Below are 55,964 nucleotides of genomic sequence, written 5' to 3' on the forward strand. Positions count from 1 at the left end.
TACTTGGTGATCGCTGCCGTCAGCGTCGTCTTGCCGTGGTCAACATGGCCAATCGTGCCGATGTTCACATGCGGTTTCGTACGCTCAAACTTTTCCTTTGCCATTGCAAAGCTCCTTTTGTCTTGCGGATGGCGGAGGGATCCCCGCCCTACGGGTGATGGGTAGGGCGGGGTTCACCCCGCCACCCGGTCTCTTATGCGTATTTCGACTGGATCTCGTCCGAGATGTTCTGCGGAACCGGATCGTAATGGTCGAACTGCATCGTGAACTGCGCGCGGCCCGAGGACATCGAACGCAGGTTGTTGATGTAGCCGAACATGTTGGCAAGCGGCACGAAGGCATTGATGGCGATCGCGTTGCCGCGGTTCTCCTGCCCCGACACCTGGCCCCGACGCGAGGTCAGGTCGCCGATGATCGAACCGGTATACTCTTCCGGCGTGATCACTTCGACCTTCATGATCGGCTCCAGCAGCTTGGCGCCGGCCTTGCGCATACCTTCGCGCATGCCCATCCGTGCAGCGATTTCGAAGGCGAGCACCGAGGAGTCCACGTCGTGGAACTTACCGTCGATCAGCGCGACCTTGAAGTCGATCACGGGGAAGCCCGCCAGCGGACCGGAGTCCATGACCGACTTGATGCCTTTTTCCACGCCCGGGATGTATTCCTTGGGCACGGCGCCGCCGACGATGCGCGACTCGAAGGAGTACCCTTCGCCCGGCTCCGTCGGAGAGATGATCATCTTGACCTCGGCGAACTGACCCGAACCACCCGACTGTTTCTTGTGGGTGTAGGTATGCTCGACCTCTTTCGAGATGGTCTCGCGATACGCCACCTGCGGTGCACCGATGTTGGCTTCGACCTTGAACTCGCGCTTGAGGCGATCGACGAGAATGTCGAGGTGAAGTTCGCCCATGCCCTTCATGATGGTCTGACCGGACTCGAGGTCGGTTTCGACACGGAAGGACGGGTCTTCGGCGGCCAGACGGGCCAGACCCTGGGACATCTTCTCCTGGTCGCCCTTGGTCTTGGGCTCGACCGCGATCTCGATCACCGGCTCGGGGAAGGTCATGGTTTCGAGAACGACCGGCTCCTTGGCGTCGCAGAGCGTGTCGCCGGTGGTGGTGTCCTTGAGACCTGCCAGAGCGATGATGTCGCCTGCAAAGGCTTCCTCGATCTCCTCGCGGTTGTTCGAGTGCATCATCATCATGCGGCCGATGCGCTCTTTCTTGCCCTTGGTCGAGTTCAGGATCGAATCGCCCTTTTTCATCACGCCGGAATAGATCCGGGTGAAGGTCAGCGAACCGACGAACGGGTCGTTCATGATCTTGAACGCCAGGCCGGCGAACGGCATGTCGTCATCCGCGCGGCGCGCGATGTCACGGGTTTCCGTCTCGTCGCCCGGCTTGAAGCCCATGTAATCGACAACGTCCAGCGGGCTGGGCAGGTAGTCGATCACGGCGTTGAGAAGGGGCTGAACGCCCTTGTTCTTGAACGCCGAACCACCGAGGACCGGCACGAAGTGCAGGGCCAGCGTGCCCTTGCGCAGCAGTTTGCGCAGGGTCGGAACGTCGGGCTCTTCGCCTTCGAGATAAGCCATCATCGCGTCGTCGTCTTCTTCGACGGCCGCTTCGATCATCTTGCCGCGCCATTCGAGAGCCTGATCCTTGAGGCTGTCGCGGATGTCGGTCTGGATCCAGGATGCACCAAGGTCTTCACCCTGCCACAGCCACTCTTTCATGGTGACCAGGTCGATGAGGCCTTCAAGCTCGTTCTCGGCGCCGATCGGCAGGCCGACGGGAACGGCGCGGGCGCCGGTGCGGTCCTCGATCATGCGAACGCAGTTGAAGAAGTCCGCGCCGATCTTGTCCATCTTGTTGACGAAGACGATGCGCGGAACCTTGTAGCGGTCGGCCTGACGCCAGACGGTTTCGGTCTGGGGCTCAACGCCTGCGTTGGCGTCGAGAACACAGACGGCACCGTCGAGAACCGCCAGCGAACGTTCGACTTCGATGGTGAAGTCGACGTGGCCGGGGGTGTCGATGATGTTCAGGCGGTGCTTCTCGGTGTCGGCGGTCTGGCCATCTTCGGTGCGTTCCCAGAACGTGGTCGTCGCAGCCGAGGTGATGGTGATACCGCGTTCCTGTTCCTGCTCCATCCAGTCCATGGTGGCGGCGCCGTCATGCACCTCACCAATGTTGTGGGATTTGCCGGTGTAGAACAGGATGCGCTCCGAGCAGGTCGTCTTGCCTGCGTCGATATGCGCCATGATACCGAAGTTCCGGTAGCGGTCGAGCGGGTAGTCGCGTGCCATTTGGATGAGCCTCTAGGATTTACCAGCGATAATGCGAGAAGGCCTTGTTGGCCTCTGCCATCTTGTGGGTGTCTTCGCGCTTCTTAACGGCGGTACCGCGGGACTGTACAGCGTCCAGCAGCTCGCCGGCGAGGCGTTCTTCCATCGTGTTTTCGTTGCGGCCGCGCGCGGCGGTGATCAGCCAGCGGATGGCCAGCGCCTCGCGGCGCTCGGGGCGAACCTCGACGGGGACCTGGTAGGTGGCACCGCCAACGCGGCGCGAGCGGACCTCGACCGAGGGTTTGATGTTGTCGAGCGCTTCGTGGAACACTTCGACGGGGGCGCGCTTGATCTTGGTCTCGACGCGGTTGAGGGCGTTGTAGACGATGCGCTCTGCGACCGACTTCTTGCCGTCGATCATCAGGTTGTTCATGAACTTGGTCAGAACCTTGTCACCGAACTTGGCGTCGGGAAGGACTTCGCGTTTTTCTGCGGCGTGACGGCGGGACATTCCAGTGTCTCCTTCTTCTTACTTAGGACGCTTCGCGCCGTACTTCGAACGACGCTGCTTACGGTCTTTGACGCCCTGGGTATCCAGAACACCGCGCAGGATGTGGTAACGCACACCGGGAAGGTCCTTCACACGGCCGCCACGGATCAGGACAACCGAGTGCTCCTGAAGGTTGTGGCTTTCACCGGGGATGTAGGAGATGACCTCGTAGCCGTTGGTCAGGCGCACCTTGGCGACCTTCCGCATGGCCGAGTTCGGTTTCTTCGGCGTGGTGGTGTAGACCCGGGTGCAAACGCCGCGCTTCTGCGGGCACTGCTCCAGGTGCATGGATTTCGAACGTTTAACTTTGGGCTGCCGCGGCTTGCGGATCAGCTGCTGGATCGTTGGCATTCCGGTTATTTCCCCGTTTCGCAACTGCTTCGTGTCATGCACGCGCGTTGCGTGCGGTTTCAGGTTCTGGCGCGCCTGCGTTCCCACATGCGCAAAATCCGCGATCGTTCCCGTTCCGAGGTGAACGACGCGGTTGGGTATCAGAGGGTGCGGGTGACAAAATTGCCCGGACCTTGACCACTTGGTATGTGAAGTCGGCCGCGAAAAGTTCCGGAGCCGAGATAACGCGGGCGTATAGGGGGAGTCGCTCGTGCTGTCAACAGGCCCGCCCGGCTTGTCCGCCGCATCGGCGCTTATGTAGGCGTGCCACAGCCGCAGGGCAACCCGACGCGGCCCGCTTGTCCGCCGGGAAGGCGCCCGCCATAGTCGCCCGCGACAACCACAGGGCAGGAACACCCCATGCAGGTCATCGGCCTTTGCCGCTTTTCCTATCCCGCGATCGGCGGCTTTCAGGTCGAGCATGACAGCATCGAGGAGCGGATCGCCTTTCTCTACCAGCCGGACCGGCTCGAAGAGCGGTTCCAACTGCTCGAGACGGTCGCGCTGCCCTGCCTGCGGGCGCAGACCGATCCCGATTTCGAGCTGATCATCGTCATCGGCGACAGTCTTCCGAAACAGCACCGCGACCGACTGCACGATATCACCGCAGGGATGCCGCAGATCCGCATCGTGTCCGAGCCGCCGCGCCGGCAGCGCGAGGTTATGAAGGAGCTGTTGCAGAAGGCCCGCCGCGATCCTTCGAAACCATGTCTCCAGTTCCGGCACGATGATGACGACGCCATCTCGGTCGATTTCGTCGAAAGGCTGCGCGCCTCGGTCGACGACTGCGCCGGGCTGGTGAAGCGTCACAAGACCGTCGCCTTTGACTGGACCCGCGGTTACGTCGCCGAGATGGGCGCAGACGGGATCGCCGCGACCGAGATCCTGCGCACGCTCTATGTTGCCTCGCTGGGCATGTATATTCGTGGCGGCTGTCCGCTGACGATCATGAATTTCGCGCATGAAAAGATCCATCGCTTCATGCCGGTGGTCAGCGACAGCGGCCCGCCCATGTGGGTGCGCACGCATAACGGCTACAACGACTCGCGCCAGAAAAAGGTCAAGCCGGTCCCGGTTGAACCGTTGACCCGCGAACAAGAAGGCGAATTCCGCGCGCGATTTGCGATCGATGCCGACCAGATCCGGCGTAGGTTCGGGCGCTGAGATGCAGGTTCTGGGCCTGTGTCGCTTCTCCTATCTCGGCCGCGGCGGTTTCAAGGTCGATCATGACAGCCTCGAAGAGCGGCGCGCCTTTCTGTACGATCCGCGCCGGATGGACGAGCGCTTCCGATATTTCGAGGCGATCACCCTACCCTCGGTCCAGGCGCAGACCGATCCCGATTTCACCTTCCTGATCGCGACAGGGGACTGCTTCCCCGATATCTACATGGAGCGCCTCGCAGCGCTGACCGCTGACATCCCGCAAACGGTGATCCGACGCTATCCCCCGATGAAGCATCGGCAGGCCATGGCACGCGCGTTAAAGGACGCCCGCGTCGAGGATGGCGCGCCGCATCTGCAGTTCCGCCTTGATGATGACGACGCCATGGGGGTCGATTTCGTCGCGCGGTTTCGACAAACGGCCCGTGACCTGCGCCCGCTCTGGGACCGGCATCCCGCCATCGCCGTCGATTTCAACACCGGCTACGTGTTCCGCGCGGGTCCCCGCGGGCTGGAGGTCGTCGCTTACAAGTATCCCTACAGCGCCATCGCGCTCGGCGTCATCCTGCAACCGGGCGTACAGGAAGGCATCATGCACCATGGTCATCACAAGTTGTGGACCGCCATGCCGACCATTACCTTTCCCGGCGATGACATGATGCTGCGCGGTCATAACGAATTCAACGACAGCCGGATGAAAGGCGGCGCACGGCAATTCGACTACCAGCCGCTCACGCCCGAGCAAGAGGTGCATTTCCGCGCCCGGTTCGGCATCGACAACGCCCGGGTACGGGCGCTGTTTTCAGGCGGCTGACCGTTCCCGGAACAGGGTGAAAAGACCCGCCGCCACGACCAGCCCGCCGCCCAGCATGGTCACCGGGTCCGGCCAATGGCCGAAAACCAGCCACCCCAACACCAGCGCCCAGAGCAGCCCCGAATAGCGGAACGGCGCGACGAACCCCACCTCGCCCACGCGCATCACCATCACGCTCAAGGTGTAGCCCAACAGGATGAAGAGAGAGGCGCCCAGCACCATCGCGCCCGTTTCGACCGTGAGCGGCTGCCAGTCCACGGTAAGCGAGGCGAGCGCCCCCGCAGTCGTGACTGAAAGCGCGGTCGCAAGGCTGACGGTCAGCGATGGCACGGCGGGCGACATGCGCCGGGTCAGCAGGTCGCGGCCAGTGACACAGGCCACTGCCGCCAGCGCGAACCCGGCATAAAGGCTGAACCCCTCGGGACCGGGACGCACGATCAGCAGCATCCCGCAAAAGCCGATGCCGATCGCCGCCATGCGCCGCCAGCCGATGCTTTCACCGAAAAACAGCACCGCCCCCAGCGTCACGGTTAGCGGCAGGACCTGCAATACCGCCGTCACGTTGGCCAGCGGCATGTTCAAAAGCGCGGTCAGGAAAAAGAAGGTGGCGCCCACCTCGGTGCCGCAACGCGCGGCGACCAGCCACCGGTCGCGGGCGGGAAACCGCAGGTGCAGCGCACCCATGTAGCGGGCCAGCAGGAACAGCCACAGGCAGGTCAGCGCCCCGCGCAGCGTGATGATCTGGAACAGGGGCAGCGTATCGCCCAGCAGCTTCACGATCGTGTCGTTGATCGTAAAGGCCGCCATGCTGCCCATCATCAGCAGCGACCCGGTCACATTTGGGGACATGCGCGAAACCTTTTGACGCCGGACCGGGAATTGCTAACGCCCGGTCCGGCGAAGCGCAAAGGAAATCGCCCGCAGGGGTCAGCCCAAGCGATCCGCCAGCAGGCTTGCGACCTCCTTGGACGAGGACGGGTTTTGTCCGGTGATCAGCCGCCCATCTGCAACGGCCTTGGGCTGGAAGTTGTCGCCGGGCTGGAACTCCGCCCCCAATTCGCGCAGCCGGGTTTCCAGCAGGAAGGGCACGACCTCTTCAAGGCCCATCGCCTTTTCCTCGGCGTCGGTAAAGGCCGAGACTTTCATGCCCTGCACCAGCGGGCGGCCCTGTACCTCGACCCCAACCAACGCGGCAGGACCGTGACAGACCGATGCGATAATCTTTTCCGCTTCCCACGCCTTGGCGAGCGTTACCGCGACCTCTTCGCTTGATGCAAGGTCCCAGACCGCGCCGTGACCACCGGGAATGAAAACGGCGTCATACTCGGCCGCTTTCTGATCCGACAAGTTCGCTGGCGCTTGCAGAAGAGCCATCGCCGCATTGTCGCCCTTGAACCGGCGCGCCGCTTCGGAGCTGTCGTCCTGCTCGGGTTCGGAGTTCGGGTCGATCGGAATCGGCGCGCCACCGATGCTCGCGATGGCCACTTCGTGCCCTGCATCGGTCAGGGTGTAATAAGGCTCTGCCAGTTCTTCGAGCCAGACACCGGTCTTGTTGCCGGTATTGCCCAGGGCGTCATGGGCGGTGGAAATAATCAGGATCTTGGACATCAAGGCCTCCTTGGCGTTCCGGCCCTGCCACGCGGGCGGGACCTGTCCGGGGTTCGGCCGGGAAACGCGGCCCGCCCCGTCCGGTTCCACCTAGACGAAGGCCGTGAGCACCAGTGACAGCCACGGAATGCCGATGATCGCGGCCAGAACGAAGATTTCCGCGAACAGGAACCACGCGACACCGCCGAAGATCGATTCCAGCGGAATCCGATCACCGACGATGGACTTGATGACAAAGACGTTCAGCCCGATGGGTGGCGTCACCAGCCCGATCTCGAGCAGCTTGATGACGACGACCCCGAACCAGATCAGCGAAAAGCCAAAGGTCTCGACGATGGGAATGGTCAGCGGCAGTGTCAGCAGGATAATCCCGATCGGGTCAAGAAACATGCCGAGAAAGATGTACATCACCACGATCAGCGCCATCACCACGAACACGGACACGCCCGAGGTTTCGATCCATGTCGTGATCTCGCCTGCAAGGCCGGTCAGCGCGATGAAGTTGACGAACAGCTTGCCGCCAATCGCGATGACGAAGATCATCGAGGACTGATAGACGCTCTCCTTCAGCGCGGCAAAGATCTTGGTCAGGTTCAGCCGGCCCAGCACCAGTCCCAGCAAAAGGGTCGTCGCCGCACCCACGCCGGCCGCCTCGGTCGGGGTGAAAAGCCCGACATAGATGCCGCCGACCACGGCGATGAACAGAAGGACGATGGCCCAGCAGTCGCGCAATGCCCGCATCCGGTCGGCGCGCGAGATCTCTTCGTCGGGAACGGGCGCATCCTGGGGCCGCTTGGAAACCCAGATATAGATCACCAGAACGTAGGCCAGCAGCGACAGGATGCCGGGGATGATGGCCGCGATGAACAGCTTGGCAATCGATTGCTCGGCGAAGATCCCGTAAAGAATGAACAGGACCGATGGCGGGATCAACGATCCCAGCGTGCCGCCGATCGCGACCGAGCCCGAGGCCAGCCCCCGCGAATAGCCGAATTGCAGCATCTCGGGAATGGCGATGCGCCCCATTGCCGCCGCACAGGCCACCGAGGAACCGGTGATAGCGGAAAACCCGCCGCAACCCACGACCGACGCGATGGCCACCCCGCCCTTGAGCTTGGCCAGCCACAGCCGTGCGGCGCGGTAGATATCGGTGGTGAAGCCCGCCTCGTAGGCCAGATGCCCCATGAAGATGAACAGCGGGATGGTCGACAGCGTGTAGCTGGTGATAAAGGCATAGGGGTTGTTCGCCATCAGCGAGAATGTCGGCTGCCACGCCCATTGCGGCGCGAACTCGGCCCCCGGCCGCCAGGCGAAGATGACGAATATCCCCACCGATGCGACAGCGCCAAGGGCGGCGGCAATCGGCACGCGCAGCGCCAGCAGGACAAGCGTGGCGATCAGGCCGATGATACCCACGGAAAGCGGATCCATGCGTCAGACCTCCGCGCTTGACGCGGGCGTGCCGCGCAGGTCTGCCACGGTGTTCGCCACGAGGCGGATCAGGAACACTACGACACCGACGGCAAAGACAACCTTCATCGGCCATGTCGGCACTTCGAGCCTGCCGTCATAATAAAGCCCTTGCGCGAATTCCTGCGGCACCTTCTTGGCGATGACAAAGCCCATTGTGCCGAGGAACGCGCCAAAGATGATCCGCCCGACGATCTTTTGCGCGGTCTGTACGCCCTGCGGCAAGCGGTCCGAGATGATCGTCACCGCGATATGGCCGTCATGACGTTCGACATATCCCAGCGGCAGGATGATGACGCAGACCATCAACAGCCCGATCATCAGCAGGTCGTCGGGGATCGGCGCATTGAACGCCCCGCGCCCGATGGCGGACCCCGTCACGAGCGCCCCCATGACCAGAAGGGCAAGACAGGCGAGGTAAAGCGTGAGGTCTTCGACAAGCCGAAGCAGGCGCGAGAACATGGGCAGATCCCCTTGGCAAGGAAAGGCCCGCCATGATTTGGCGGGCCGTCAGGCGCGAATGATGCGCGATCAGCTCTTGCTGTCCCAGGGATAGCCGTTGGCGTCCCGCTCGGCCGTGTATTTGTCTACCATCGCCTTGAAGGCACCATAGACCGCCTCGCCGTCGAGGCCCTTGGCGCTGGCCTTCTCCTTCCAGTTGGCGACATCGTCATTGGCGATCTGAACCAGCGTTTCACGCAAGGCCGGATCGGGCTGCACCACCTCGATCTTGTGACCGTCTATGCCCGCCTCCAGCTCGGCCTTCACATCGGTGCGAGAGTTGTACATCTTTTCGGCCACGTATTCGGTGAACTCGCGCCCCAACTCGTTGACCAGCGCTTGCTGCTCGGGGGTCAGGCTCTTGTAGGTGTTCATGTTCATCCCGATGCCAAAGGCCAGCACCTGACCCATGTTCAGCTCGGTGATGTAATCGGCCACCTCGTACTGTTTGTAGGCCTTCACCACGTAGTAATAGGTGGTCGAGCCATCCACAGACCCGTTCGAGATCGCCTCGTAGACCTTGGGCTGGCTGACCGACACGGTCGACGCCCCCTGCGATTCCAGCGCGGGCACGAAGGCGCCCGTCGCGCGGAAGGTCTTGCCATCAAGGTCCGCGCCCGTGGTCACCGGCTCCTTGGCGGTCAGCAACTGGGTAGGGCCGGTCGTGTAATTGGCGAAATACTTGATATTGGCTTTTTCCTGCTCGGCCAGCGCGGCCTCGTTGGTGGTCATGAAGTCGTAGGTGGCCATCATCCCCACCCATTCGTCGCCGAACTGGATGGTGTCCGTCACCTCGTAGGCGACCAGCTGCCCCGGCGCGTAAACCGGCACGATCGAGGCCATGTCGGCCACCCCGTCCGACAGGCCCTGCGCTGCGGTCTTTGCCCCAAGAAGCGCCCCGCCCCAGGTGATGTTGAGGCCCAATTCACCGCCCGAGCGGTCGCGCAACTGCTCGTCCAGCCATTCGAGCGCGGCGGCGCGCGTCCCGCGGTTCGGCCCGAATTCGGCAAACCGCAATTCGCGCATTTGCGCCTCGGCCCCGCTGGGCAGTGACGCGGTGACAAGCCCCGCCGCCACGATGGCAGGCGTCAGCAATCCACTGAGAATGTGCTTCATGGAAATCTCCTCCCTGTGCTGGCTCTCCCGCGGCCAACTGCCTGCAGTATCACATAAACCGGTTGCGTCGTGTCAATATGTAATTATTATTTCAACAGATGAAATTTTGGGAGAGGCCAGTGGCAACACTTCAGAAACCCCGCGGACAGCAGGGCGCAACCCTGCCCCGCGTGCGTGCAATCAGCCGCGCGGTGGCGATCCTGCGCGCCTTTTCCGCCGACAAGCCACATCTGGCACTCAACGAGATCGTACGCGCCACGGGCCTTGATGCAGGCACCACGCGACGCATCCTTGTCACCCTGCGCGACGAGGGGCTGGTGCATCAGAACCCGGCCAATGGACTTTACAGCGCCTCGACCGGCCTGATCGACCTCGCCCGCGCCGTGCCCGAATCACTCACCCTGACCAGCCTTGTCGAACAACAACTGATTGACCTGGCCGAGGCGACGCAAACCACCGTCTACCTTTCGCTGGTTCGCGACGATGCAGCGCTTTGTACGGCACGGCATAATGGCGGGCAGGCGATAGAGGTACGGTGGTGGGCCGTTGGCGAAACGCGCCCCTTCAACCGGGGCACCGGGCCGCGGGTCCTGCTGGCCTATCTCGACGCGTCGGAACGCGACCGCATCCTGGCCCGTCGCTTGAAGCTGGATCCGGGCGAGGAAAGCGCGCTGAAGCAGGAATTGGAGCAGACTCGCAAACGCGGGTTCATCGTCATGCATGACGAGATCGCGGTCGGAATCTCGGCCATGGCAGTTCCCCTGCTCGACGATCAGGGGCGGCTGCTGGCGGCCATCTCGACCGGGGGGCTGACCCCCCGCTACGTGGGCGCCGCGCAGGCCGCGATGCTTGAACACATGCAGGACGCAGCCGGGCGGATGCAAGTCACGTTACGCGGCTATTCGCATTAGAATTTCACAGAATGAAATATAGGTTGTTTGTTGACTTATTGACGGAGGGGCGACAACACTCGGAGCGAACATGACCGAAAGGGAGGGCGGTGCATGGGCCAGACCATTGCGGAAAAGATCCTCGCCCGTGCATCCGGGCAGGACACGGCGCAGGCGGGCGACGAGGTGCTCGCCAAGCCGGATTTCGTCATTGCCTATGACTTTCCGGGCTATACCGATGTGATCTTCAAGCAGATGGAGGAGGAGTTCGGCATCGAACAGGTGGCCGAGCCGGACCGCTACGCGCTGTTCATCGACCACATGGTGCCCGCCGCCACCACCGCCGAGGAAGAGCTGCACGAGATCACCCGCGCCTGGGGCAAGAAGAACAACGTGCCCGTCTATGAACGCAAGGGGATCGGCCATCAGGTCGCAGCCGAGCTTGGCTATGCGACGCCTGGTGCCTTCGTGGTGCATTTCGACGGCCACATCTCGCAGCTCGGCACATTTGGCACTCTGGCCATCGGGGTCCGCCGCCACCTGCTCGAGGCATTCGTCAAGGAGCGGATCAAGATCAAGGTGCCGGAAACCACGCGCATCGACATCACCGGCACGCTGCGCCCCGGCGTGACGGCGCGCGACGTGTTCCACCACATCGTGCGCGTCCTCGGCCCCCGGTCCTGCCGTGGCAACGTGATGGAACTGGGCGGCGACGGCATCGCGGCGCTTTCGCTCGAAGGACGGCAGACCATTAACTGCCTCGCAATGTTCACCGGCGCGATCACCGCGATCATGAATCCGGATGAAAAGGCGCTGGCCTATATCCGCGAGCGCCAGCGGCTGGATATCGACCCGCTCTATTCGGACGAGGACGCCACCTATGCCGCACGTCACCAGATCGATGTCAGCGATCTTGAACCGGTTGCCGTGATCCCGCCCAGCCCCGCCAACACCCGCGACCTCAGCGAGGTGGCAGGCACCGAGGTGCAGGTGGGCTATCTCGGCTCCTGCGCCTCGGGCCGGGTCGAGGATCTGGCGCTGGCTGCCGACGTGCTGGAGGGGCACAAGGTCAAGGACGGCTTTCAGCTTCACGTCATCCCCACCAGCCAGGAGATCATGGAGAAGGCCGCCGAGCAAGGCATCCTGACCCGCCTCATCAACGCGGGCGCCTTCATCAGCTCGTCCTCCTGCGATTACTGCTTCGGTCGGATGGGCGTGATGCGCGACGGACAGCGCGCGGTGTCGACCGGCACGCTCAATGTGCGCGGGCGCATGGGATCGCCCGACAGCGAAATCTACATCGTCAATGCCGCCGCCGTGGCCGCCTCGGCCATCGAAGGCAGGATCGCCGACCCCCGCCCCTATCTGGAAAGGGAAACGGCATGACGCTGCAAAACCTGCGCGGTCGCATCGCCTGGATCTTCGAGGAAGAAGACTTCGACGTCGACCAGATCGTCGGCGTGAAGAACATCAAGATCAAGGACCCCGACGAGCTTGCCCGCCTTGCAATGGCTCACGAAGAAGCCGATTTTGCCCAGAAAGTGCAGCCGGGCGACCTGCTCGTCGGCAATCACAATTTCGGCTACGGCCATCCCCATTACCCGCCGATGATCGGCATGCGCAAACTGGGCATCGCGGGCGTGATCGCCGAAAGCTTCGCCCCCGGTTACTGGCGCGGCGAGATCGCCAACGGTTTTCCGCAGGTCGCCTGTCCCGGCATCATGGGGGCGGTAAACCGCTGGGACGAGGTCGAGGTCGATTGGGCCACCTCCACCCTGCGCAACCTGAGCCAGGGAACCGAACTGCCTTTCGAGCCGCTCAGCGACGGTGACCGCCTGATGCTCGATACGGGCGGAATCGTCGGATACCTGCATGCACGTGAAGAAGAGGAGGCCACCTCATGATCGACGCCGCCATAAAACGCGATTTCGCCGCCCGCGCCCGCGCCGGCGATACGGTATTCCTGCCCGGATGTTTCGACGCGATGTCGGCGATGCTGGCCGAGAAATCCGGCGCGCCAGCCGTCATGACCTCGGGCTTTGCCGTGTCGGCCACCCATCTCGGGTTTCCCGATGTCGAGCTTTACACCATGACCGAAAACCTCACCGTGGTGCGCAATGTCGTGAACGCGGTGGGCATCCCGGTCATCGCCGACACCGATACCGGCTATGGCAACGCGATCAACGTGATGCGCACCGTTCGCGAGTTCGAGCAGGCCGGTGTCAGCGCCATGATATTCGAGGATCAACTGGCCCCCAAACGCTGCCCCGCCGCCGCCAAACAGGTCGAGATCCTGCCCGCCTATGAACATGCCGGCAAGATCCGCGCCGCCGTGCAGGCCCGCCGCGACCCCGACACGCTGATCATCGCCCGCACCGATGCCACGTCCGAGGACGAGGCCATCGCCCGTGCCAACCTGTATGTCGAGGCCGGGGCCGATATCATACAGCCGATCAGCCGCACGTTCACCGATATCGACGGGCTGCGCCGGTTACGCGCCGCCGTGGGTGTTCCGCTGTCGCTTCAGGTTTTGGGCTGGCTCGAAGACCTGACGCCCGACCAGATCCGCGAGGTGGCGGGCATCGCCGTGTTCCCGCTGGTGGGCCTTATGACCGCCGCGCGCGCGATGCAGCAGAACTATGCCAAACTGATGCAGGACCTAAGCACAAAATCACTGCCCAACCCGGTCATGGGCATGCCCGAATTCAAGGAATTCATCGGGTTTGAAGAGATCGAGGACCAGCAGGCCAAATACCTTGTGATGGACCTCAAGGCCACCGGCAGCCTCGGCTGACCGCGCCAAAGGGAGGAACGAGACATGCCAGAGGATTTCACCCGCATCGCCGCCGAACGGCTTCAGCATGGGCTTGCCCAGACGCCGGGCCGCGACCGCGTCGCCGCGCGCCCCAAGGGCCTGCCGCAATTCCAGGCCCCGCCGCTCAAGGCAACGCGCCCGCCGCGCTGCCCGCCCTTCGTCGAGGTGACGCATCCCGACCAGCTTCTGCCCTACCTGGAACATGTCGCGCAGCGTCCCTACAACCACGGCCTGAACGCCTGCTGGGACCTGAAGCCGGGCGAACGGGTGCTGCTCAGGGTCGATAACTGGCATTCCGAGATGGTGATCCAGGCCTGCCAGAAGATCCTCGAGAAATACGGCGTCCGCTACGAGATCAAGAAGATCGACCGCGGCCCGGTGCCCCAGTGGATCGGCTCGGACGAGGTCGATTACTACCTCTTCCGCACCAAGGAACTGGCCGAATGGATGGACTGGTGGGAAGAAGAGGAGAAGAAGCAGCAATATGACAAGATCCTGATGGGCTATGGCGGGCCGGTGCTCGCCGAGCGTTTCATCAAGATCCAGCGCATGCCCTTCATCACGCCGGAAATCCTCGCCTCTCCTGCCCATGCCATGCCGATCGAAGTTCTGAACGCCATCGACAAATGGACTTGGGACCGCATCCGCTCGTGCAAGAGGGCCCGGATCACCGACCCCGAAGGCACCGATATCGAATACACGAACCACGCGGGCTACTGGGATTCGAACCGCGAGTTCTACAACCCCGACCTGACCGCGGCGACCTGGACCGGAAACGAGCATTTCGGCAAGACCTACCTGCCCGGCCATGTCACCGGGCGGCCCTGGATGTTCCTGCCCGGCAAGGAGGACGGCAACGGCGTCATCGCCGGCACGACCAACCATATCGCGCCCTGCGACTGGACCCAGCTGATCGTCGAGGATTCCAGGATCACCCAGATCAACGCGGGCGGCACCTTCGGCGACAAGCTGCGCGAGGTGATGGATCGCACGGCCGACATCCAGTATCCCGAATTTCCCGGCAAGGGTCTGATGTACTGGTGGGAGGCGTCCATCGGCACGAACCCCCATGTCCACCGCCCGCGCAAGGATTTCCCCTCGGGCTTCGTCAACTGCCTCTATGAACGGGTCCGTTCGGGCGTGATCCACATGGGCTTCGGCACCATCATCTCGTCCATGGCCGAACGCCGCGCCGCGCGCGAGGGGCACCTGGTGGGCCATTGGCACCTGCATCTGTACTTCCCGACCTACACGCTGGAACGCGAGGGCGATAACGAGACGCTGATCGAGAACGGTCGCCTCGGCGCGCTGGACGATCCCGAGATCCGCAAGCTCTGCGCCAAGTATGGCGACGTGGACCTCTGGCTCGACGAGTCGTGGAACCCCGCGGTGCCTGGCCTGAACATGGATGGCGATTACTGGGACCATTACGGGCGCGACCCGCTGCACTGGGTCAAGACCGAGCTCGAGGTCTGCCGGAACTATCACCCGATGTTCATGGCGATGACCGGGGCCGACGACAAGTATTGCCACGGTCCCGGTGCCGAATGGTGGAAAGGCGGCTGCTGCAACCATTCGGGCGTCAGCGCGTCCCAACTGCCCGGCAATTGCTGCGGCGGGCACTAGGCGCCCCGGACATCCGGCTCAGCGAATCGGGTCGAACTGGGCGCTCTGCGTGCAGTCGCGGATCACGTCGCGCCCGCAGGGGACCGGCTCCAGCCCCTCGCGCGACAGGCACAGCCTCGCCTCGGCGATGTATCCGTCGCGGCAGGTGACGGTGATCATGTCCGGCTCCAGTCGCGGGTTTGCCTCGATGAATGCCTCCTCGACGACGCTGGCCGGCAGGCGCACGCTGCGTTCCAGCTTGCGAAAGATCTCGGGCCGGGTAACGCGTTCATAGGCCAGCCGCGACAGGGCGTGGTAATCCTGTGCTTCCAGTCCCGAACAGGTGCCATGCTTCTTCCATTGGTGCCATGCCAGCCCGGCGCTGCCGTGGATATCCGCCATCGCCGCGGTCATCGCCCGTGACGGCGGCCTGTGCGGCGTGCGGCAATAGCTGGGCCAGCCGCGATCGTATTGCGGCCAGAGCCCATGCAGTACCCAACCATGATCGTGCCGCGCGTCGCACTGATCGGCGTCGCGTGCGTCACCTTCGGTCGCGCACCAGCTGGGCGACCAGCTCAGCGCCAGCACCCAGTAATCGAACTCTCCCGCCCGTTCACCTTCGGCCCATGCAGCCGCGGCACAGAACATCCACAGAATGACCCAGCGCATTCGCCTCTTTCCTTCCCGTCACTGGGCGACTATATACGCGACGAGTTCCCCGACAATGGAAACCCGACCCCGCCCCGGGGCAGCCAATTCCAGGCGACGGGAAAGATGTACGCAAAGGAGACGAGGCGCATGGCAAAACCCCTTATGGCCAAGGCGACCGCCGTGTGGTTGGTCGACAACACAACGATCAGCTTCAAGCAGATCGCCGATTTCGTCGGCATGCACGAGCTTGAGATCCAGGGCATCGCCGATGGCGACGTTGCCGCCGGCGTCAAGGGTTTCGACCCGATCGCCAACAACCAGCTGACGCAGGACGAGATCGACAAGGCCGAGGCCAACCCGCTGCACAAGCTCAAGCTCAAGTTCAACGCCGCAGCCGTGGGCGAGGAAAAGCGCCGTGGCCCGCGGTACACCCCGCTGTCCAAGCGTCAGGACCGTCCGGCCGCGATCCTGTGGCTGGTCAAGTTTCACCCCGAACTGGCGGACAGCCAGATCTCGAAACTCGTGGGCACCACCAAGCCGACGATCCAGTCGATCCGCGAGCGGACCCATTGGAACATCGCCAACATCCAGCCCATCGACCCGGTGGCGCTCGGCCTGTGCAAGCAGTCCGAACTGGACACCGCCGTGCAAAAGGCCGCCGCGAAGAAGGCCGCCGAAGGTGGAGTGATGAGCGATGACGAGCGCCGCAAGCTGGTCTCGACCGAACAATCGTTGGAAATGGATACCGCACCGCGCATGCCGACGGCAATCGAGGGGCTTGAAACCTTCACGCTCACCGACACGGATACCGACCCGCGCGACGACGGCGACCTGCCGGACGCCGACAGCTTCTTCAACCTGCCCAAGAGCAGCGCCGAAGACGACGATGAGGATGACAGCGACGACCCGCGCCGCTAAGCCCTGTATCGTAGCCCGGGCTGGCCATGCCCGGGCCGCGTTCTGACCAAGCCGGACCACCCTTCATGCTGGAACTCCTGTCCAAGATCGTCGGACCGCACCGGGCGGTCTCCGTCTACGCTTTCCTGCAGACGCGTGGCCTGGCCATTGCCGCGGCACTTGGCCTGGTGCTGGTGGCTGGCGGGCTTCTCTACTTTTCCCCCGACGCCGATCACGAGCACGAGGCCTTCCTGACCGTGCCGGTCCTGTCGGCCACGCCGATCAACGGCGACCTAAGACAGGGCGTGATCGCGTCCGTTCGGTTGCCGGACGGCTCGGCTACCTCCATCACCTCGACCGAGGCGCCGATCAGCACCACCGTCGGCGAAACCGCCTGCATCGAAAAACGCGTTTTCGTCGAAAGCGGTGAGCCGCGCTATCGGTTCAAACTGCCCCATCACTGCGCGGCCAATTGACCGCCCCGGCCCGCTCGCCGGGCACGTAGCTTTCGAAAACCTTGCAATCGTGGCGCAATTCGTGACCGTTAGCCCAAGGCAAACCGTCACGAGGCTTTACGACCATGACCGGAATGCGCATTGGCCATTCGTCCTGGCGCGCGCTGACCTGCGCGCTGCTCCTGTTTGTCTGCCCGATGGGCGCAGCGGCGCAGGATGCCGCCTTTCGCATCGCGCAATCATTTGAGGCCAAGGGTCACCGGATCCCTTACACGCTCTACCTGAAACTCTCGCCGGCCTCGCCGACGCGGATGAACGCCGATGCCTTCATCGACCTGCGCAACCTGCAGCGCAACCTGCCCGGCCTGCTGTCGCAGGTGATCGATGAAACATGCAAGCACAGATACGCGGTCGCGATCGCCGACACTCGCGCCGCGGGCCGATCCGTGACGGTAAGCGGGCAGCTTCAGGCCAAGTTCTGGACCTGCAACGACAAGGATCCCGCCACCCACTATCGCGGCCTGCTTCTGCTGGCTCAGAATGTCGATTTCACCGCCACCGCCTCTGCCCGGGTCCGGCGCAACTGCGTCGAACTGCAATTGACGGATGTGCAGATCGACCCCGGAGGCCTCCTCGGCTCGGTTGCCGACCTGTTCGGCCTGACCGAACGCGCTCGCCAGATCATCCTCGAAAAAGGGGCCGAGGTTCTGGCCAGGAACCCGATCTGCCCGAAGCTGCCTCCGGACCTTGCGGTTCTAAGCCCGCGCTTCGTCAGCGGCGGGACGCAGGAAATCGGTGATGGCGGGATCGGGGCGACGCTCGGCGGCTCTGTCGATACGAGCGCCGCCACGATGATCGCCCTCCTTCAGGCGATGAAGCGGCGGGGGCTTGCAGATGACTGATACCTTCCTTTTCCGCGGAACATGCGCTGCGCTCGCCGCCATGCTCACCCTCGCCACACCCGCCGCGTCCAGTGAGGTGACATTCACCTTCGACCGCAATCTGGAAACGCCGGAAGGGTCTGTTCCTTACCGTCTCGACCTTGCACTGCGCGATGTTGCCCCCACGCGGATCGCCGCGAGGGCACAGCTCGATCTGCGTGAAGCCCAGGCCGAGATTGCCCAGCGTCTGTCGAACCGGACCCTGATCGACACTTGCAACGCGCACCTCGAGCTCGACCGCGTCGGGCTGACGGCCGAAAACGCAACCCTCGCGGCCGGTGGCAAAGTGCTGGCAGAGTTCTTTGCCTGCGAGCGTGAGCGCCTGCAACCGGTCGACCGGGGCGAGGTTCAGTTCTCGCAGACGCTCGCACTGGCCGCCGCCATATCGGTGTCGGTCGCCGACAACTGCGTGAACCTGCGGCTTCAGGATCTGCGGCTGGCACAGGACGGCCCGATCGAGCTGACGGCGGATCAGCAGGAATTCCTGGATCAGGCCAGAACGCTGCTTCTGGGTCTTGTCGAGCGCGTACTCGCGACCTCCCCCATCTGCCTCGAACTGCCGCCGGAACTCGCTTCGCTCGCGCCCGAGTTCACGGATGGCGGCACCGTCGAAATCGGTGATGGCGGGGTCGGGATCGATCTGACTGGCTCGATTGATGTCAGCACGACCACGATCATCGACGTTCTGAACCTGCTTCAGCGCCGGGGCGCCATGCCCCCGCGCCCCTGAGCACCCGCCGAAACCGGTCAGGAACCCCGGCCTGCCACCGGGTCCCAGAGCAGGTTCAGGCATTCCGAGAACAGGGCGTCAGGCTCGACAAGCCTTTCGCACATGCCAAGCAAGCGTGACCGGCGATCCGGATCAAGGTCCCGGGTCATGGTTTGCATCTTGGCTTCGAACTCTTCCGCACTCATGGGCGCCTCGGGCCCGCCCTTGGCATGCACATCGCCGGAACTCAGCTGCTGCCCGCCTTTCAGATGTATCGTGACGTCCGACCAGCGCCCTTGCGGGAACCGCCTTGAATGTCGCGGCTCTTCGTGGATCGAGAAGAGGGAGAGCGCATCCGCCACCCTGCCGTCGCGCAACCCGTCGTTCTGCACATGCGCCGGGCCAATCTCTCCATGTACAAGCCGCGTGGCAAGCGCAAAGGCCAGCGAGTACTGCGCCTGCGAGCTTGTCGTAGGCATGCCGGGGAACAGCGCCGCCGCCTCGGCAAAGGTATGAACCTCGACCCGCTCGATATCGTCCACCCCGACGCGATGCTCCGTCAGCAAAAGGCCCAGCGCGTCAATCGCGGCATGGGCCCAGCGGCAGATCGGATAGGGTTTGATATAGTTCTGCTCGATCGTCCAGTTCTCACCCAGATCGGCCCAGTAGGGGGCCGCATCCTCTGCCTCGGCAGTGATCGCAGGCGCGCCCGCAAATCCGTCTTCGGCCTGTAAAACGGCCATGATGCCGACAAGCGTCCCCATCCCCGAACCGTCATGCAGCATCGAGGGGTTCGCGATCTCGCGCATCATCTGGCTGCGCGGTCCGTGATACTCGGCAATGCCCAGCGCATGTCGCAGCACGGTCGCATCCGTCTTGCGCAACCGACAGCCAAGCGCCGCAACGCCAAGACCGTTCCATGCGCCCGAGGTGTGATAGTCCGACACCGTCGCATGCAGCGTGATGGCTGCCCGCGCGGCCACTTCATAGGACATAGCCAATGCCAACAGCGCCTCGCGCCCACTAAGGTCCGGCATTGTCTCGGCAAAGGCGCACAGGGCGGGAACCACCGCGCAGCCGATATGACCCTTGGTCGGGTTGTAGCCGTCATGCGCATCAAGGTTGTCGATCTGCGTAGCAGCCGCGAAACCGGCACCGATGATCGAGGATTTGCGGCCATCGAACAGCAATGTCGCCTGATCCTGCTCGTCCATGGCCCCCATGAACCGGGCCGCATGGTCGCGTGCGATCCGCCCCGCCTCCATATCCGCGGCACCCGCAGCAACGGCGAGGGTATCGATCAGCAGCGTTGCCGCCATTTCCACTGCGCTCTCGGGCACGTGCGGGTCGTCCAGAACGAATGTGGCAAGCTTGTCGAACGTCACGGCTGCACCTCTTGAAACAGTTTCCCGAACCCTGCCCGCGCAGGAATTCCGCCCAGACGATTGAGCGCTTCGAACATCATCGCCTGGTTCGAGGTAACAACCGGCTTGCCCAGCGTCTCTTCGAGCCGGGCGATGACCTCGACACTGCGCATGTCCGTGCAGGACAGAACGATGGCTTCGGCCTCGGGATGATCCGCCTTGCAGCCGAGGCCGTGGACATCCTGCGGGGCAAGTTGACCTTGGCCATCATTGTCGAGCGTCTCTTCGACCTCGGCGCGAGCCACGGTAGTAACGCCCATGTCCGACAGGAACGAAATCGCCATGTCGTTGATCGCAGGCACGTAAGGCGAGGCAAATCCGATCTTCGTGGCACCAAGCGCGCGCAGGGCCGTAACCAGCGCCCCGGCGGCAGTCACCGTATGCGCACCGCTCAGCGCCGCGATACGGGCCGCCAGATCGCGGTCAAAGGCGGGCCCATGCGTCAGGGTTGCCGAGGTACAGCCATAAAGCACCACGTCCGGCTTTGCACCCGCAAGCAGGCGGAGCGGTTCGTCAAGCTCTGCGGTGCCAAGGCCCTGCATCTGTTCTTCATCCGGGATTTCGTCTGCATCGTAGCCACCGATCCGCGCAAAATGCAACGACACGCCGTCAGGGCGCAGCAAACCCATATCCGGCTCCAGGTTGGTATTCGTGAAAGGTACAAGAATGCCCAGACGGGCGCGCCCTCGGGTCTCGATCATCGGCGGTTTCCTTGCGCAAGTCTCTCGATCAGGGTGAGCGCCTTCTCCATCGCCCCTTCCGGTCCGATCGTCAGGCGAAGCATCTGCGGCAGACCCGCGCCCGCCTGCTGCCTGAGGAATATGCCTTGCGCCCTCAGGGCGTGATCCATCGCGCGGGCGCTTTCGCCATCGCCGCAGTCGAGCAAAAGGAAATTGGTGTGGCCTTCAACCACCTCGAAACCCGCATCGCGCAGGCGTTCCCACGCAGCCTTGCGCCCCGCCGCCGTGAGCGCGCAGGTCTCCTGCATGTAGTCATGGTCGCGAATGGCCGCCACGGCGGCGGCCTGTGACGCGGCAGAGATATTGTTCGGGTTGACGACCTTGCGGATCTCTTGCGCCACGGGCACCGGGAACAACCCCCAGCCGACCCGGTGCCCGGCCATCCCATAGGCCTTTGACATGGTCCTCAGCACAACCGTCGCGCCGCTTGACACCATGTCGAAACAGCGCGCGTCCAGATGATCCGCGAACTCTCCATAGGCCTCGTCGATCACCAGCAGGATATCGTCGCGCAGCCCCGCGCGAAGTTCTCGCAGCGCATCCTTGCCGATGCGTGTTCCCGTCGGGTTGCCGGGATTGGCGACGAACACGACCGACGTATCCGGGCGCACCGCTGCAAGCAGCGCCTCCGTGTCTACCGTCAGATCCCTTTCCGGCGCCGTGTCGAACCGCGCCCCGGCCATCTCGGTTGCGGTTCGAAAGAACGGATAGGCATGGGCGGGGGCAAGCGCGGCGCGCCCGGACCCCGCATAAACCCGCGCAATTGCGCCGATCAGATCAAGCGACCCGCTACCGCACAGGATGCCCTCGGGCTCGATATCGTGACATTCGGCAATGGCATGGCGCAGCGCCGTCCAGTCGGGATCGGGATAGTGTTCCCCGTGATCCAGTGCACGCATCGCGGCGACCCGGGCCGCGGGGCTAGGTGGCCGCAGGCTCTCGTTCTGGGCCAGCGAGACAAGAGGTTTCCCATCAGGCGGCTGCATGTCTGCCAGCGCATAGGCGGCCATGCCCGCGATGTGCGGTGCGGGACGTATCATGGTTTCCTCCCGTACATGGCGTCGGCGGCATGATCGCTCACCAGACCCGTCTTCAGATCGCGCGCAAGCTCCTCTTCGGCCCTCTCTGCGGGCGGGCCGAACCCGCCGCCGCCCGGTGTCTCGAAGATCAGCGTTTCGCCGCCCCGGACCCGCAGTTCCCCCTTTCCTGCGATGGGCCGCCGGTCTTCGCCGATACGGATGCGGCCCGGCGCACCGCTCAACCCGCCATGGCGGCCTTGCGCAGGGGTATCGATCCGCTCGACCGACAGGAACACCAGGAAATCCTGCCCCGTGGCCGAACCGATCTCGATCCGCTGACCCAGCCCACCGCGAAACCGCCCCGCTCCGCCCGAGTCAGGGCGGAGTTCCCGGCGCTCGAACAGAACGGGGGCCGTCGCCTCGGTGGTTTCCACCTGGCTGCCCCAGACTCCGCTGGGAAAGGCGGTGGCGGAAAGACCATCCAGCCCGGGCCGCGCACCCGTTCCACCGTTGAAGACAAGCTCCAGCGCGAACCGCTCCTCCCCGCGCTCTGCCGCATCCGCGACGTGACGAAGGGGCAGGTCATACATGCACGAAGCCCCCTCGGCCGGCACCGCGTCGGGCAGCGCTTGCGACAGGCACCCGTAAACCAGGTCCGGCGTCATCTGCCCCAGCGTATGGCGCATCGCCACCGGCGCGGGGGGCTGGGCGTTGAGGATGCAGCCCTCCGGCCCCGTCACCCGAAACGGCGCAAGCGAGCCCGCGTTGTTCGGGATGTCCGGACCGATGATGCAGCGCAGCGCAAAGACCGAGTAGGCGGCGGCATAGTTCAACGGCACGTTGATCCCCTTGCCGATGCGCCCGTCTGTGCCCGAGAAATCCAGCAGGATATGATCGTGAGCGATGGTCAGCGCAGCCCTCAACACGATGGGCGCGTCATACCCATCCACGGTCAGCGCATGGCGCCATGTGCCCTTGGGCAGGGCCGCGATCGCATCGATCGTTCCCCTGCGCGAGGTGTCGACGATGTAATCCGACAGCGCTTGCAGATCGTCGATGGCGAATTCCTCCATCATCTGCAACAGCCGGGCCGCCCCCGCCTCGCAACAGGCGATCAGGGCATATATGTCTCCCTCGTTGGCGACCGGCTCACGCGAATTCGCCTTCACGATCTCAAGCAGCAGCGCATTGACCTCGCCGCCCTCGACCAGCTTGCAGGGCGGGATCAGCAGGCCCTCGTCATGGATGTCGGACCCCTCGGGCCCCATGCCCCGTCCGCCAAGATCCACGAGGTGCGAGGTGCAGGAGGTGAATCCGACCACCGTGCCATCCAGGAAAACCGGCATCATCAGCAGGAAATCGTTCAGGTGCCCGGACGCGATCCAGGGATCGTTGGTCATGTAGATGTCGCCGGGACGCATCGAGCCTACCGGGAAACGCGCCCTCAGTTCCGCAACCGCGGCGGCCATCGTGTTGATGTGGCCGGGGGTTCCGGTCACCGCCTGTGCAAGCATCCGCCCCGAAACGTCGAAGACCCCCGCAGAAATGTCACCGCATTCCCGCACGATCGGGCTGAAAGCCGCGCGCACCAGCACCTGCGCCTGCTCCTCGACAAGGGCAAGCAGACGGTTCCACATCACTTGCATGCGCGTGTCCGAGCGTTTCATGACGGCTCCTTCTCCTGCCGGGTCAGCCATATGTTCCCCTTCGCGTCGATATCGGCCCGGAAATCGGCGCTTACCAATGTCGTCGTCTGTGGCTCTACGATGAGAGCCGGGCCAATAACCCGGTCGCCCGGTACCAGCGCGGCGCGCTCGAAAAGCCCGGCAGCGCGGCGCTCCCCGGTCAGGTCACAGGTTATTTCACGGGTTTCCCGCGCGCTGACGCGGCGGGTCGGAATGGCCTCCGGTGCGCACTCATGTCCAATCACCGGGGTCGAAAGCGTGATGCCCCAGTTCAGGATCTCGATCTGCATGCCCGGAACCGGGCGGCTGAACTGGCGCCGATACTCGGTGTCAAAGGCTTCCTTCAGCCCGTCAAGGTCACCCGGCACCATGGCCCGTGGTGGCAGTTCAATCTCGATCTCGTGGCCCTGACCATGATACCGCATGAAGGCTGCGCGCCTTTGCGTCAGCTCCGCATCCGGCGCCCCGGCCCTGACCACGCGTTCCGCCTCCGCCTCCATCTCGGTGAAAAAACCGTTGAGCGCATCAAGGCAAAGCGTTTCCAGCGTAGCATATCGCGACCGGACGATCTCGAACGAGACCGGCGCATGTAGAAAGCCGATCGCGGACCCGACGCCGGGATCACGGGGGATGAGGATCCTGCGGATCCGCGCCCGGCGCCCGACCCGCGTAGCGTGCAGCGGCCCGTTGCCACCAAAGGCGATCATCACGCGGGTCGAAAGGTCCTTGCCGGACTCCACTGCGTGCATCCGACCGGCATTGGCCATGTTCTCGTCCACGATGTCGCTGACGGCAAAGGCCGCGTCGCGCGCATTCAGGCCAAGATTGTCACCGAGATCGGCTTTCAGGGCGGCTTCGGCAGCCTCCGGGCTTATCTGCAAGCGCCCTTCGGCGAACCGACCCGGTTCGATAAGGCCCAGCGCAATGTCGGCATCCGTCACCGTCGCACGCGTACCGCCCTTGCCGAACGCCGCCGGTCCCGGCTCGGACCCGGCGCTTTGTGGGCCGATCTGCACCCGGCCGAGGCGGTCGACACAAGCGATCGACCCCCCGCCCGCGCCGATCTCGATCATCTCGATCACCGGGATCCGGACCGGCATGCCGGAACCCTTGATGAAGCGTTCCGCGCGCGCGATCTCGAACCGGCGAGCCGTCTGGGGCCGCCCGGCATCGATCATGCACAGCTTGGCCGTCGTCCCACCCATGTCAAAGGACAGCACGCTGTCCTCGCCGGTTTCCATTGCCATCCGGGCCGCGAGGATCGCGCCGCCAGCGGGGCCGGATTCGACCAGCCGGATGGGCAGGCGGGCAGCGGTCTCCAGCGTGGTCATGCCCCCGCCCGCCGTCATCAGCAGGACCGGGCACCGCAATCCCTCTGCCCCGAACCGCGCCTCGAAATCCGCCAGGTAGCGCGCCATCAGCGGCTGGATATACGCGTTTGCAATCGTCGTGCACAGACGGTCGAATTCCCGGGCTTCGGGGCTGACCTCGTGACTGAGCGAGATCACGAGATCCGGCAACAGGTCCGCCAGCCGTTGCCGCAGCCGCCGCTCCTGCGCGGGGTTCGCATAGGAATGAAGCAGGCAGATCGCCACCGCCTCCACCTGTGCTGCTTCGAGTCTCGCCGCAAGCGCCGCGATGGCACCCTCGTCCAGCGGTTTGCGCTCCTGCCCGAATGCGTCGATCCGGCCGCCGATGGTGAACGCAAGGTCGCGCGGCACGATCAGGTCCGGCTTGACGAGGTTGATGGCGTATTGCGCGTAGCGCCGTTCATAGGCGATCTCGAGGATATCCCGGAACCCTTCCGTCGTGATCGTCGCGACCCTGGCTCCACGCCGCTCGATCAGGGCATTGGTCGCAAGCGTCGTACCGTGAATCTTGCCGGTCACCTGATCCCAGCGGGCACCGGCCGCATCCAGCACCCGCCGCGCCCCTTCGATTGCCCCAAGGGCGGGGGACCCGGTCGTGGTCGGCGTCTTGGCCGTGGCCAGCACCCGCAGGTCCCGCGACATGAGAACCGTGTCAGTGAATGTCCCGCCGATATCCGACGAAAGACGCAACCCGTCTGCATGGGTCATGGCTGTAACCGAAATGTAAGAAGGAAACGTAAGGCGCGATACAGGGACAAAGCACCCGGGGTCAGGCCACCAGGTCGCACCCCGTCGTCCGACGCATCGTTGCGCTCATGTCAGAGCCGTATAGAGATATGTCGCGCGCAACTACCATGAACAAAGCTTTGCACGCGGATCCATCGCCCGGTCAAGCCTTGGTTGCGGTACGCGCCGGGCCTGAAACCCCGACCGAACCACCGCAACCGGAAAAAACTGACCCGCCGGCAAAGCGGCGGGCCATCGGCGTTGAAACCTTGCTGGGAACAGGCGCAGGGTCAGCCCGTGCACCATGGGTCGCGTCAGATCATCTGGAACAGGATGCCCGACAGGATCGCACCCGCAACGCCCAGCCCCAGATAGGTGGCAAAGACACGCGGTTTGACCAGCGACCAGACCGCCGCCATCGCCGGGATCGAACTGACCGCACCCGCGATCATGAAGGCCATCGCCGCGCCCGCGCTCATGCCCTGCTCCATCAGCCCGGCCAGAAGCGGCGGCGCGACATAGGAGTTCAGATAGGCCGGCATCCCGACCAGTGCCGCCGTCGCGATGGGCAGAACACCCTCGCCGCCGACAACCGTCGCGATCAGGTCCGCCGGCACATAGGTGACCAGCAGGGCCTCCAGCACGTAGGCCAGCGCCAGCCATTTCAGCAGGAACAGGCCGTTCGACAGGAACTCCGACCGGAACGTCTGACGCCGAGCAGGCTCGTTCCAGAACTTCCAATGCGGCTTGCCGTCCAGCTTGGGCCCACAGCCGCAGCATCCGGCGGGTTTGTAATTCTTGAGCGGATTGGCGAACGCGCCCTGCGACATCAGCGCCTTGACCATGAAGCCGCCGAACAGGCCCAGCGCCACAGCGGCCACGGCCTTGCCGATGGCAAAGGGCCAGCCCAGCGCGCCCGCCGTGATCAACAGCGTCGGCGGGTCGATCAGCGGAGAGCTCAGCCAGAAGGCCATGACCGCCGACAGCGGCGCGCCCAGCGCCAGTAGACCGGCGATAAAGGGGATCACCTCGCAGGAACAGAACGGGGCCAGCCCGCCGAAAAGCGCCGCAAGCAGGATCATGCGTGTCTCGCGCCCCTCGAAAGCGCGCGCAACCATCACCTCGGCCCCGGTTGCCTTGAGATAGGCAAGAAGCAGAACGGCGAACAGGATGTATTGCCCCGTATGGGCCAGCGCCTTGGCAGCAAAGGTGATCGTGGCGCCAAGGTTCGCAGGGTCCAGCAGCGCCACCGCCGCAAGGATTACCACGATCAGCGCCCAGGGCGTTTTCAGGTATTCGGTCGCGCCACGCCAGGCCGATCCGGGGTTTTGTGTCAGATCAGCCATCGTTCGCTGCCTTTCGTGTCGTCTCCGCGCAGCATTCGCTCAGGATGAACTGCGCCAATTCCCTCAACTGCTCGAAACAGGCCCGGTTGATCGTGCTGCGCCCGACCTTTTCCTGCGTCACCAGCCCGCCGCCGGCCAGCGACTTGAGGTGATGCGCCAGCGTCGATGGCGCGATGCCGGTGCGCTCCTGTATCTCGCCCACCGTCAGGCCGGGCTCGCCCGCACGTACCAGCGCCTTCAGCACCTGCAGGCGCGCTTCGGATCCCATGGCCGCAAAACCGGCCGATTCCCGTTCGAGCATCTTGCACTCCTATTAAAACTACAAAACTAGTTATATCGAATCATTGTGCCTCGCAACCCCTGAATCGTAAGTCCAGATTGCCAGCGCCATAGGACCAGCGTAACCTGCGCGGATGGCAATCGCGGTCGATACGTTCTTTCTCAAGCCCGACGCACAGGGCACCTTGCAGGCGCAGATCCAGCAAATGATCGCCGAGGGGATCCTGTCGGGCCGCTTCCACACGGGAGAGAAGCTGCCCTCCTCGCGCAAGCTTGCCGCCCATCTGGGGGTCAGCCGCATCACCGTGACGCTCGCCTATACCGAGCTTCTGGCCAATGATTACCTCACCTCGCGCGGGCGGTCGGGCTATTTCGTGTCCGAAAACGCCCCCGTCCCACCCAGCTACACCCCGACCCCCGCGCGCGGGGAAACCATCGACTGGTCGCGCGCTATTGCCCGACGGTTCACCGGGGGGGACGTGCTGCACAAGCCCGCCGACTGGCGCAGCTACCGCTACCCGTTCATCTACGGCCAGGCCGATCCCGACCTGTTCGACCATGCCAACTGGCGCCTGTGTGCCGTCCGCGCCCTGGGGCAAAAGGATTTCGCGTCGCTCACCGCCGATTACGTCGATCAGGACGATCCGCTGCTGGTCGAGTTCATCGCTCGCAATACCCTGCCCCGCCGCGGCATCACCGCCCGCCCCGAAGAGATCCTGATCACGCTCGGCGCCCAGAACGCGCTATGGCTCGCCGCGCGCGTCCTGCTCAATCGACGCCGCAAGGCCGCGATCGAGGATCCATGCTATTACGCGCTGCGCGAATTGCTGCTGCAATCCAACGGAAATGTTGCCGCCCTGCGCGTCGACCAGGACGGGTTGCCGCCCGAGACGATCCCCGACGATACCGACGTGATCTTTACCACGCCCAGCCACCAGTCGCCCACCACCGCCACGATGCCGGGCTGGCGACGCATGGCCCTGCTCGACCGCGCCCGCGAGATCGACGCAATGATCGTCGAGGACGATTACGAGTTCGAGATGTCCTTTCTCCGTGCTCCCTCCCCTGCATTGAAATCGCTTGATGGCGATGGTCGCGTGATCTACGTGGGCAGCTTCTCGAAATCGCTCTTCCCGGGTCTGCGCCTGGGGTACATGGTCGGGTCCGAACCGTTCATCCGCGAGGCCCGCGCCCTGCGCTCGCTGGTGCTGCGGCATCCCCCCGGCCACATCCAGCGCACCGCGGCCTACTTCCTGTCGCTCGGCCATTACGACGCGCAGATCCGCCGCATGTCGGCCACCCTGATGAAACGCCGCCACGCGATGGAGGCGGCCATCGCCGGGCACGGGCTGACCATCGCGGGGGGTGGCGTCTTCGGCGGGTCGTCACTGTGGATGCGCGCGCCCGAGGGCATCGACTGCGGCCGCCTCGCGCACGGGTTGCGTGCCGACAGCGTTCATATCGAACCGGGCGAGGCGTTCTTCTCAGGCCCTGACCGGCCGCGGAACTTCTATCGCCTGGGCTATTCGTCCATCCATGCCGACCGCATCCCGCAAGGGATCGAACGGATCGCGCGCGCCATAAGCCGCGAACAATCCGTCTGGACGTAAGCGGACGAGAGATCTGGACCTAACCGCGCGGGGGGCGATGCCGCTACATCACCACTGAGAAAGCCGGCACATCCCGGCGCGCCCCTGTTTCCCGGATGGAGTGACCCGCATGAAGATGACGACCGAAGAGGCATTTGTAAAAACCCTGCAAATGCATGGTATCGAACATGTATTCGGCATCATCGGCTCGGCCATGATGCCGATCTCGGACCTGTTTCCACAGGCCGGGATCACCTTTTGGGACTGCGCGCACGAAGGCTCCGGCGGCATGATGGCCGACGGGTTCACCCGCGCGTCGGGCAAGATGAGCATGATGATCGCCCAGAACGGCCCCGGCATCACCAATTTCGTCACCGCCGTGAAAACCGCCTACTGGAACCACACCCCGCTTCTGCTGGTGACACCGCAGGCCGCCAACAAATCCATCGGCCAAGGCGGCTTCCAGGAGGTCGAGCAGATGAAACTGTTCGAGGACATGGTCGCCTACCAGGAAGAGGTGCGCGACCCCTCGCGCGTGGCCGAGGTGCTGAACCGGGTGATCCTAAACGCCCGGCGCGCCAGCGCCCCCGCACAGATCAACATGCCGCGCGATTTCTGGACGCAGGTGATCGATATCGACCTGCCCTCGGTGGTCGAGTTCGAGCGCCCCGCAGGCGGCGAACAGGCGGTTACCGACGCCGCGCGCCTGCTGTCCGAGGCCCGGAACCCGGTCATTCTCAACGGCGCTGGGGTCGTGCTCGCCAATGGCGGGATCGACGCGTCAAAGGCGCTGGCCGAACGGCTCGATGCCCCGGTCTGCGTCGGCTACCAGCACAACGACGCCTTCCCCGGTTCGCATCCGCTCTTCGCCGGACCGCTGGGCTATAACGGATCCAAGGCCGCGATGGAGTTGATAAGCGAGGCCGATGTCGTGCTGGCGCTCGGCACCCGCCTCAACCCGTTCTCGACCCTGCCGGGATACGGGCTCGACTATTGGCCGAAAGAGGCCAAGGTCATTCAGGTCGACATCAACCCCGACCGGATCGGCCTGACCAAGAAGGTCAGCGTCGGAATCGTCGGCGACGCGGCCAAGGTGGCCAAGGGAATCCTTGCCCAGCTCTCCGACACGGCCGGCGACGAAGGCCGCGATGCAAGACGCGCCCGGATCGCCGAGACCAAGTCTCGCTGGGCGCAGCAGCTTTCTTCGATGGACCACGAAGAGGACGATCCCGGCACGACCTGGAACGAGCGCGCGCGCGAGGCCAAGCCCGACTGGATGAGCCCCCGCATGGCGTGGCGCGCGATACAGGCGGCACTGCCGGAAGAGGCGATCATTTCCTCCGACATCGGCAACAACTGCGCCATTGGCAACGCCTACCCCTCGTTCGAGTCAGGCCGCAAATACCTTGCCCCGGGCCTGTTCGGTCCATGCGGCTACGGCCTGCCCGCCATCATCGGCGCCAAGATCGGCCGCCCCGACACACCCGTCGTGGGCTTTGCGGGTGACGGGGCATTCGGCATCTCCGTCAACGAATTGACGGCCATCGGCCGCGGCCCTTGGCCCGCGATCACGCAGGTCGTCTTCCGCAACTATCAATGGGGTGCGGAAAAGCGGAACTCGACGCTGTGGTATGACGACAATTTCGTCGGGACCGAGCTCGACACCGAGGTGTCATATGCAGGCATCGCCAAGGCTTGCGGCCTCAAGGGCGTCGTCGCGCACACGATGGAGGAACTGACCGACGCACTCGACACCGCGATTCGCGAGCAGATGGAGAACGGCGTGACCACCCTGATCGAAGCGATGATCAACCAGGAGCTGGGCGAGCCGTTCCGCCGCGACGCGATGAAAAAGCCGGTTCAGGTGGCCGGGATCGACCCTGCGGACATGCGCCCGCAGGCGGTGTGACCGGTGACGCAGGGAATCGGGCTGGCATGCGCCTTTGACATCCCGGCGTACCCCGCTCTGCCGCTGCACGGCGGCGCGGGGCGCAACGGGCGTCGGCATGTCACCCCGATCACCGGCGACGCCATCGACAGCGCGCGCCGGTCCGGGCGCGCCCTGCCCGGCAATGCCGATTACGAGTCGCTGCCCAGCGCGAGCGTCACCGCCGTGGCATTTACGATGTCATCGACCGTCGCGCCACGGCTCAGGTCGCAGACCGGCCGCCGGAACCCTTGCAGGATCGGGCCAAGCGCCTGCGCGCCTGCCAGCTCCTGCGCCAGCTTGTACGCGATGTTGCCCGAGTCGAGATCGGGAAAGATCAGGACATTCGCGTCGCCCGCCCCCATCCCCTTGGCCGCGGCGACCGCGGGGTTCAGCGCGGCATCGCCCTGCACAGGCCCGGTGAACCCGGTGGCCTCCGCCGCCGCCCGCACCCGCTCGACGCTGTCACCGGCACCCGAACTGCCGGTGGAAAACGACAGCAACGCCACCCGCGCCGCGCCCAGCAGCCTCTCCGCCGTGGCGGCCGAGGCCCGCGCGATCCCGGCCAGCCCCTCGGCGTCGGGCGCCACGTTCAGCCCGCAATCGGCAAAGACGAGCTCCCGCCCGTCGGGGAACCGCATCAGGAAAAAGGACGACGGCAGCGCCACCCCATCGGCCAGCCCGATACCGATGCTTGCGGCCTCGATCACCTTTTTCGTCGGCGCCACCGCGCCCGCGACCATCGCCTCGGCCTCGCCTGCGGCCACCATCGCGGCAGCGCGGAACAACGGCCGCGCCAGCATCCGGCGCGCAAGCGGCTCCTTCAACCCGCGCGCCGCGACCAGCGCCGCAACCTGTGCCTCGGTCACCTCGTCCGGTGCGACCGGCTCACAAAGCCCTTCGTGCGCCAGCCGCTCGGCGGCCTCGGCGATGCGCGCATCCTCCATCTCGGGGAACACCACCCGCGCCCTGCGCTCCCGCGCAAGCTCCAGCGCCTTCTCCAATGCCGACATGCAACGTCCCTAACCCGATCCGAAAGAGACAATGATGACCCAAGACGTAAAGATCAACAGGGGCCTCAAGGGCGTCTATTTCGAACGCTCCGCTGTCAGCGATATCGACGGCGCCAAGGGCGAGCTGACCTATCGCGGCTACTCGATCCACGATCTCGCCACGCAATCCACCTTCGAGGAGGTCTGCTATCTCCTGATCCACGGCGAACTGCCCGACAGTGCGCAGCTGGCCGAATTCGACGGCAAGCTCAGGCAGGCCCGCCACCTGCCCCCCGCGATCCACGACATCATCGCGGCCTGCAAGGACGGCCACCCTATGGACGTACTGCGCACCGCTGTCTCGGCCCTTGCCACGATGGAGCCCGACAGCCAGCAGGTAGGCGAGGACGCCTTTGTCGAAAACGGCACCCGCCTCATCAGCCAGGTGCCGATGATCATCGCCGCGCACGAGGCGATCCGGAACGGCCGCACCCCGACCGCCCCCGACATGGACCTGACCCACGCGGCCAACTGGCTCTGGATGCTCAAGGGCGAAAAACCCAGCGACGAGGCCGCCCGCCTCGCGGATGTGGATTTCATCCTGCATGCCGAACACGGCTCCAACGCGTCCAGCTTTGCCGCCCGCGTTACAATCGGCACCGAAACCAACCTGCACGGCGCCATCGTCACCGCGCTTTCCACCCTTGCCGGTCCGGCCCATGGCGGCGCCGCCGAAGACGTGATGAAGATGGTGCACGAGATCGGCAAACCCGAGAAGGCCGCCGAATACGTCAAGGCCAAGCGCGCCGCGCGCGAGGCGGTCACCGGTTTCGGCCACCGCGTCTACCGCAAGGAAGATCCCCGCGCCCGCCACATGCGCGAGGGGGTCCGCCAACTGGGCGAAGAGATGGGCGCTCCGGAATGGTACGAGATCCTGCAAGCAGTGGTCGAAGCGATGAAACCCTATGCGCGCCACGGGCTGAACGTGAATGTCGATTTCTACTCGGGCGTGATCTACCAACTGCACGGAATCCCGATGGATCTCTACGTGCCAATCTTTGCCATCGGCCGGATGCCCGGCTGGATCATCCAGTGCCTTGAACAACAGCGCGGCAATATCCTGATCCGCCCGCTGACCCTCTATAACGGACCGGAACCGCGCGCTTATGTTTCCATCGGCGACAGGTGAGCGCGCTTCTCGACCTTTCGCCGGGTCTGGCGCTCTTCGCGGCAGCGGCCTGCTTTCTCGCGGGTGCCGTGCGCGGCTTTGCAGGGTTTGGCCTGTCCGCAATCGCGATGGCGATGCTGGCGACATTCGTTGCGCCAATCGAGCTGATCCCCGTCTTCTGGTTCCTCGAAATGTCCGCTTCGCTGATCCTGATGCGGGGCGGCTGGGCCGATGCGGACCGGCCTGCCGCTCTCATGCTGGTGCTTGGCGCGACGATGGGCCTGCCCATCGGCCTTGGCCTGTCGTTGACGCTCGACGCCACCCTGTCCAAGACCGTTGCATTGCTGCTCGTCATCGGGCTGGCCCTGATGCAGCTCTCGCGCTTGCGTCTGCCGGTTCTGGCGACGCGCCCCGGCACTGTCGCCAGCGGCTTTTCGGCCGGCATCGTCACCGGATTGGCCGGTGTCGGCGGTATGTTGATCGCACTCTACACGCTGGCCCGCGATCTGCCCGCGCGGCGCATGCGCGGAACGCTCAACATATATCTGCTGGGCTCCGGCATCATCGGGCTGGGCATTCACCTGGTGATCGGCACGATGACACCCGAAGCCGCCACACGCGGCCTGGCGCTGATCCTGCCCACGCTTGCGGGTGTCTTCGCGGGCAAGGCGCTCTTCACCCCGCGATGGGAGCGCTGGTATCGCCCCGCCTGCCTGGTCCTGCTGATCGTGCTGGCGATTTCGGGCCTCCTGCGCCTCGCGCTGACGGCATGAGGACGGGCGCGATGTACCGTGCTGGCTCGTCGATCCCGCGCTCGGCTGCGGCATCACATTCGTTTAACGGGTTGCTCCTGCGCCAAAATTGGCCAAGCCTGCCCGCAAAGGGAGGCACGCGATGACCCATCGCCAACCGAAGCTCGACCTGTCACCGCCAGTCTCGGACGAGATCCGCAAGACGACATGCTACATGTGCGCCTGCCGCTGCGGGATCAACGTGCACATGAAGGATGGCAAGGTCGCCTATATCGAGGGCAACCGCGACCATCCGGTGAACCGGGGCGTGCTTTGCGCCAAGGGCAGCGCCGGCATCATGCAGCACAATTCCCCGGCCCGCCTGCGCGCACCGATGAAGCGCGTGGGCCCGCGCGGCTCGGGCGAATTCGAAGAAATCACCTGGAACGAGGCGCTCGACATCGCCGCCGGCTGGCTGGGGCCGCTCCGCGATACCGCCCCGGAAAAGCTCGCCTTCTTCACGGGCCGCGACCAGTCGCAATCGTTTACCAGCTTCTGGGCGCAGAATTTCGGCACGCCCAACTATGCCGCGCATGGCGGTTTCTGTTCGGTCAACATGGCTGCTGCAGGCATCTACACGATGGGCGGCGCGTTCTGGGAATTCGGACAGCCCGACTGGGATCACACAAAGCTCTTCATGCTGTTCGGCGTGGCCGAGGATCACGATTCCAACCCGATCAAGATGGGCATCGGCAAGATCAAGGCACGCGGCGCACGGGTGATCGGCGTCAACCCGATCCGCACGGGCTACAACGCCGTGGCCGATGACTGGGTGGGCATCACGCCGGGCACCGACGGGCTGTTCATCCTCGCGATGGTGCATGTGCTGCTCAAGGCCGGCAAGATCGACCTCGACTACCTCGCGCGCTACACTAACGCGCCCTGTTTCGTGATCGAGAACCCGGGCGGCCCGGATCACGGGCTGCTGCTGCGGGACGAGGCGGGAAAGCTGCTGGTCAAGGACCGGGTCAGCGGCGAAGTCGTGCCCTTCGACACCCCCGGCGTGCGGCCGTCGTTAACCGAAACTTATGTACAAAACGGTCAAACCTGCCACACGGTGATGTACAAAACGGTCAATCGCTACCTGTCGGAGGAGTACGCCCCCGAGGCAGTGGCCGATCGCTGCGGCATACCCGCCCGCCGCATCCGCGCCATCGCCGCCGAGATCGCGCGCGTTGCCTTCGACGAAGCCTTTGAAATCGAACAGGAATGGACCGATTTCCGTGGCGAGAAACACGCCACCATGCGCGGCCGCCCCGTGTCCTTCCACGCAATGCGCGGCATCTCCGCCCACGCCAACGGCTTCCAGACCTGCCGCGCCCTCCACCTTCTCCAGATCATTCTTGGAACGGTCGAGGTGCCCGGCGGCTTCCGGTTCAAGCCGCCCTACCCCAAACCGGTCGAGGCGCACCCAACCCCGCATCGCGGCGTCGCACCCGGCAAACCGCTGAACGGCCCGCATCTGGGCTTCGTCCGCGGCCCCGAGGACCTGGCATTGACAGACGATGGCAGCCCCGCACGGATCGACAAGGCCTTTACCTGGGAAAACCCCATGAGTGCGCACGGTCTCATGCACATGGTGATCTCCAACGCCCATGCCGGGGACCCGTACCGGATCGACACGCTCTTCATGTACATGGCCAACATGTCGTGGAACTCGTCGATGAATACCGGCGGCGTGATGAAAATGCTCACCGACACGGATGAGAACGGCGACTACGTCATTCCCCGGATCATCTATTCGGATGCCTACAGCTCGGAAATGGTCGCCTATGCCGACCTGATTCTGCCCGACACCACTTATCTCGAGCGGCACGACTGCATCAGCCTGCTCGACCGCCCGATCTGCGAGGCCGACGCCGCCGCCGACGCGATCCGCTGGCCGGTGGTCGAGCCCGACCGGGATGTCCGCGGCTTCCAGACCGTGCTGGTACAGCTGGCGAACAAGCTGCAATTGCCCGGCTTCACTGCCGAGGATGGTACTCCGAAATATCGCGATTATGCCGACTACATGGTCCATCACGAACGCCGGCCCGGCATCGGCCCGCTGGCGGGTTTCCGCGGCGCGACCGGCACCGAAACCGGCCGTGGCGCGCCCAACGGAGACCAGCTCGACCGCTATATCGAGAACGGCGGCTTCTTTGCCGCGCATGTCCCGGACGAGGCGCTGTATTTCAAACCCTGGAACACCGCATACCAGGACTGGGCGGTTGGCATGGGCATCTATGACAGCCCGCAACCCTACCTCTTCAGCCTCTATGTCGAGCCGCTGAGGCGCTTCCAACTGGCCGCAGAAGGTCATGGCGAGCGGCAGCCGCCCGACCACCTGCGAGACCGTATCTCGACGCAGCTCGACCCTCTGCCGATCTGGTACGAAACGGACCAGCACGGCAGTGAGTCTTTCCCGATCACCGCGCTGACCCAGCGGCCCATGGCGATGTATCATTCGTGGGGCAGCCAGAATGCGTGGCTGCGGCAGATCCACGGGCAAAATCCGCTTTACGTCCCCACCAAACTGATGCGCGCGCATGGGTTGATTGACGGCGACTGGGCGCGGGTCACGTCGCCCCATGGCGAGATCACGGTACCTGTGATGGAAATGGCCGCGCTCAACGACAACACGGTCTGGACCTGGAACGCCATCGGCAAGCGTCAGGGCGCATGGGCGCTTGACCCCGACGCGCCCGAGGCACGGCGGGGCTTCCTGCTCAACCATCTGATCCACGAATTGCTGCCTCCCAAGGGCGACGGTCAGCGATGGGCCAACTCAGATCCCGTGACGGGACAGGCCGCTTGGTTCGACCTCAAGGTCAGGATCGAAAAGGTTGCGCCGCCGCAAGGGCTTGATGAAAGCCGCCCGAGAATGGGAGCACAAACCTCGCCGGTCGGCAAAGGTCCTGAAAACCTCGCGTGGAAGGTGGGCAAATGAACCGGTCCGTGCCTTCCTCTTGCCTGAAATATCCCGGGGGTGAATTGGTCCGGCACGGACCAAGAGGGGGCGGCGCCCCCTCCCCTTCGCCAATCAAGACGACGGAGGCCCGTTGATGACGGATTTGCCGCAACAGACCCAGCGCAAGCTGGGCCTCGTGATCGACCTCGACACCTGTGTCGGCTGCCATGCCTGCGTGATCTCCTGCAAGGGCTGGAACACCGAGAATTACGGCGCGCCGCTCAGCGATCAGGATGCCTATGGCGCCGATCCTTCGGGTACGTTCCTCAACCGCGTTCACAGTTTCGAGGTCACGCCGCTCGCCGAAGGCGCGATGGCGCAACTGGTTCATTTTCCCAAGTCCTGCCTGCATTGCGAGGACGCGCCATGCGTGACCGTCTGCCCGACCGGCGCCAGCTACAAAAGGGTCGAAGACGGTATCGTTCTGGTCAATGAAAGTGACTGCATCGGCTGCGGGCTGTGCGCCTGGGCCTGCCCTTACGGTGCACGCGAAATGGACATGGCCGAAGGCGTGATGAAGAAGTGCACACTCTGTATCGATCGGATTTACAACGATAATTTGCCCGAGCCGGATCGTGTCCCAAGCTGCGTACGAACCTGTCCCGCGGGGGCGCGACATTTCGGCGACCTCGGCGATCCCGACAGCGATGTGTCCCGCCTCGTGGACGCGCGCGGCGGCATGGACCTGATGCCCGAGCAGGGAACGAAACCGGTGAACAAGTACCTGCCGCCCCGGCCGCGCGACACAATCGAGGAACAGATCGATATCCTCGCGCCCCTGCTGGCGCCGGTGGCCGAGGACACGGGCGGCTTCATCGGCTGGCTGGATCGTGCGCTCGATGCTCTGCCCGGGGGATCGCGCTGATGCATCCGGCACCTTCCGTCATCATCTTCACGACGCTATCGGGGCTCGGCTTCGGGCTTCTCGCCTTTCTCGGGCTTGGCGCGCCTGACGTAACCGGTTGGGTTGCCTTTACTTTTTTCCTCATCGCCTATGCACTGGCAGTGGGCGGGTTGCTGGCATCGACCTTTCACCTCGGTCATCCCGAGCGGGCCTGGAAAGCCTTCAGCCAATGGCGGAGCAGTTGGCTAAGCCGGGAGGCCTGCGCCTCGGTGGCGGCCCTAGTGGTGATGGGTGTCTACGCAATCGGCGCGGTTTTCCTTGATGCGCAATGGTGGCTGGTGGGCGTTTTGGGCGCGGCCTTGTCGCTGGTCACGGTGTTCACGACCTCGATGATATACGCCCAGATGCGCACGGTGCCACGTTGGAAGACAGGCCTTACACCATTGTTATTTCTTACGATTTCCGTTTCTGGCGGCGCCCTGCTTGCGGGTCGCGAAAGCCTTGCGCCGTGGTTGTTGGCGCTTGCCGGTGCAGTGCAGGTGGCGTGGTGGGTTCGTGGTGACGGCGCGTTTGCCGCATCGGGCACGGACCTCGCCAGTGCGACGGGGCTGACCGGCGGACAGGTGAAATCCTTTGAGCCGCCACATACCGGCAGCAACTACCTGCTGCGCGAGTTCGTACATGTCGTCGGTCGAAAACATTCGTTCAAAATCAGGGTGGTAGCCTTGATGCTCGGATACATTCTGCCGGTGGTTTTGATGATACTACCGCTGGAAAGCGTGGCCGCGAAACATGCCTTTGCCGGGCTGGCGGTGCTGTCGCATATCGGCGGGGTCGCGGCGTCGCGCTGGCTGTTCTTTGCCGAGGCCGAGCATGTCGTGGGGCTGTATTACGGCAAGCGCTAGGGCGTTTTGACCGTTTTGTACATGCGTCCGAGGGGGTTTTGACCGTTTTGTACCCGGTGGTACCCCCCCGAACGTAAGCTTTAGTTAATCAATCCGGCATGGCGCATCGCGCCGTCGATGGCATGCTTGGTCGAATCTTCGAGACCGCTGAGCGGCAGGCGGACCTCGTCGCTGCACAGGCCCAGACGCGAGAGCGCATACTTGGCGCCGACGAGGCCGGGCTCGATGAAGATCGCCTCGTGCAGGGGCATCAGCCGGTCCTGGTATTCCAGCGCGGCGGCGTAGTCGCCGGACAGCGTCGCCTGCTGGAACTCGGCGCAGAGCCGGGGCGCGACATTCGCGGTGACCGAAATGCAGCCGACCCCGCCATGCGCGTTGAAGCCGAGCGCGGTCGCGTCCTCGCCCGACAACTGGATGAAGTCGGACCCGCAGCTGGCGCGCTGCTGGCTGACGCGTTCGAGGCGGCCGGTCGCATCCTTGACGCCGACGATGCGCGGCAGCTTTGCAAGCTCGCCCATTGTCGCGGGGGTCATGTCCACGACCGAGCGGCCGGGGATGTTGTAGATGATGATCGGGATCTCGGCGCAATCGTGCAGCGCGGTGAAATGCGCGACCATCCCGCGCTGGGTCGGTTTGTTGTAATAGGGCGTCACGACCAGCACCGCGTCGGCGCCGACGCGTTCTGCGAATTGGACGAAGCGAATCGCCTCGAAGGTCGCGTTGGAGCCTGCACCCGCGATAACCGGAACACGGCCGGCAACGATCTTGACCGTCTCGGCCACGACGATTTCATGTTCCTCGTGGGTGAGCGTGGGGCTTTCGCCGGTGGTGCCCACGGGGACAATCCCGGTAGAGCCTTCGGCGATTTGCCATTCGATCAGTTGTTTGAGCGTGTCCAGGTCCAGCTCACCATTACGGAAAGGTGTGACGAGGGCCGGCATAGAGCCTTTGAACATGGAAAACGCTCCCAGATTTTCGGTATGGCGGGTATAATGCCGCCGAGGACGGACACCTGCGCGACGGACAAGAAGGTTGATCCGGTCGGCGCAGAAATTATGTCAGGGGCACTAGCCTTGGTTTGTTGGAAAATGCAAGTGATGACGCGCTTTTTGGCGGCTATGGCCGCATTGTTCCTGTCGATCGTTGCCGTCTCGGCGCGGGCCGAGTCGGTCGATGACCTTCGACGCGGGCTTGCCGAGATGCGGGCCGGCGACTGGAACGCGGCCCTGTCGCAGTCGGGCGCGCGCGGATCGGTGACGCGGGACGTGATCGTCTGGCACTGGCTGCGCCAGGGGTTTGGCACCGATGGCGATGTTCTGGTCTTTCTCGAACGGCGGCCCGATTGGCCGGGGCTGGACTGGCTGCGGCTGAAGAGCGAGCCGTCCTTTACCAATGCCGCGCCCGAACGCGTCCTCGAATTCTATGATGGTCACCCGCCCGAGACGGCGGAGGGCGCGCTGAACTATGCCACGGCGCTGCTGGCGCAGGGGTTGCGCGGCGATGCCGAGGCCGAGATCGTCAAGGCGTGGCGCACGCTGGCGATGGGCGACGGGCTGCAGGCCAGCTATCTCGAGAATTTCGGCGAATTGCTGAAGCCGCATCACGTGGCGCGGCTGGACCGGATGCTGTGGGACGGCCATGTCGTCAGCGCCCGGCGGATGCTGCCGCTGGTGGATGAAGGCCGGCAGAAACTGGCCCAGGCGCGGCTGGCCCTGCACGAGATGGTGCCGGGTGTCGATGCGCGGATCGAAGCGGTGCCCGAAGAGCTGGTCAACTCTCCCGGTCTGGCGTTTGCCCGGTTCGTTTGGCGAGACCGAAAGGAGTTCGACGACAGCGCGGTCGACCTGATGCTGGAGCGGTCTGTCAGCGCGGAAAGCCTGGGCGAGCCCGCCGCATGGGCGGATGCGCGCCGCAGGCTGGCGCGGCTGACCCTGCGCAATGGTGATCCGCAACGGGCCTATGAAACCGCGTCGAGCCATTTCACGACGCCCGAAAACGGCTATGACTATTCCGACCTCGAATGGCTTTCGGGCTTCATCGCCCTGCGGATGCTGGACCGGCCGGAAGTGGCCGCCCGGCATTTCGAGAGGTTCGCCGCGTCGGTGGAAAGTCCGATCTCGATGGGTCGTGCGGGATACTGGATGGGCCGCGCCTATGCTGCGGCGGGCGATGCAGACAAGGCCCATGCCGCCTATGCCTTGGGGGCGGAGAACCAGACATCGTTCTATGGGCTGCTGGCGGCAGAGCGGATCGGTCGACCCTTTGACGCCGAGCTGGCCGACCCGCCCCAGAATGCACCGTGGCGCGAGGCGGCCTTTACAGGGTCGAGCGTGTTCCAGGCCGGGCAGATGCTGCTGGAGCTGGGCGAGGATCACCTGGCGGAGCGGTTCCTGACGCATCTGGTCGAAAGCCTTGACCGCGAGCAGGCACTGCAATTGGGCGACGCCGTTCTGGAATTGGGCGATGCGCATCTGGGCGTGATGGTGGCCAAGCGGGCCGCGCGCAGCGGGCTGGTCATTCCGGCGGCCTATTACCCGGTGCACCCGGTGGCCGAAATGCCGTTGCCGATGGCAAAGGAAATGACGCTGGCCATCGCCCGCCGCGAGAGCGAGTTCGACCCGGTCGTGATCAGTGGCGCGGGTGCGCGTGGGTTGATGCAGGTCATGCCCGCAACCGCGCGTCTGGTGGCGCAGGAGCTGGGCATTCTGGGCGGCCATGCGACCGACCGGCTGACCGCGGACTGGGAGTACAACGCCAAGCTGGGCGCCAATTACCTTGCACAGCTGGCCGGTGACCTGAACGGGAACGTGGTCATGATGTCGGCGGGCTACAATGCCGGTCCGCGGCGCCCGCTGTCGTGGATGAACCGGTTCGGCGATCCACGCAGCGGCGAGATCGACATCATCGACTGGATCGAGCTGATCCCGTTCTCGGAGACCCGCAACTATGTCATGCGGGTGACCGAGAGCCTTCCGGTCTATCGCGCGCGGCTGGGCAAGGAGCCGCTGCCGGTGCCGTTCTCGCAGGAGCTGCTGGGGTCAACCCTGCTGGCGTTCGCGCCATAGGGTGAACAGACCGGCCGCCACGATCAGCGTGGCGCCGGCGACGACCTCGGGGCGCAGGGTCTCGCCGAAAACCGAGATGCCGAGGATCGCCGTCCACATCAGGTGGAAATAGGCAAAGGGCTGCACGGCGCTGGCCTCGGCCATCTCGTAGCACTTGATGAGCAGCCAGTGGCCACTGGCCCCGGTGACGCAGAGCGCGGCCATCCAGGCCCAGTCGGCGCGGGCCATCGGCTCCCAGAACCACAGGCCGACGGCGGTCATGCTGACCGCGCCCGCCACCCCGGTCCAGAAAAAAGAGGTGGCGGTCGTGTCCTGCCGCGCGGCATAGCGGGTGAGCAGCGCATAGAGGGCGAACATGAACGCCGATATGAGCGGGATCACGGCGAGCGGGTCAAAGACGCCCATGCCCGGTTGCAGGATGATCAGCACGCCGATGCAGCCCACGCCGATCGCGGCCCAGCGCCGCCAGCCGACGCTTTCGCCCAGAACCGGACCGCTGAGCGCGGCGACGAGGAGCGGGTAGCAGATGAACACCGCAAGGCTTTCGATCAGGCCAAGCACGGTGAAGCCGTAGACCGCGACGCAGATTTCGGCCACGAGAAGCACGCCGCGAAAGATCTGCAAACCGGGTTGCTGCGTGCGGGCGGCGGCGCGAATACCACCCGGCGCACGGGCCGCCAGCGCGATCACGAAGGCCGAGAAGAACCAGTAGCGGATCATAACCACCATGTAGGTGTTGTATGTCCCCGCGAGGTGGCGCGAGATGCCGTCCTGCAGGGCAAAGACGATAGTGGCCGCGATCATCAGTCCGATCCCCGCGGGGATGTTGTTCTGCTGGCTCATGGTTTGACCGCCCGCGTCATGTGACGCTTGCGGCCATAGCCGGGGGTACGCGAGACGGTGAAGCCCGCCGCCTCGAGCCCGCGACGGACGAACCCGGCGGCCGTGTAGGTCGCGGCAGTGCCGCCCGGCACGGTGTGGCGCGCGACCTGTTCCATCAGTTCCGCCCCCCACAGTTCGGGGTTCTTGGCGGGCGAGAACCCGTCGAGAAACCACGCATCCGCCCTGCCCTGCCAGCCGCGCAAGCGCTCGCGGGCGTCGCCGCGGATCATCTGCGCGTCGAGCGTGTCCAACTGCGCGCGCGTCCCGTCCCATGCGCCGAGGAACCGGTCGGCCCGGTCGCCCAGCTCGGGGAAGGCGGCAAGCGCGCGGGCCATGTCGGCGGGCGTCATCGGGTAGGCCTCGAAACTGGTGAAGCGGAGCGGGCCGGTCTGGCCGCTGTCCTCCCACGCGGCCCAGGCGGTAAGCAGATTCAGCCCGGTGCCAAACCCCAGTTCGGCGATGTGGAACCCGGGGCAGAACCGCGCGGGCAGGTCGTTTCCGGCCAGAAAGACATGCCGGGTCTCCTCCAGCCCGTTCTGGAGCGAGAAATAGGGATCGTCGAACCGGTCGGACACGGGAACCTGGTCCTCGGTCCAGCTGAGCGTGGCGCGCTGGTCTGTCATCGGGTATTCCGTTATGTCGGCGCGACACTGGCGAAGGGCAAGAGGTTTGGCAATGGTGGATGTGACGGTGCGGGGCGCGGGCATCTTCGGCCTGTCGATCGCCTGGGAATGCGCGCGGCGCGGCGCAAAGATTCGAGTGATCGAGCCGAAGGGGCCCGGCGCGGGGTCCTCGGGCGGGCTGGTGGGGGCGCTGGCCCCACATGTGCCGGAGAACTGGAACGAGAAGAAGGCCTTTCAACTCGACAGCCTTCTGATGGCCGAAAGGTTCTGGCAGACGGTCGAGGCGGCGGGCGGCGTATCGCCCGGCTATGCGCGATCCGGCCGCATCCAACCCATCGCGGACGCGGCCGGGCTGGCGCTGGCGCGGCAGCGCGAAGGCACGGCGCGGGAGCTGTGGGGCGATGCGGCCCGGTGGCAGGTCATCCCCGTGGCCGACGCCGGGCGGTTCTGCCCCGTCAGCGCGACCGGCCATGTCATCCATGACACGTTGACCGCGCGGATGCATCCGCGCCGGGCATGTGCCGCGCTGGTCGCGGCGCTGGAGGCGATCGGGGCCGAAATCCTGGCCGAGGGCTCGGATCAGGGTCGCGTGGTTCATGCAACCGGGCTTGCCGGGCTGGAGGAGCTGAACGCAGGTCGCGCCCGTGTCGTCGGAACCGGCGTGAAGGGACAGGCCGCGCTGCTGCGGTTCGATGCCGGAGAGGCGCCGCAGGTCTTTGCCGATGCGGTGCATATCGTGCCCCATGCGGACGGCACGGTTGCCATCGGCTCGACCTCGGAACGCGATTACGACGACCCATGCGCGACCGATGCGCAGCTGGACGCGGTGATCGACCGGGCGGTGGCCGCGATGCCGGTGCTGCACGGGGCCGAGGTGATCGAACGCTGGGCCGGTGCGCGGCCGCGGGCGCGGTCGCGCGCACCGATGATGGGCGCGCACCCTTTGCATGACGGGCAGTACATTGCCAATGGCGGTTTCAAGATCGGCTTTGGCATGGCGCCGAAAGTGGCGGAGGTCATGGCCGATCTGGTCCTCGAGGGGCGTGATGCGATCCCCGAAGGCTTCCGGCCCGAAGTATCGTTCTGACCGGCGGTCAGGTTTCGGCGCGGGCCTGCATGCATTGCCGCCCATCGGGACCGCGCACCCACAGATCGGCTCCGTTCCGACAGAATGTCGCGCGTTCGTGATGCATGAGCGGCGCTGTCGCCCGGAACGAGAATTCCGAAAGCGGGCCGATCTCGTCCTCGGCCATGAGCATAAGATGCTGTGCCAGCAGGGGACCGTGCACCACGAGCCCGCCATAGCCTTCGACGTCGCGGGCATAGTCGAGGTCATAATGGATGCGGTGACCGTTGAAGGTGAGCGCCGAGTAGCGAAAGAGCCGCGTGGAATCGAAGCCCTGCTCGCGGCGGCTTGCCTCGTCCGTGCGTGCGCGTGGCGGTACGGGGCGCGGGGCCTGCGGGTCGGGGTCTTCGCGGTAGACGAGATCCTGCCATTCGGTAAGGCAGAGCGTATCGCCCTGCCGGATCTCGTGGCGCAGGGTGACGAAGGCGAGCGGGCCGGTGCGCCCCTCCTTGCGGGTGGCGCTTTCGAGGGTGGAGCGGCGCTCGGCAATTTGCCCGGCGATCAGCGGGTTGTGCCAGCGCAGGCGACCGCCCGCCCACATGCGGCGCGGCAGGCCCATGTCGGGGATGAGGCCACCGCCGACGCGGGGATGACCGTCGCGCCCCAGCCCCTCGGGCGGCTGCGGCGACCAGAAGTACAGCTGGTGGAAAAAGGGTGGCAGGGGTGCGCCCGCCACGATCGAGGCCGGACCGCCCAGCGCCACCTGAAATGCGGCGGCGCGGGCCGGGTCCATCACATCGGTACAGGTCTCGACCTCCATAGCGGACCTCAGGGGCACATGGCCGCGATACCGCGGGCGACCGCGGGGTCGGCGGCGAGACTGTCGGCGGTCAGGGCTCGCGCCGTATCCATGAGCTGATCGGGTTCGACGATCCGGTCGACAAGCCCGAAGGTCAGCGCCTCTTCGGCGGTGATCTTTGCGCCAGCCATCAGGATCATCCGCGTCCGGGCCGGGCCGATCAGGGCCGCCATGCGCTTGGGGTCCGAGGGTTGCGGAAGAAAGCCCAGCTTCATCACCGGGTAGAAGACCTTGGCCCCGGGGACGGCGATGCGCAGGTCGCAGGCAAGCGCCATGCCGTTCGCACCGCCCGCAAGCGTGCCGTTCATCGCCGCCACGGTCAGGCAGGGCAGAGCCGCGATGGCGCCCGAGAGCCGTTCCCAAAGGGGTGAGGTGGCGAGGCCTGCGCGCGCCTCTTCAAGGTCGGCGCCCGCGCTGAAGACCTTGCCCGTGCCGGTCAGGATCAGTGCGCGCGCCTGGCCCTGCGCGTTCTCGGCGATTTCCGACAGTTCGGTCAGCATCGCGCCGGTCAGCGAATTGGCCTTGTCCGGGCGGTCGATGGTGACGGTCCAGAGACCGTTTTCCTTGTCGAGCCGGATCATACGAGACCCACGCGCTTGCGGATCCCCTCGTCACGGAGCGCGATTTCCTGTCCGAGATAGTCGTCGGCATCCTCGGAACACATCCACAGCAGCGCCTTTGCCGGCCAATCGGGCGGAATATGCACCTCCCAGTCGAGCTGGCTGACGGGGTTGATGCCGCTTTTCTTGATCTCGCGCTGCATCTGGGTGGCCACCGTGCCCGGCGAGAGGCCCATGGCACGGATGCCGTTATGCCCCTCTTCGAGATGCAGGCACTCGGTCAGCATCGCCGCCGCAGCCTTGGAGGAGCAGTAATGGCTCCATGCCTCGATGGGGCTGTGTGCCGCACCCGAGGAGATGGTGATGATCGTCCCGCCGCGCGCCTTGCGCATCACCGGCAACGCCGCGCGCATGCCATGAAAGACGCCCTTGAGGTTGATGTCGATGACCTGGCCCCAGCCAGCCGGATCGGCCCGCAGGATATGGGAAATCGGTTCGATCGCGCCCGCGTTTCCGATCAGTACGTCTAGCCCGCCGAACCGGTCGACACAGGCCTGCACGGCCCCCTCGACCGAGGCGTAGTCGGCGACATCGCAGGGGATGGCGAGCGCCTGTTCGCCGATCTCGGCCGCGAGTTCGGAGATTGGCCCCTCGCTGCGTGCCGCCAGCCCCACATTCGCCCCTGCCGCGGCAAAGATGCGCGCGGTTTCGGCGCCGATTCCGCGGCTGGCACCGGTGATGAGAACCGTCTTGCCCTGCATGTCCATGCGTTCGCCTTTCTTTGATACGTTGTCGGATCAAGTCGTACTGCGCGGGGCCGGTCGGGTCCAGCCCAAGCCAGGCCGCCGCCATACGCCGAGACGCGGTCATTCATCGTTGGCAGGAGCCGACCCTTGATTTCGAGGGTGACGTCCAGAACGGAACAACAGGTCATGTTCATGTCCACGTTGAACCCGAAGGCGAGGGATCAGATGCCGGTCAGGACTTGCTTGCCGATGACGCGGCCGCTTTCCTGCCGGGCATGGGCAGCGCGAAGCGTCTGCTCGTCGAGGGGGCCGAGGCGCTCGGTCACGGTCGAGCGCAGCGCGCCCTCGTCGATCATGGCCGAGACGCGGTTGAGTACCTCGCGCTGCATGTCCATGTCGGCGGTGCGGAACATCGAACGCGTGAACATGAATTCCCAGCTGATGGTAAGCGCCTTGGGCTTGGCCGGCGCGATGTCGAGCGCGTCGGGGTCGTCGATCAGGGTGACGTGGCCGCGCGGTGCGATCAGTTCGATGATCTGCTCCCAATGCTGGTCGGTGGCGGTCAGCGCCGCGACATAGCGCGGGGCAAGCCCGAGCGCCGCGACCTGTGCTGCGAGGGGCTGGCGGTGGTCGATCACGTGGTCGGCACCCATCGTATTGACCCAGTCGCGGGTCTCGTCCCGCGAGGCGGTGGCAATGACCGTCAGTTGCGTGAGAGTTTTGGCAAGCTGGATCAGCATGGAACCGACACCGCCCGCCCCGCCGATGACGAGGATTGCGTCGCCCTTGCCGCCCTGTTCGGGAATGCGGAAGCTGTCGAACAGCATCTCCCACGCGGTGAGCGCGGTCAGGGGCAGACCGGCCGCCTCGTCGAACTCCAACGAGGTTGGTTTGCGCCCGACGATACGCTCGTCAACGGCGTGAAACCGGGCGTTGGTGCCGGGGCGCGTGACATCGCCGGCATAGAACACCGCATCACCGGCGGTGTAGCCCGTCACCTCGGTGCCGGTTTCGACCACCACGCCCGCAGCATCGAAGCCGAGTATCTTGTGGCCGGTTTCGGGCGAGACCGCCGCGCGCAGCTTGACATCGACGGGGTTCACCGAGACGCCGCGCACCTCGACCAGCAGGTCGCGTGGGCCGACCTCGGGGCGGTCGGTTTCGATCGTCTCGAGCGACCCCGTTGCGTCGATCGGGCCTGCCTTGCGGTATCCAAGAGCTTTCATCTGGCGTGTCTCCATATCTGTATGAGCCGTTGTCGCCATAGATACCCCTTGCCGAAGCCATATAAACGGCGGATATCTGAGTTCAGAATTCCGTTTTTGGATATAATGATGGACACTGACAGCCTGCGCCTTTTCGTCATGGCCGCTGAACGCCTGAACATCAGTGCGGCGGGTCGTGTGCTGGGGCTGGCGCCTGCGGTTGCCAGTGCGCGGCTGGCCAAGCTGGAACAGGCCTTGGGGGTGGAGCTGCTGCACCGGACCACGCGCAAGGTCGCGCTGTCGCTGGAAGGCACGGAGTTCCTGCCCTATGCGCGGGAGATGCTGGCGCAGGAAGAGGCGGCGCTGGCCGCCCTGGGACAGGGCGACGGTGCCGCGACCGGCACGCTGAGGTTTGCCGCGCCGTCCAGTTTTGCCCAGTTGCACATCATGCCGATCCTGTCGGAATTCACCGAACGCCATCCCGGCCTGACGCTGGATTTGCGGTTGTCGGATACCCGGTTCGACCTGATCGAGGGCAGTTTCGACCTTGCCCTGCGCAACGCACCGCTGGCCGACAGTTCGCTCAAGGGGCGGAAGCTGGCCGATGACGCGCGGGTGCTGTGTGCCGCACCGGAATATCTGGCGCGACACGGCACGCCGGATCATCCCGGCGAACTGGAGGCGCATCGGCTGATATCATGGGCGGATCTTGCCGAGCGGCGGCTGATCGACGGCGCCGGCACCGTCTGGACGCTGGACCCGCGGCGCTGCGAATGCCGTATGGTGATCGATGACGGCACCTCGCAGCGCATCGCGACGCTGGCGGGGGCCGGGATCTCGTTCAACTCGTTGTGGAGCGTGGCGCACGAGATCGCGGCGGGGCGGCTGGTACGGGTGTTGCCGGACTGGCAGCTTGACGACCGGTCGGTGCTGTGGCTGGTCTATCCGCGGTCGAACGTTCTGACTCCCAAGACGCGCCTTTTCATGGATTTCCTGCTGGAACGGATCGGTCGCGCGCCAAGCTGGCTCGACCGATCCTGATGGCGCTGGCCCGGGCCGCGATCAGGCGGTGCCGACCGGTACCGCGTCGGGGCGCATGTCATTCGGGCGGGACGCGATATGGCCCTCCAGTTCTGCCCGGATCGATGCGGCGGCGGGATCGTCGAACAGGTTCGTCATCTCGTCCGGGTCGTTTTCGAGATCATAGAGTTCGCCCGCACCGGAGTTGAGATCGACGGTCATCTTGTGGGTGCGGGTTCGGACCGTGCGCAGTTCCAGCGCGACGCCAACGCGACCGGGCAGAAGCCCCCATTCGTTCAACGCGAACGCGCGCGTGGCGTCGGGTGTTTCAAGAAGCGGGCGCAGGCTGCTGCCATGTTGGGTCTGCAACGGGCTGGCCGCACCGTAGTCGAAGAAGGTCGGGCCAAGGTCGAGGGTCGAGACCGGCTGATCCACCGCCGCACCCGCGCGCACGCCGGGGCCGCGTACAATCATCGGCACGCGCAAGAGCCCCTCGTAATGCATCGGTCCCTTCAGGATCAGCCCGTGATCGCCAAGCCAGTCGCCGTGATCCGAGATGTAGATGACGATGGTATTATCATCCAGCCCGGCCTGGTTCAGGACGGTCAGGATGCGCCCGACCTCGTGGTCGATATAGGCGATCTGCCCATAGGTGTTGGCGATGATCTCGCGCAGCTGCTCATCGGTCTGGGGCGGGATGCGGCTGTAGGCCTTGCGCACCTCGGCGAATTTCTTGTCGCCCGGTTCGTTTTCAAGCGCAGCCTTGTGCCACCACGGCTTGCCCTCGAAGTTGCGGGTGCGGTTTTCCGGCAGGTCGACCTCGTCCGGGTCATGCAGGCGCGACCAGGGTTCGGGGCAGTCGAAAGGATGGTGCGGGTCGGGAAAGCTGACCCATGTGGCAAAGGGCGTGTCGGTGTCACGCCCATGGCGCATCCACTCGATGAAGCGATCGGCCGTCCAGCTTGTATTGTGCCACGCGGTCGGAAGGCGGGAATGCCATGTCTGCGCCGCGCCCTGAGTGTCGCCTGCGTTCTCCCAATAGAGTTTGATCTTTTCGTCGCCCTGCCCGTCGGCGTGAAAGAACCGTTCGTAATGATGGCCTGCGGGCGGTTTTTCCGGCGGCCACCAGTTGTGACCGACCAGCATGATCTCGAGATGTTGGAACCCCATGTAGGGGCCGTTCCAGTCATCAGGATACCTGTGCGAGCTTTGCAAGCATTCCGGCGTGCCGGTCGGGTCATAGGTGTGGTAAGTCGAGAAATGTGCCTTGCCGAAGAAGCTGGTCTGGTAGCCGGCGGCCGAAAGCGCCCCGGCCCAGCCCTTTTCGCCCACTTCCGGGTCTAGGTCGATGCCGTTGTCATGCACCCCGTGCGTGCGGCAAAGCTGCCCCGTCAGGATCGACGCGCGGGCCGGCTGACAGACGACCGATGGCGTGATGCACGAGGTGAAATGCGTCCCCTCGCGCGCCAGCCTGTCGAGGTGCGGCGTCTTGACCTTACGCCCCATGAAGCCGAGGCAATCGGCGCGTTGCTGATCGGCCGAGATGAGCAGGATGTTGGGGCGAGTCATGGATTGGTCTCTTTCGGTGTTCTGAGGGATGCGGCAATCACCACGAAGGTGAGCACCATGAAGAGCGCGGCGATCGGGCTGGAGAACAGGAACCATGCGTCGCCACCCGTGGCGGCAAAGGCTTGGCGCGCGGTTTCCTCGAGCTTGGCGCCCAGAATGAAGGCAATCACGAAGGGCAGCGGCGAGATGCCGAGGCGACGCATCACGTAGCCCAGCACGCCGAAGCCGATGGTGAACCAGATCGCCGCCATGCGGGTTTCCTGCACGTAGATCGAGGTGAGCGTCAGCAGGAGCACGACGGGCAGCAGGATATGCTTTGGGATGCGACTCATGAAGCCCATGGTGCGCATGAAGGCGCCGCCGATGGTCCAGTTGAGCAGGTTGGCCACCATCATGCAGGTGAACAGGCCGAAGGCGATCACCAGTTCGGGATTGACCGCGTCGGCGGTGAACCGAAAGACCGAGGGGCCGGGGTTGAAGCCGCCGATCGTTTCGGCTGCGAGGATCAGGAACACCGCTGCGGCGTTGCCGGGAATGCCCAGCGACAGCACGGGAATGAGGTTGGCGCCGGAGACCGAGGAATTGGCTGCCTCGGTCGCCGCGATGCCCTCGGGCGCGCCCTCGCCGAAGGCGGGGCTGCGGCCCTTGCGTGCATGGGCGGCGCGGCCGGTCGCATAGCCCAGTGTCGCGGCAAGCGTCGAGCCGATCCCCGGCAGCGCTCCGATCACGGTTCCGATCACGGCGGAGCGCGAGATGTAGGGGAACATGCGGCGGATGTCGGCCCAGTGCAGCCGCTGGTCGCCCGATTGCACGGGTACGGCAACCGCGCCGGTGCGGCGCTGTTCGTGCCACAGATCCTCGAGGCTGCGAAAGACCTCGCCCACGATCAGCACACCGAGCACCACCGCCGCGACCGGAAAGCCCTGCGCCAGTGTCTGGGTGCCCATGGACAGGCGTGGGTAGAAATCCTCGCCCGTGCCGACAAAGGCCACCAGCAGGCCCAGCGCGAGCGAGATCAGGCCCTTGCCCACCGAGCCGCCGATCACCGCGGCGATGAAGGCCAGCGACAGGATCAGCAGCGCGGTCTTTTCAGGCAGGTCGAGATAGCGTTCGACAAGCACCGCAAGGAAGGGCGCGCAGAGGATCAGCACGATATCCGAGAAAGTGTCACCCGAGGCGGATGAGAAATGTGCCACCCGCAACGCTTTGCGCGACCGGCCTGCCTGCGTCATCGGGTAGCCGTCGAGCGTGGTCATGTAGGCATCCGGCGTGCCCGGCGTGTTGAACAGGATCGCGGGAACGGCCCCGCCTATGGTCGCGCCCTTCATGATGCCGAGGAGAAAGCCCATCACCGGCAAGAGCGCGTCGGAGGAGAAGCCGAAGATCGAGATCAGGATCGGCAGCGCGATCGCCATCGCCATCGGCCCCGCAAGGCCCGGTGTCGCACCCACCGCGATTCCCAGCAGGAAGCCCATCAGGATCATCACGAGCGTGACGGGGATGGCCACGCCGAGAACGGTGAAGAGTTCCGGCCCCTGGAACACGGCGAGGATGCCCAGCCAGACGTAATCGAGCCAGCCCATCACACGTCTCCGTTGGGGGGTAGCAGCAGGTCGTCGAACGGCAGGTCGTAAAGGACGATCAGCGCCAGCGCGGCGACCACCCCGATGGCGATGCCACGCAACGAGAGGCGGCCTTCGACCATCGCGATCAGCCCGGCGATCATCACCGTGCCGCCGGTGAGAAACCCGATGTATTTCCAGGGCGCGGTATCGCGCAGCGGACGGTACCCGTCTTCGCTGATCAACGCCAACAGCCCCGGCCCCATCCAGCGCATGACCAGAAAGGCGCCCGTCAGCAGGGTCAGCAGGATTGCCAGAAAGGCGAGGTTCTGTGCGCTGAGCCGCCGCGCATTCTCGGGCCGTTCGAAAAAGGTCACGATCAGCCCGCCAAGCAACAGGAAAGCGGCGGCCACGGTGGGGGCGAGCGCATCTCCGACGGTGAGGCGACGGCGCACCTTCTCGATCAGGCCGGTATCGGTATCGAGCGGCACCCAGATCAGCGCGATGGCAAGTGCCGCGAGGCTGACGGAAACCCCAAGGATCACGTTGGCGCGGACAAAAGGTCTCATGACCTGCTCCTGCAAGCGGTGGGGACGGGTTTTCAGGTTTGGGTCGGCCCGGCGCCGCATGGGTGGGTTGCCGGGCCAGAGGCCGGATTACTCCGAGGCGGCCTCGATCAGGTCGCCCGCGGACTTGTAGTCGCTTTCGACCAGCATCTGCGCCTCGTCGCCTGCAATCACGGCAGCGCCGCCGAAGGCCTTGGAGATCATGCCGTGGGATTTCATCCCCTCGGTGGTCACGACCTCGCCGATGGCGGCGGCGATGGCGTCGCGTGCCTCGGCCGGCATGCCCTTGGGACCGATGAAGAGGAAGTAGCCATCCGCGTTGAACGGAACGCCGAGATCGGCAAGGGTCGGCGCCTCGGGCGTCTGCTTGAGCGGTTCGGACAGGGCTGAGGCGAGGTTGACCAGGTCCCCGGCGGCCACGCCCTTGGACTGGATACCGGCCATGAAGCCGAGGTCCATGTCGCCGGCGTTCACGCCATTCATGACGGCCTTGCCGCCCTTGACGTTGACGATGTTGAACTCGACGCCCTGCGCCTCACCCAGAAGATAGGCAAGATCGGCGAGCTTGGGGCTCATGGTGCCGAACCGGAGGCTTTGCCCCTTGGCCTCGGCGATCATCTCGTCAAAGCTTTTCCAGCCTTTCGAGCTGAGCGAGACGATGCCCATCTGAAAGCCGGCGGTGGTGGTGATGGCGGTAAAATCCTCGGGTGTCACGCCGGCATTGGCGGCGCGCATGTTGTAGCCGAGCGTCTCGGTCACGACCATACCGATGACCGAGCCGTCATTGGGTTCGTCCTTGATGGCCATGGCAAGGTTCAGTCCGCCCTTGCCCGTCACCTGTTCCGGGATGAAGGACCAGCCCAGCTTGGCCTCGAGATCTTCGGCGATCAGCCGGGCCTGCGTGTCGGCCCCGCCGCCTGCGGCGAAGGCGATCATCAGCTTGATCGGCCCCGGCGGGGTCCATTCGGACGCCTGTGCCGCGGATGCGAGGGCCAGACCGGCGATTGCGCCGGCCACGGATTTCAGAATGGTCTTCATGTCGTCATCTCCTCCCTGACGCGCTTGATTGCCAAGGATGGGGGCAGTTTGGTTGATCCGTCAACAAAAAAGTTGACCAGTCAACAAATTGCCCCCTAACATGGGGTCAGCAAAGGAGCCGGTCATGAGCGTGTATTCAGACGAGAACCTGGGACCGTACGAGGTGCCGCTGAACAGGATGGTCACCTACAGGTTGTCCCGCCTTTATGCGAAACTGAACGCGCAAGCATCGAGAATACTTAAGGAAACGGCGGGGCTGACGCAGGCGCAGTGGCGCGTTCTGGTGATGGTCGACTCGCTGGGGCCGATTTCGTCGAACCAGATCGTCCGGTCCCTGCTGATCGACAAGGGGCAATTGAGCCGGGTCCTGAAGACCATGTCGGAAAAGGAACTGGTTACGATCGGTCACAGCGAATCGGATCAGCGGTCGCATGTGATCTCGATGACCGAGAAAGGGCGTCGCCTGTTCGAACAGGCCCGCCCGGCAATGACCCACCGGCAGCGGACCATTTCGCAAGCGCTCGCCCCTGAACAGTTCGACACATTGCTGAGCGCCTTTGACCAGATCGAAGCCGCAGTGCTGGACAATGAGGATGTCGCGGCATGACCAACATGCTTGTCATCATGTCCGACGAACACCAGGCGCGGGCGATGGGCTGTGCCGGTCATCCCTTTGTGCAGACGCCGAACCTGGACGCGCTGGCCGCACGCGGGATGCGGTTTACCGATGCCTATACGCCCTCGCCGATCTGTGTGCCCGCGCGGGCGGCCTTTGCCGCGGGCAGGCATGTGCACCGCACGCGTCTGTGGGACAACGCAATGCCCTATACCGGCAAGCCAAAGGGGTGGGGGCATGCGCTTCAGGCTGCGGGGGTTCCGGTGGAAAGCATCGGCAAGCTGCATTATCGCCACGAGGAGGACCCGGCCGGGTTCGATGTCGAGCATATCCCGATGCAGGTCGCGGGTGGCGTCGGCATGGTCTGGGGGTCGATCCGACGCGAAGAGGAACGGATCGACATGCCGGGCCGGATGCTGGGCGATTATATCGGGCCGGGCGACAGCAAATACACCGAGTACGACGCCGCCGTAACCGCGCGCACGGCGCAGTGGCTGTCCGACCGCGCCGCCAGTAACGACGGGCGGCCCTGGTGCCTGTATGTCGGGCTGGTCGCGCCGCATTTCCCGCTGGTTGTGCCGCAGCAGTATTTCGATCTCTATCCGCCCGAGAGCCTGCCGCCGGTCAAGCTGCATCCCCGCGATGGGCACCCGCGCCATCCGTGGGTCGAAAAGCAGAACGCGATGGCCGATTCCGAGGCGAAATTCCGCGACGAGGAAGAACGGCTTGCCGCGATGGCGGCCTATTACGGGCTGTGCACATGGCTCGATCACAATGTCGGCCAGATCCTCTCGGCCCTGGGCGAGGTCGGTTTCGGAGAAGACACGACGGTGATCTACACCTCGGATCATGGTGACAACCTGGGCGCGCGGGGGCTGTGGGGAAAGTCGAACCTCTACCAGGAAAGCGTTTCGGTGCCACTGATCATGGCGGGTCCCGAGGTCCCGAAGGGCACATGCGATACACCGGTTTCGCTCCTGGATATCTCGGCCACGATTCCCGCGCAGTTCGACATCGCCTTCGAGGGCGACGGGCGGTCACTGTTCGATATCGCGTCGGAACCTTCCGATACGGACCGCCCGATTCTGAGCGAGTACCACGCCGTAGGCGCCGTATCCGGCGCGTTCATGCTGCGCAAGGGGCGGTGGAAACTGAACTATTACGTGGGATTTGCGGCCGAACTGTTCGACCTGGAGGTCGATCCAGAGGAGTTGCGCGATCTCGCCTCCGACCCCGATCACGCCGAACGGCTGGCCGCGATGGAGGCACAACTGCGCGCCCTGATCGACCCTGAGGCTATCGATGCACAGGCCTTTGCCGATCAGGCCGCGATGATCGAGGGCTATGGCGGCCGCGAGGCGGCATTGAAACTCGGTGCGCCCGCAGCGACACCGCCACCGGAGACGAAGTCATGAAGCTGACCGTACTGGGTTCGGGCAGCCCCGAAGCCTATGCCCGCCGCGCATCGTCGGGCTACCTGCTGGAAACCGGAAAGGACACGATCCTGTTCGATTGCGGTGGCGGGGTGTTCGACAATTTGCTGCGCTCTGGTCGCAGGCCGTCGGACATCACGCATCTGTTTTTCAGCCATCTTCATTCGGACCACATGATGGATTACGCTCGGCTGGTCCACGCGGCCTGGGACGAGGGCGCGCCGCCGCTCAAGGTATTCGGCCCCGCCCCCATCGCGCGGATCACGCAGGGCTATTTCGGGCCGGATGGCGTACTGTCGCACGACCTGCGGGCGCGGACCGAACTGGTCCCCAGCCAGGAAGTATGGAAGGCCCGCGGAGGCACCCTGCCCCGGCCATGGCCCGCGCCCGAGGTCACCGAGATTTCGCCCGGCTTTCGCCACAACGGCGATGGCTGGACGCTGTCCTCCTGCGCTGTGCCACATGCCCAGCCGGTTCTGGACTGCATGGCTTTTGCGGTCGAGGCGGCGGGGCGAAAATTCGTCTATTCCGGGGAT

Annotated in this window: 53 protein-coding genes (1 of these 53 running past the window's edge); 24 read left to right on the forward strand and 29 right to left on the reverse strand. The window is 64.8% G+C overall.

What is annotated here, in order from left to right; all coding sequences use genetic code 11:
* The 4 genes from ACFORG_RS00005 to rpsL all read right to left on the reverse strand — a co-directional run.
* Window positions 1–104 (reverse strand): GTP-binding protein (locus tag ACFORG_RS00005; RefSeq protein WP_377181647.1); only part of this gene is annotated, 104 nt, incomplete at its 3' end.
* Between the two features lie 89 nt (window positions 105–193).
* Window positions 194–2,311, reverse strand: a complete 2,118-nt coding sequence (gene fusA / locus ACFORG_RS00010) for an elongation factor G (RefSeq protein WP_386733318.1) — start codon at window positions 2,309–2,311, stop codon at window positions 194–196.
* A 19-nt stretch (window positions 2,312–2,330) separates the two neighbouring features.
* Window positions 2,331–2,801 (reverse strand): 30S ribosomal protein S7, encoded by a 471-nt coding sequence (rpsG, locus tag ACFORG_RS00015; protein WP_386733319.1) that lies wholly within the window; start codon window positions 2,799–2,801, stop codon window positions 2,331–2,333.
* Between the two features lie 18 nt (window positions 2,802–2,819).
* Window positions 2,820–3,191 (reverse strand): 30S ribosomal protein S12, encoded by a 372-nt coding sequence (rpsL, locus tag ACFORG_RS00020; RefSeq protein WP_005980675.1) that lies wholly within the window; start codon window positions 3,189–3,191, stop codon window positions 2,820–2,822.
* Between the two features lie 399 nt (window positions 3,192–3,590).
* Between rpsL and ACFORG_RS00025 the strand changes: the two genes are divergently transcribed.
* Window positions 3,591–4,394 carry a putative rhamnosyl transferase gene (locus ACFORG_RS00025; protein WP_386733320.1) on the forward strand — a complete coding sequence of 268 codons (804 nt, stop codon included), beginning with the start codon at window positions 3,591–3,593 and terminating at the stop codon, window positions 4,392–4,394.
* Complete coding sequence (locus ACFORG_RS00030) at window positions 4,360–5,205, forward strand: putative rhamnosyl transferase (protein ID WP_386733321.1); 846 nt, start codon at window positions 4,360–4,362, stop codon at window positions 5,203–5,205. Before ACFORG_RS00025 ends, ACFORG_RS00030 begins: the two co-directional genes overlap by 35 nt.
* Here ACFORG_RS00030 and ACFORG_RS00035 read toward each other — a convergent pair.
* The 5 genes from ACFORG_RS00035 to ACFORG_RS00055 all read right to left on the reverse strand — a co-directional run bounded on the left by ACFORG_RS00035 (window position 5,194) and on the right by ACFORG_RS00055 (window position 9,900).
* A complete protein-coding gene (locus tag ACFORG_RS00035) occupies window positions 5,194–6,054 on the reverse strand; it encodes a DMT family transporter (RefSeq protein ID WP_386733322.1) in 861 nt (286 codons plus the stop codon). The genes ACFORG_RS00030 and ACFORG_RS00035 overlap by 12 nt on opposite strands.
* A gap of 78 nt (window positions 6,055–6,132) precedes the next feature.
* Window positions 6,133–6,813, reverse strand: coding sequence for a type 1 glutamine amidotransferase domain-containing protein (locus ACFORG_RS00040; RefSeq protein WP_386733323.1), 681 nt, complete (start codon window positions 6,811–6,813; stop codon window positions 6,133–6,135).
* Between the two features lie 90 nt (window positions 6,814–6,903).
* A complete protein-coding gene (locus ACFORG_RS00045) occupies window positions 6,904–8,244 on the reverse strand; it encodes a TRAP transporter large permease (RefSeq protein WP_386733324.1) in 1,341 nt (446 codons plus the stop codon).
* Between the two features lie 3 nt (window positions 8,245–8,247).
* Complete coding sequence (locus tag ACFORG_RS00050; protein WP_386733325.1) at window positions 8,248–8,745, reverse strand: TRAP transporter small permease; 498 nt, start codon at window positions 8,743–8,745, stop codon at window positions 8,248–8,250.
* 69 nt (window positions 8,746–8,814) lie between these two features.
* Window positions 8,815–9,900 (reverse strand): C4-dicarboxylate TRAP transporter substrate-binding protein, encoded by a 1,086-nt coding sequence (locus ACFORG_RS00055; RefSeq protein ID WP_386733326.1) that lies wholly within the window; start codon window positions 9,898–9,900, stop codon window positions 8,815–8,817.
* Between the two features lie 119 nt (window positions 9,901–10,019).
* On the opposite strand from ACFORG_RS00055, the gene ACFORG_RS00060 reads away from it, so the two are divergent.
* From ACFORG_RS00060 to ACFORG_RS00080, 5 genes are all read left to right on the forward strand, one after another.
* Window positions 10,020–10,811 carry an IclR family transcriptional regulator gene (locus tag ACFORG_RS00060; RefSeq protein WP_386733327.1) on the forward strand — a complete coding sequence of 264 codons (792 nt, stop codon included), beginning with the start codon at window positions 10,020–10,022 and terminating at the stop codon, window positions 10,809–10,811.
* A gap of 93 nt (window positions 10,812–10,904) precedes the next feature.
* Complete coding sequence (locus tag ACFORG_RS00065) at window positions 10,905–12,176, forward strand: 3-isopropylmalate dehydratase large subunit (protein WP_386733328.1); 1,272 nt, start codon at window positions 10,905–10,907, stop codon at window positions 12,174–12,176.
* On the forward strand, window positions 12,173–12,694 hold the full coding sequence (locus ACFORG_RS00070; RefSeq protein ID WP_386733329.1) for a hypothetical protein: 522 nt from the start codon (window positions 12,173–12,175) through the stop codon (window positions 12,692–12,694). Before ACFORG_RS00065 ends, ACFORG_RS00070 begins: the two co-directional genes overlap by 4 nt.
* A complete protein-coding gene (locus ACFORG_RS00075) occupies window positions 12,691–13,584 on the forward strand; it encodes an isocitrate lyase/PEP mutase family protein (protein ID WP_386733330.1) in 894 nt (297 codons plus the stop codon). Before ACFORG_RS00070 ends, ACFORG_RS00075 begins: the two co-directional genes overlap by 4 nt.
* A gap of 24 nt (window positions 13,585–13,608) precedes the next feature.
* Complete coding sequence (locus ACFORG_RS00080; RefSeq protein WP_386733331.1) at window positions 13,609–15,231, forward strand: hypothetical protein; 1,623 nt, start codon at window positions 13,609–13,611, stop codon at window positions 15,229–15,231.
* Window positions 15,232–15,249: 18 nt separating this feature from the next.
* On the opposite strand, the gene ACFORG_RS00085 is transcribed toward ACFORG_RS00080, so the two are convergent.
* Window positions 15,250–15,879 carry a ribonuclease T2 family protein gene (locus ACFORG_RS00085; protein ID WP_386733332.1) on the reverse strand — a complete coding sequence of 210 codons (630 nt, stop codon included), beginning with the start codon at window positions 15,877–15,879 and terminating at the stop codon, window positions 15,250–15,252.
* Between the two features lie 129 nt (window positions 15,880–16,008).
* On the opposite strand from ACFORG_RS00085, the gene ACFORG_RS00090 reads away from it, so the two are divergent.
* The 4 genes from ACFORG_RS00090 to ACFORG_RS00105 all read left to right on the forward strand — a co-directional run bounded on the left by ACFORG_RS00090 (window position 16,009) and on the right by ACFORG_RS00105 (window position 18,884).
* Window positions 16,009–16,779, forward strand: a complete 771-nt coding sequence (locus ACFORG_RS00090; RefSeq protein WP_386733333.1) for a DUF1013 domain-containing protein — start codon at window positions 16,009–16,011, stop codon at window positions 16,777–16,779.
* A 65-nt stretch (window positions 16,780–16,844) separates the two neighbouring features.
* Window positions 16,845–17,234, forward strand: a complete 390-nt coding sequence (locus tag ACFORG_RS00095) for a hypothetical protein (RefSeq protein WP_386733334.1) — start codon at window positions 16,845–16,847, stop codon at window positions 17,232–17,234.
* Between the two features lie 104 nt (window positions 17,235–17,338).
* On the forward strand, window positions 17,339–18,115 hold the full coding sequence (locus ACFORG_RS00100) for a hypothetical protein (protein WP_386733335.1): 777 nt from the start codon (window positions 17,339–17,341) through the stop codon (window positions 18,113–18,115).
* A complete protein-coding gene (locus tag ACFORG_RS00105) occupies window positions 18,108–18,884 on the forward strand; it encodes a hypothetical protein (protein ID WP_386733336.1) in 777 nt (258 codons plus the stop codon). Before ACFORG_RS00100 ends, ACFORG_RS00105 begins: the two co-directional genes overlap by 8 nt.
* A 17-nt stretch (window positions 18,885–18,901) precedes the next feature.
* Here ACFORG_RS00105 and ACFORG_RS00110 read toward each other — a convergent pair whose 3' ends face one another.
* The 7 genes from ACFORG_RS00110 to ACFORG_RS00140 form a co-directional block, all read right to left on the reverse strand.
* On the reverse strand, window positions 18,902–20,248 hold the full coding sequence (locus ACFORG_RS00110; RefSeq protein ID WP_386733337.1) for an MmgE/PrpD family protein: 1,347 nt from the start codon (window positions 20,246–20,248) through the stop codon (window positions 18,902–18,904).
* Window positions 20,245–20,988 (reverse strand): maleate cis-trans isomerase family protein, encoded by a 744-nt coding sequence (locus ACFORG_RS00115; RefSeq protein WP_386733338.1) that lies wholly within the window; start codon window positions 20,986–20,988, stop codon window positions 20,245–20,247. The genes ACFORG_RS00110 and ACFORG_RS00115 overlap by 4 nt, the downstream gene beginning before the upstream one ends.
* On the reverse strand, window positions 20,985–22,067 hold the full coding sequence (locus ACFORG_RS00120; protein WP_386733339.1) for a pyridoxal phosphate-dependent aminotransferase: 1,083 nt from the start codon (window positions 22,065–22,067) through the stop codon (window positions 20,985–20,987). Before ACFORG_RS00120 ends, ACFORG_RS00115 begins: the two co-directional genes overlap by 4 nt.
* Window positions 22,064–23,713: a hydantoinase B/oxoprolinase family protein gene (locus ACFORG_RS00125; RefSeq protein WP_386733340.1), complete on the reverse strand. Its 1,650-nt coding sequence runs from the start codon at window positions 23,711–23,713 to the stop codon at window positions 22,064–22,066. The genes ACFORG_RS00120 and ACFORG_RS00125 overlap by 4 nt, the downstream gene beginning before the upstream one ends.
* Window positions 23,710–25,809 (reverse strand): hydantoinase/oxoprolinase family protein, encoded by a 2,100-nt coding sequence (locus ACFORG_RS00130; RefSeq protein ID WP_386733341.1) that lies wholly within the window; start codon window positions 25,807–25,809, stop codon window positions 23,710–23,712. Before ACFORG_RS00130 ends, ACFORG_RS00125 begins: the two co-directional genes overlap by 4 nt.
* Window positions 25,810–26,141: 332 nt before the next feature.
* Window positions 26,142–27,173 carry a permease gene (locus tag ACFORG_RS00135; RefSeq protein WP_386733342.1) on the reverse strand — a complete coding sequence of 344 codons (1,032 nt, stop codon included), beginning with the start codon at window positions 27,171–27,173 and terminating at the stop codon, window positions 26,142–26,144.
* Entirely contained in the window at window positions 27,166–27,474 is a 309-nt protein-coding gene (locus ACFORG_RS00140) for an ArsR/SmtB family transcription factor (RefSeq protein WP_386733343.1), read from the reverse strand. Before ACFORG_RS00140 ends, ACFORG_RS00135 begins: the two co-directional genes overlap by 8 nt.
* 112 nt (window positions 27,475–27,586) lie before the next feature.
* Here ACFORG_RS00140 and pdxR point away from each other — a divergent pair, with 112 nt between their 5' ends.
* Together pdxR and xsc are read left to right on the forward strand one after the other, a co-directional pair.
* Window positions 27,587–29,062: a MocR-like pyridoxine biosynthesis transcription factor PdxR gene (pdxR, locus tag ACFORG_RS00145; RefSeq protein ID WP_386733344.1), complete on the forward strand. Its 1,476-nt coding sequence runs from the start codon at window positions 27,587–27,589 to the stop codon at window positions 29,060–29,062.
* A 109-nt stretch (window positions 29,063–29,171) separates the two neighbouring features.
* Window positions 29,172–30,950 (forward strand): sulfoacetaldehyde acetyltransferase, encoded by a 1,779-nt coding sequence (xsc, locus tag ACFORG_RS00150; RefSeq protein WP_386733345.1) that lies wholly within the window; start codon window positions 29,172–29,174, stop codon window positions 30,948–30,950.
* Between the two features lie 170 nt (window positions 30,951–31,120).
* Here the strand turns inward: xsc and ACFORG_RS00155 are convergent, their stop codons facing one another.
* Window positions 31,121–31,981, reverse strand: a complete 861-nt coding sequence (locus ACFORG_RS00155; RefSeq protein ID WP_386733346.1) for a phosphate acyltransferase — start codon at window positions 31,979–31,981, stop codon at window positions 31,121–31,123.
* Window positions 31,982–32,015: 34 nt separating this feature from the next.
* On the opposite strand from ACFORG_RS00155, the gene ACFORG_RS00160 reads away from it, so the two are divergent.
* The 5 genes from ACFORG_RS00160 (at window position 32,016) to ACFORG_RS00180 (ending at window position 38,618) form a co-directional block, all read left to right on the forward strand.
* Window positions 32,016–33,149, forward strand: a complete 1,134-nt coding sequence (locus ACFORG_RS00160; RefSeq protein ID WP_386733347.1) for a citrate/2-methylcitrate synthase — start codon at window positions 32,016–32,018, stop codon at window positions 33,147–33,149.
* Entirely contained in the window at window positions 33,146–33,901 is a 756-nt protein-coding gene (locus tag ACFORG_RS00165; RefSeq protein ID WP_386733348.1) for a TSUP family transporter, read from the forward strand. The genes ACFORG_RS00160 and ACFORG_RS00165 overlap by 4 nt, the downstream gene beginning before the upstream one ends.
* A gap of 121 nt (window positions 33,902–34,022) precedes the next feature.
* The gene (locus tag ACFORG_RS00170; RefSeq protein WP_386733349.1) at window positions 34,023–36,848 is read left to right on the forward strand and encodes a molybdopterin oxidoreductase family protein; all 2,826 of its coding nucleotides are present in this window, start codon (window positions 34,023–34,025) and stop codon (window positions 36,846–36,848) included.
* 115 nt (window positions 36,849–36,963) lie between these two features.
* Window positions 36,964–37,734, forward strand: a complete 771-nt coding sequence (locus ACFORG_RS00175; protein WP_386733350.1) for a 4Fe-4S dicluster domain-containing protein — start codon at window positions 36,964–36,966, stop codon at window positions 37,732–37,734.
* Window positions 37,734–38,618: a dimethyl sulfoxide reductase anchor subunit family protein gene (locus tag ACFORG_RS00180; RefSeq protein WP_386733351.1), complete on the forward strand. Its 885-nt coding sequence runs from the start codon at window positions 37,734–37,736 to the stop codon at window positions 38,616–38,618. Before ACFORG_RS00175 ends, ACFORG_RS00180 begins: the two co-directional genes overlap by 1 nt.
* Before the next feature lie 80 nt (window positions 38,619–38,698).
* On the opposite strand, the gene dapA is transcribed toward ACFORG_RS00180, so the two are convergent.
* Complete coding sequence (gene dapA / locus ACFORG_RS00185; RefSeq protein WP_386733352.1) at window positions 38,699–39,574, reverse strand: 4-hydroxy-tetrahydrodipicolinate synthase; 876 nt, start codon at window positions 39,572–39,574, stop codon at window positions 38,699–38,701.
* 141 nt (window positions 39,575–39,715) lie between these two features.
* On the opposite strand from dapA, the gene ACFORG_RS00190 reads away from it, so the two are divergent.
* Window positions 39,716–41,683, forward strand: a complete 1,968-nt coding sequence (locus tag ACFORG_RS00190) for a lytic transglycosylase domain-containing protein (protein ID WP_386733353.1) — start codon at window positions 39,716–39,718, stop codon at window positions 41,681–41,683.
* On the opposite strand, the gene ACFORG_RS00195 is transcribed toward ACFORG_RS00190, so the two are convergent.
* Both ACFORG_RS00195 and mnmD read right to left on the reverse strand, forming a co-directional pair.
* Window positions 41,657–42,526, reverse strand: a complete 870-nt coding sequence (locus ACFORG_RS00195; RefSeq protein ID WP_386733354.1) for a DMT family transporter — start codon at window positions 42,524–42,526, stop codon at window positions 41,657–41,659. The genes ACFORG_RS00190 and ACFORG_RS00195 overlap by 27 nt on opposite strands.
* The gene (mnmD, locus tag ACFORG_RS00200) at window positions 42,523–43,188 is read right to left on the reverse strand and encodes a tRNA (5-methylaminomethyl-2-thiouridine)(34)-methyltransferase MnmD (protein ID WP_386733355.1); all 666 of its coding nucleotides are present in this window, start codon (window positions 43,186–43,188) and stop codon (window positions 42,523–42,525) included. Before mnmD ends, ACFORG_RS00195 begins: the two co-directional genes overlap by 4 nt.
* A gap of 52 nt (window positions 43,189–43,240) precedes the next feature.
* Here mnmD and ACFORG_RS00205 point away from each other — a divergent pair, with 52 nt between their 5' ends.
* Window positions 43,241–44,275 carry an NAD(P)/FAD-dependent oxidoreductase gene (locus ACFORG_RS00205; protein WP_386733356.1) on the forward strand — a complete coding sequence of 345 codons (1,035 nt, stop codon included), beginning with the start codon at window positions 43,241–43,243 and terminating at the stop codon, window positions 44,273–44,275.
* Window positions 44,276–44,282: 7 nt separating this feature from the next.
* Here the strand turns inward: ACFORG_RS00205 and ACFORG_RS00210 are convergent, their stop codons facing one another.
* From ACFORG_RS00210 to ACFORG_RS00225, 4 genes are all read right to left on the reverse strand, one after another.
* Window positions 44,283–45,074 carry an FAS1-like dehydratase domain-containing protein gene (locus ACFORG_RS00210; RefSeq protein WP_386733357.1) on the reverse strand — a complete coding sequence of 264 codons (792 nt, stop codon included), beginning with the start codon at window positions 45,072–45,074 and terminating at the stop codon, window positions 44,283–44,285.
* A gap of 8 nt (window positions 45,075–45,082) precedes the next feature.
* Window positions 45,083–45,694: an enoyl-CoA hydratase/isomerase family protein gene (locus tag ACFORG_RS00215; protein ID WP_386733358.1), complete on the reverse strand. Its 612-nt coding sequence runs from the start codon at window positions 45,692–45,694 to the stop codon at window positions 45,083–45,085.
* Window positions 45,691–46,440 (reverse strand): SDR family oxidoreductase, encoded by a 750-nt coding sequence (locus ACFORG_RS00220; protein ID WP_386733359.1) that lies wholly within the window; start codon window positions 46,438–46,440, stop codon window positions 45,691–45,693. Before ACFORG_RS00220 ends, ACFORG_RS00215 begins: the two co-directional genes overlap by 4 nt.
* A 200-nt stretch (window positions 46,441–46,640) precedes the next feature.
* The gene (locus ACFORG_RS00225) at window positions 46,641–47,645 is read right to left on the reverse strand and encodes a zinc-binding alcohol dehydrogenase family protein (RefSeq protein ID WP_386733360.1); all 1,005 of its coding nucleotides are present in this window, start codon (window positions 47,643–47,645) and stop codon (window positions 46,641–46,643) included.
* 108 nt (window positions 47,646–47,753) lie between these two features.
* Between ACFORG_RS00225 and ACFORG_RS00230 the strand changes: the two genes are divergently transcribed.
* On the forward strand, window positions 47,754–48,665 hold the full coding sequence (locus ACFORG_RS00230) for a LysR family transcriptional regulator (RefSeq protein WP_386733361.1): 912 nt from the start codon (window positions 47,754–47,756) through the stop codon (window positions 48,663–48,665).
* Between the two features lie 21 nt (window positions 48,666–48,686).
* On the opposite strand, the gene ACFORG_RS00235 is transcribed toward ACFORG_RS00230, so the two are convergent.
* The 4 genes from ACFORG_RS00235 to ACFORG_RS00250 all read right to left on the reverse strand — a co-directional run bounded on the left by ACFORG_RS00235 (window position 48,687) and on the right by ACFORG_RS00250 (window position 53,379).
* Entirely contained in the window at window positions 48,687–50,213 is a 1,527-nt protein-coding gene (locus ACFORG_RS00235; protein ID WP_386733362.1) for a sulfatase-like hydrolase/transferase, read from the reverse strand.
* Window positions 50,210–51,796, reverse strand: a complete 1,587-nt coding sequence (locus ACFORG_RS00240; protein ID WP_386733363.1) for a tripartite tricarboxylate transporter permease — start codon at window positions 51,794–51,796, stop codon at window positions 50,210–50,212. The genes ACFORG_RS00235 and ACFORG_RS00240 overlap by 4 nt, the downstream gene beginning before the upstream one ends.
* Entirely contained in the window at window positions 51,796–52,344 is a 549-nt protein-coding gene (locus ACFORG_RS00245; RefSeq protein WP_386733364.1) for a hypothetical protein, read from the reverse strand. The genes ACFORG_RS00240 and ACFORG_RS00245 overlap by 1 nt, the downstream gene beginning before the upstream one ends.
* An 87-nt stretch (window positions 52,345–52,431) precedes the next feature.
* Complete coding sequence (locus ACFORG_RS00250) at window positions 52,432–53,379, reverse strand: tripartite tricarboxylate transporter substrate-binding protein (RefSeq protein ID WP_386733365.1); 948 nt, start codon at window positions 53,377–53,379, stop codon at window positions 52,432–52,434.
* A 124-nt stretch (window positions 53,380–53,503) separates the two neighbouring features.
* Between ACFORG_RS00250 and ACFORG_RS00255 the strand changes: the two genes are divergently transcribed.
* The 3 genes in view from ACFORG_RS00255 to ACFORG_RS00265 are tightly spaced (each overlapping or abutting the next) and all read left to right on the forward strand, a layout consistent with a single transcriptional unit that may run on beyond the window.
* The gene (locus ACFORG_RS00255; RefSeq protein WP_386733366.1) at window positions 53,504–53,986 is read left to right on the forward strand and encodes a MarR family winged helix-turn-helix transcriptional regulator; all 483 of its coding nucleotides are present in this window, start codon (window positions 53,504–53,506) and stop codon (window positions 53,984–53,986) included.
* On the forward strand, window positions 53,983–55,410 hold the full coding sequence (locus ACFORG_RS00260) for a sulfatase-like hydrolase/transferase (protein ID WP_386733367.1): 1,428 nt from the start codon (window positions 53,983–53,985) through the stop codon (window positions 55,408–55,410). Before ACFORG_RS00255 ends, ACFORG_RS00260 begins: the two co-directional genes overlap by 4 nt.
* Window positions 55,407–55,964, forward strand: partial view of an MBL fold metallo-hydrolase gene (locus ACFORG_RS00265; RefSeq protein ID WP_386733368.1) — the 5' portion only. 291 nt of this gene lie beyond the right edge of the window; 558 of the gene's 849 nt are visible here — the first part of the coding sequence; its start codon is at window positions 55,407–55,409; its stop codon lies beyond the right edge, outside the window. Before ACFORG_RS00260 ends, ACFORG_RS00265 begins: the two co-directional genes overlap by 4 nt.

The sequence above is a fragment of the Lutimaribacter marinistellae genome, assembly GCF_042648365.1.
Taxonomy (GTDB): Bacteria; Pseudomonadota; Alphaproteobacteria; order Rhodobacterales; family Rhodobacteraceae; genus Lutimaribacter_A; species Lutimaribacter_A marinistellae.

Coding starts and splice junctions, on each gene's coding strand:
- ACFORG_RS00105 (WP_386733336.1), top strand. CDS start 18,108: ATGACTGATACCTTCCTTTTCCGCGGAACATGCGCTGCGCTCGCCGCC.
- ACFORG_RS00195 (WP_386733354.1), bottom strand. CDS start 42,526: ATGAGCCAGCAGAACAACATCCCCGCGGGGATCGGACTGATGATCGCG.
- ACFORG_RS00125 (WP_386733340.1), bottom strand. CDS start 23,713: ATGAAACGCTCGGACACGCGCATGCAAGTGATGTGGAACCGTCTGCTT.
- xsc (WP_386733345.1), top strand. CDS start 29,172: ATGAAGATGACGACCGAAGAGGCATTTGTAAAAACCCTGCAAATGCAT.
- mnmD (WP_386733355.1), bottom strand. CDS start 43,188: ATGACAGACCAGCGCGCCACGCTCAGCTGGACCGAGGACCAGGTTCCC.
- rpsG (WP_386733319.1), bottom strand. CDS start 2,801: ATGTCCCGCCGTCACGCCGCAGAAAAACGCGAAGTCCTTCCCGACGCC.
- ACFORG_RS00235 (WP_386733362.1), bottom strand. CDS start 50,213: ATGACTCGCCCCAACATCCTGCTCATCTCGGCCGATCAGCAACGCGCC.
- ACFORG_RS00100 (WP_386733335.1), top strand. CDS start 17,339: ATGACCGGAATGCGCATTGGCCATTCGTCCTGGCGCGCGCTGACCTGC.
- ACFORG_RS00250 (WP_386733365.1), bottom strand. CDS start 53,379: ATGAAGACCATTCTGAAATCCGTGGCCGGCGCAATCGCCGGTCTGGCC.
- ACFORG_RS00155 (WP_386733346.1), bottom strand. CDS start 31,981: ATGTCGGCATTGGAGAAGGCGCTGGAGCTTGCGCGGGAGCGCAGGGCG.
- ACFORG_RS00050 (WP_386733325.1), bottom strand. CDS start 8,745: ATGTTCTCGCGCCTGCTTCGGCTTGTCGAAGACCTCACGCTTTACCTC.
- ACFORG_RS00230 (WP_386733361.1), top strand. CDS start 47,754: ATGGACACTGACAGCCTGCGCCTTTTCGTCATGGCCGCTGAACGCCTG.
- ACFORG_RS00240 (WP_386733363.1), bottom strand. CDS start 51,796: ATGGGCTGGCTCGATTACGTCTGGCTGGGCATCCTCGCCGTGTTCCAG.
- ACFORG_RS00055 (WP_386733326.1), bottom strand. CDS start 9,900: ATGAAGCACATTCTCAGTGGATTGCTGACGCCTGCCATCGTGGCGGCG.
- ACFORG_RS00035 (WP_386733322.1), bottom strand. CDS start 6,054: ATGTCCCCAAATGTGACCGGGTCGCTGCTGATGATGGGCAGCATGGCG.
- ACFORG_RS00225 (WP_386733360.1), bottom strand. CDS start 47,645: ATGAAAGCTCTTGGATACCGCAAGGCAGGCCCGATCGACGCAACGGGG.
- ACFORG_RS00025 (WP_386733320.1), top strand. CDS start 3,591: ATGCAGGTCATCGGCCTTTGCCGCTTTTCCTATCCCGCGATCGGCGGC.
- ACFORG_RS00135 (WP_386733342.1), bottom strand. CDS start 27,173: ATGGCTGATCTGACACAAAACCCCGGATCGGCCTGGCGTGGCGCGACC.
- ACFORG_RS00220 (WP_386733359.1), bottom strand. CDS start 46,440: ATGGACATGCAGGGCAAGACGGTTCTCATCACCGGTGCCAGCCGCGGA.
- ACFORG_RS00175 (WP_386733350.1), top strand. CDS start 36,964: ATGACGGATTTGCCGCAACAGACCCAGCGCAAGCTGGGCCTCGTGATC.
- ACFORG_RS00075 (WP_386733330.1), top strand. CDS start 12,691: ATGATCGACGCCGCCATAAAACGCGATTTCGCCGCCCGCGCCCGCGCC.
- rpsL (WP_005980675.1), bottom strand. CDS start 3,191: ATGCCAACGATCCAGCAGCTGATCCGCAAGCCGCGGCAGCCCAAAGTT.
- ACFORG_RS00260 (WP_386733367.1), top strand. CDS start 53,983: ATGACCAACATGCTTGTCATCATGTCCGACGAACACCAGGCGCGGGCG.
- ACFORG_RS00090 (WP_386733333.1), top strand. CDS start 16,009: ATGGCAAAACCCCTTATGGCCAAGGCGACCGCCGTGTGGTTGGTCGAC.
- ACFORG_RS00140 (WP_386733343.1), bottom strand. CDS start 27,474: ATGCTCGAACGGGAATCGGCCGGTTTTGCGGCCATGGGATCCGAAGCG.
- pdxR (WP_386733344.1), top strand. CDS start 27,587: ATGGCAATCGCGGTCGATACGTTCTTTCTCAAGCCCGACGCACAGGGC.
- ACFORG_RS00160 (WP_386733347.1), top strand. CDS start 32,016: ATGACCCAAGACGTAAAGATCAACAGGGGCCTCAAGGGCGTCTATTTC.
- ACFORG_RS00070 (WP_386733329.1), top strand. CDS start 12,173: ATGACGCTGCAAAACCTGCGCGGTCGCATCGCCTGGATCTTCGAGGAA.
- ACFORG_RS00115 (WP_386733338.1), bottom strand. CDS start 20,988: ATGATCGAGACCCGAGGGCGCGCCCGTCTGGGCATTCTTGTACCTTTC.
- ACFORG_RS00095 (WP_386733334.1), top strand. CDS start 16,845: ATGCTGGAACTCCTGTCCAAGATCGTCGGACCGCACCGGGCGGTCTCC.
- ACFORG_RS00120 (WP_386733339.1), bottom strand. CDS start 22,067: ATGATACGTCCCGCACCGCACATCGCGGGCATGGCCGCCTATGCGCTG.
- dapA (WP_386733352.1), bottom strand. CDS start 39,574: ATGTTCAAAGGCTCTATGCCGGCCCTCGTCACACCTTTCCGTAATGGT.
- ACFORG_RS00080 (WP_386733331.1), top strand. CDS start 13,609: ATGCCAGAGGATTTCACCCGCATCGCCGCCGAACGGCTTCAGCATGGG.
- ACFORG_RS00030 (WP_386733321.1), top strand. CDS start 4,360: ATGCCGACCAGATCCGGCGTAGGTTCGGGCGCTGAGATGCAGGTTCTG.
- ACFORG_RS00045 (WP_386733324.1), bottom strand. CDS start 8,244: ATGGATCCGCTTTCCGTGGGTATCATCGGCCTGATCGCCACGCTTGTC.
- ACFORG_RS00065 (WP_386733328.1), top strand. CDS start 10,905: ATGGGCCAGACCATTGCGGAAAAGATCCTCGCCCGTGCATCCGGGCAG.
- ACFORG_RS00205 (WP_386733356.1), top strand. CDS start 43,241: ATGGTGGATGTGACGGTGCGGGGCGCGGGCATCTTCGGCCTGTCGATC.
- ACFORG_RS00255 (WP_386733366.1), top strand. CDS start 53,504: ATGAGCGTGTATTCAGACGAGAACCTGGGACCGTACGAGGTGCCGCTG.
- ACFORG_RS00180 (WP_386733351.1), top strand. CDS start 37,734: ATGCATCCGGCACCTTCCGTCATCATCTTCACGACGCTATCGGGGCTC.
- fusA (WP_386733318.1), bottom strand. CDS start 2,311: ATGGCACGCGACTACCCGCTCGACCGCTACCGGAACTTCGGTATCATG.
- ACFORG_RS00215 (WP_386733358.1), bottom strand. CDS start 45,694: ATGATCCGGCTCGACAAGGAAAACGGTCTCTGGACCGTCACCATCGAC.
- ACFORG_RS00210 (WP_386733357.1), bottom strand. CDS start 45,074: ATGGAGGTCGAGACCTGTACCGATGTGATGGACCCGGCCCGCGCCGCC.
- ACFORG_RS00190 (WP_386733353.1), top strand. CDS start 39,716: ATGACGCGCTTTTTGGCGGCTATGGCCGCATTGTTCCTGTCGATCGTT.
- ACFORG_RS00245 (WP_386733364.1), bottom strand. CDS start 52,344: ATGAGACCTTTTGTCCGCGCCAACGTGATCCTTGGGGTTTCCGTCAGC.
- ACFORG_RS00040 (WP_386733323.1), bottom strand. CDS start 6,813: ATGTCCAAGATCCTGATTATTTCCACCGCCCATGACGCCCTGGGCAAT.
- ACFORG_RS00130 (WP_386733341.1), bottom strand. CDS start 25,809: ATGACCCATGCAGACGGGTTGCGTCTTTCGTCGGATATCGGCGGGACA.
- ACFORG_RS00170 (WP_386733349.1), top strand. CDS start 34,023: ATGACCCATCGCCAACCGAAGCTCGACCTGTCACCGCCAGTCTCGGAC.
- ACFORG_RS00085 (WP_386733332.1), bottom strand. CDS start 15,879: ATGCGCTGGGTCATTCTGTGGATGTTCTGTGCCGCGGCTGCATGGGCC.